Here is a 57,671-nt window from a genome sequence, read left to right on the forward strand (position 1 = left end):
CAATTGCCCGAGTTAAGGCAAAGAAAGCCGCTGCTCAGCGATCTACAGAACCGCAATCAAATGAACAAACCACCACAGAGTAAGTGATAAACAGATGAAATTTAGACCGCTTGATAGCAAAGCACGCCGTTTAAAAATTGCTAGCGCCCCATTTACTCATGATAACCAAAGCACCAGTCAGGTCATGTTTTGGGTTCTGCTTGCCGCAATCCCCGGTATTGCAGTACAAACCTATTTTTTTGGCGTCGGAACCTTATACCAAATCGCCATTGCGATGGTCACGGCTGCAGTAACGGAAGCCATCTCCATCCGCTTACGCCAGCAGCCTGTGCTGCCTGTTTTGAAAGATAATTCCGCAATTGTGACGGCGTTATTACTGGGTGTGAGCTTACCGCCACTATCACCTTGGTGGCTGATTGTGTTGGGCACTGTATTTGCCATTATTATTGCTAAGCAATGCTACGGCGGCTTGGGGCAGAATCCATTTAACCCTGCCATGGTCGGTTATGTAGTGTTGCTGATTTCATTCCCAGTGCAAATGACTAACTGGTTGCCACCTCAAGAATTGCAACAGCTGCATATTTCTGGCTTTGATAGCTTGATGGTGATCTTTAGCGGACATACCTCGACAGGGATAACTCTGGATCAATTACGTACCGGTATTGATGGTATGAGCCAAGCGACTCCGTTAGATAGCTTTAAAACGGGTTTACTCACACATTCTATTTCCGATGTACTACAGCAACCAATCCTGCAAGGCTCTTTAGCCGGTATCGGTTGGCAGTGGGTGAACCTTGCCTATCTAGCAGGCGGATTAATTATGTTAAGTCGTCGCATTATTAGCTGGCATATTCCCGTAGCATTTATTGGTACCTTAGCCCTGCTCGCTGTGGTTAGCTGGTTAATTGACGATAGCCGCTATTCTCCGCCATTAATCCAACTATTGTCAGGTGCGACAATGTTGGGTGCATTCTTTATTGCAACCGACCCAGTCACTGCATCAACAACGCCAAAAGGACGAATTATTTTTGGTGTGTTAATCGGCTTCTTAGTGTGGGTGATCCGCGTTTATGGCGGGTATCCTGATGCCGTGGCCTTTGCTGTCTTGCTTGCCAATATCACTGTACCGTTAATCGACCACTATACGCAGCCTCGTGCGTATGGGCATAAGTAAGGAGCCAGCATGTTAAATACAATGCGCCGTCATGGCACAATCTTGGCTCTGTTTGCTGCGGGAACAACTGCACTGAGCGCCGCTGTATATACGCTAACGAAAGATATCATTGCGGAACAAGCCGCCATTGTGCAGAAAAAATTGCTCGACCAAGTGGTACCTGAATCCTTATATGACAATGAACTCGCCAAAGAGTGCTATTTGGTCACCAATGAAGCTATACTGGGAAATAAACTCCCTAGACACCTGTATATTGCCCGTAAGGATGGTCAACCTGTTGCTGCCGCTTTAGAAAGCACGGCTCCCGATGGTTATTCCGGCGCGATCCACTTGTTAGTCGGTGCGGATTTTAAAGGCAATGTTTTGGGTGTACGAGTCACTGAACACCATGAAACACCGGGGCTTGGGGATAAAATCGAAACCCGTATTTCCGATTGGATCACCCATTTTACAGGCAAAAAGTTAGAGTCTGCGCAAGACCCTCATTGGGCTGTGAAAAAAGATGGTGGTGATTTTGACCAATTTACAGGCGCCACGATTACGCCTCGTGCGGTCGTCAATGCCACAAAACGTACCGCTGCGTTTATTCAAACGGTGCCTGAAGAATTAGCAAATTACCCAATTTGTGGGGATGAATAATGAGTAGCGAAACTAAAGAATTATTTTCACAAGGGTTATGGAAAAATAACTCTGCATTGGTACAACTACTGGGTTTATGCCCATTATTAGCAGTATCATCTACAGCGACTAACGCATTAGGTCTGGGGCTAGCAACGACCCTCGTTCTCGTCTGCACTAACGTCGCGGTATCCGCATTTCGTCGCTGGGTTCCTGCTGAAATCCGTATTCCTATTTACGTGATGATTATTGCCTCTGTTGTAAGTGCCGTACAAATGCTGATCAACGCCTATGCGTTTGGTTTGTATGAATCGCTGGGGATCTTTATTCCGCTGATTGTCACAAACTGTATCGTGATTGGCCGCGCTGAAGCTTATGCCTCTCGCAACCCCGTTCCTTTATCTGCCGTCGATGGTTTGGCGATGGGATTGGGAGCAACAGCTGCACTGTTTGTACTGGGTGCAATGCGTGAAATTCTCGGTAATGGCACTTTGTTCAATGGCGCGGACCTACTGTTAGGTTCATGGGCAAAATCGTTACGTGTGGAAGTCTTACACCTTGACTCACCTTTTTTACTCGCTATGCTGCCACCGGGCGCGTTTATTGGCTTAGCCTTAATGCTAGCCGGTAAATACCTTATCGATGAAAAAATGAAAAAGCGCGCAGCGCTAAAATCAGGTCAGCAACCAGCTCGTGAATACCAAAAAGAACAAGGTTGTGGCACTCATATTTCTTAAATTTGAAGCTTTGTGAGCAATGAATAAAACTAAACGAATCGAAATTCTCACTCGCCTGCGCGATAACAATCCTCATCCTACAACGGAGCTAGAATTTAGCTCCCCTTTTGAATTACTCATTTCGGTGCTGCTGTCTGCACAAGCCACCGATGTCAGCGTCAACAAAGCGACGGCAAAACTTTATCCGGTCGCCAATACGCCAGAGCAGATGGTCGCCCTCGGTGTTGATGGCATCAAAGAGTATATTAAAACCATTGGGTTATTTAATACTAAAGCCGAAAGCGTCTATAAAACCTGTCAGATTCTGATTGAAAAGCATCATAGCCAAGTCCCTGAAAACCGCGAGGCATTAGAAGCCTTGCCGGGTGTTGGGCGTAAAACGGCAAACGTTGTACTCAATACCGCATTTGGCTGGCCGACCATTGCCGTCGATACCCATATCTTCCGCGTGTGTAATCGCACCAAGTTTGCTCCCGGCAAAGATGTTGTGGAAGTCGAGGAAAAACTATTAAAAGTGGTTCCTGCTGAATTTAAAGTCGACTGCCACCACTGGTTTATTCTCCATGGTCGTTATACATGTATCGCCCGCAAACCACGCTGTGGATCTTGCATCATTGAAGATCTTTGCGAATTTAAAGATAAAATTTACCCTGAAAATTAATCAACTTAGCCCAAGATGCGAATTTCCACACAGTTATAAAGTCATTCGCATTTTTTTCTTGCTCTAAGACTTTGTCTTACGCAACAATAGAGCCAAACTCAACATCAAATAAACGGTAAGTATGTTTCAAGACAACCCATTATTAGCGCAACTCAAACAAACGTTGCACGCCAAAACACCTCGCGTCGAAGGTCTGGTGAAAAGCACTGAAAAAGGCTTTGGCTTTTTAGAAGTCGATGGACAAAAAAGCTATTTCATTCCACCTCCGCAAATGAAAAAAGTGATGCACGGGGATAGAATTTCTGCTGCTGTTCATACGGATAAAGACCGTGAATTTGCTGAGCCTGAAGAGCTTATCGAGCCATTCCTTAACCGTTTTGTTGGTAAAATTCAGAAGAAAGATAACGACAATCGCCTGTTCGTTATTCCCGATCATCCACTGCTAAAAGATGCCATTTCTTGTCGCCCAATCAATGGTATCACTCATGAATTTAAGCAAGGTGACTGGGTTGTCGCAGAAATGCGTCGCCATCCATTAAAAGGCGACAAAGGTTTCTACGCAGAAATTACAGAATATATTACCTTCGGTGATGACCATTTCGCACCGTGGTGGGTAACGTTACGCCGTCACCAATTAGATCGCGCTGAGCCTGCAATGGTGGAAAGTGAGCGTGATGATGAAGGCTTAGAACGTATTGATTTAACTGACCTTCACTTTGTCACCATCGACAGTGCAAGCACTGAAGATATGGATGATGCGCTGTATATCGAGAAAACGGCTGAAGACAACCTGAAACTGTATATCGCGATTGCCGACCCAACCAGTTATATCAAAGAAGGCAGTGAGTTAGATAAACTAGCATTAGCCCGTTCATTCACTAACTACCTGCCAGGCTTCAACATTCCAATGTTGCCACGCCAGTTGTCTGATGATTTATGTTCACTGCGTCCAAATGCTCGTCGCCCTGCTCTGGTTTGCGTTACGCAAATCCTGCGAGACGGCTCAATTGATAGCAATATTGAATTCTTTAGTGCGTGGGTCGAGTCCAAAACTAAGCTGGTTTATGACGAAGTTTCTGATTGGTTAGAAGAAACCGGTTCTTGGAAACCACAGTCTGACGCCGACACTCAGCAAATCCTGCTATTAAAAGAGATGGCAGATAAGCGCTTACAATGGCGCCATAATAATGCCTTAGTCTTCAAAGACAGACCGGATTACCGCTTTGTTTTAGACGAAAATGGCAACGTGGTGGATATCGTCTCAGAAAGCCGTCGTACCGCAAACCGCATTGTTGAAGAAGCGATGATCACTGCTAACTTATGTGCGGCTAACGTACTAAAAAATAAATTAGGTTTCGGTGTGTTTAACGTCCATATGGGCTTTGAACCACTGCAAATCGAGCAAGTGGTTCAGACCTTGAAAGATAATGGCATCGAAGCAAAAGGCGAAGAGCTATTAACCCTTGAAGGCTTCCGTCAATTACGCCGCCTCTTGGATTCACAGCCAACTCAATTCTTAGACAGCCGTATTCGCCGCTTCCAAACCTTTGCGGAAGTCAAAGCGGATCCAGGCCCTCACTTTGGTTTAGGTTTTGATGCGTATGCCACATGGACATCGCCAATTCGTAAATACACCGATATCGTCAACCACCGTTTACTGAAATCGATTATTGCGGGTACTCCAACGCCAGAAAAACCAAGCGAAGAATTATCCCTTAAGCTGGCAGAGCGCCGCCGTGCTAACCGTATGGCTGAACGTGATGTGGGTGACTGGTTATATTCCCGTTATCTGAAACCGTTTGAAGGCACTGATACTAAGTTCCCTGCGGAAATTATCGATATTACTCGTGGCGGTGTGCGTGTACGTTTAGTGGATAACGGCGCCGTTGCCTTTATTCCTGCCCCATTCCTGCACAGTGTTCGTGATGAAATTCAGTGCAGCCAAGAGACTGGCAGTGTGCTGATCAAAGGCGAAAAAGCCTATCAATTAAACGATATTATTGATGTCAATATAGCCGAAGTGCGTATGGAAACCCGTAATATCGTGGCTCGCCCGGCAGCATAGTCATTCACAATTTCGTATCCAAAAGACCACTACTCTCTAGTAATGGTCTTTTTTTATGGCCAAAATACATTCGAAATTAATAGGTTAGCATTTAATGTTAAACATCTAACATTTCTTGACATTTCTTTCTGATTATTCCGATCCGCCTATTCTTTTTTCATGATATTTTATTTTGGCTATATGCTGATACGTAATTATCATTATAAAAAATAAGTTGGAGTAAACATCATGAAACGCATCCTCTCTTTTGTCATTATCGCAACGGTGGCACTGGGTCTCAGTGCTTGTTCAAATATGTCAAAACAGAATAAAAACACAGCGATTGGAGCGACTGTCGGTGCTGTTGGAGGCGCAATATTAACGGATGGAAGCGCACTGGGCACAGTAGGCGGCGCGGCTATCGGCGGGATCATTGGACATCAAGTGAAGAAGTAAATTTAACACACACTTTAATGACAAATGGGGGAATAATTTCCCCCATTTTTATTCGGATGGTTATTTCTTAAATACGGCTAATCAACCACCTGCCAATTTAACTTGAAAACCTTTGGCTTCCAGTAATTGTTTCAGCAAGTCACGCTTATCGCCTTGAATTTCGATATCGCCGTCTTTCACAGCCCCGCCGCATCCGCATTTTTTCTTCAATTCAGCAGCCAGCTTAGCCAGTTCCGCATCATCCAGATCTAAGCCTGTCACAACGCAAACGCCCTTGCCTTTACGACCAGATGTTTCACGACGAATACGCACGATACCATCGCCTTTCGGGCGTTCGGCTTTCGGTTTTTCTTCCTCAATGCGTCCTATATCTGTGCTATAGACGAGACGGCTGTTAGCGTCACTCATGCGATATCCTTAATGGACTGATTAATTTGTTGTAAGGTCAGCGCTGGGTCTTCACTACGGGTGATCGGACGCCCAATTACCATATAATCGACACCCGCTTCAATTGCTTGTTGTGGAGTCATAATACGACGCTGATCACCCACTTCACTGCCTACAGGGCGAATACCTGGCGTGACTAACTTGAACTCTTGCCCGCATACTGCTTTTAGCGCTTTTGCTTCGTGTGCTGAGCACACGACACCATCAAGACCACACTGCTTAGTTAACAGTGCTAAACGCTCAGCATGCTCTGCTGGCGTTAAGTTAATACCAACACCCGCTAAATCTGATGCATCCATACTGGTTAGTACGGTGACAGCTGTTAATAAAGGAGCGTCTTTACCGTAGCTTTCAAGAGCTTGGCGTGCCGCTTCCATCATTCGTGCGCCACCGCTAGCATGAACGTTGACCATCCAAACGCCCATTTCTGCCGCTGCGGAAACAGCGCGTGCAACCGTATTTGGAATATCATGGAATTTAAGATCCAGAAAAACATCAAAACCACGGTCATGGAGTGACTTAACAAATTGAGGACCATTAAATGTGAACATCTCTTTGCCCACTTTCAAGCGACAGTCGCGCGGGTCAATCCTATCAACAAATGCAAGTGCGGCATCTGCAGTTTCATAGTCTAAAGCCACAATGATAGGCGAGTCAGTGTTTACGCGAACGAGGTTCTCAGTTGAGGAGATCATTTCATAGCCTTTATTGAGTATTGTCAGAAATTAAAAGTGACGCTGTCACTGACCATCCAGCCCGCGAATTGGCTTGATGGTGTCCCAAGAGCGACAAGATGGACAGTGCCAATAGAGCGAACGGGAGGTAAAACCACATTTGTGGCAACGGTAATCCGGCTTAGTACGAATTTGCTCACCCACCATTTTACGTAGCAAAATCAAGCTCTCTTTGGCTCGGCCTTCTTCTGCCTCCGCCAGATGGTAGTCCATCAAACGGTAGAATAAACGCATGGTTGGATGACGCTGAATTTGGTCATTGATATAGCTAGCAGCCGCTTCGTGATTCTGCTTTTCAACGATAATATCGGCGAGATAAAGCTCAGCAATGGCGCCTGTATTTCCATCAACACATTGACGTAAATAGGTTTCCCAACCGTCCGCCAGCCCAGTGTGTCGATAACATTCATACAGCATTGGCAGCGTTTCAGACACCAGTTCTCTATCTTGATGATAAACCTGCACTAAGGCAGAAATCGCTTTATCATAATTGCCTTGCTCGATAAAAATACGCCCTTTCATAATCGAAACGCGTGCGCAGTTTTTATCCGCTTGTTCGCCTTTGTTTAATAGGCTTAAGGCTTCATCAATATCATCACTCGCCAATTCTTGAGTCGCTAACTCACAGTAGAAATGAGCGATTTGTTCCCGTAACTCTTCAGAGCCTAATTTCACCAGCTTGGTTGCTGTTTCAATCGCTTTACCCCAATCACTGGTTAACTGATAAATCGATAACAAAGATTGCAGTGCACTCTGTTTAAAATCCACTTCATCGGTTAATTGCTGGAACATGTTTTCGGCGCGGTCATACACACCCGCGGTCATATAATCACGACCAAGTTGTTGAGTGGCTAATAAACGTTGTTCAAAAGAGAGCGACGCACTTTCCACCAGCGACTGGTGAATTCGAATCGCGCGTTCAACCTCGCCACGAGAACGGAATAAGTTACCTAGCGTTAGGTGAGCTTCAAAGGCGGAGCTATCTTCCGTTTTGAGCATTTCGAGAAATAAATCAACGGCTTTATCTTGTTGATTAGATAATAGGAAGTTCACGCCTGTCACGTAATCACGGGACAAGCGATTTGCATGCTGCTGCTTATCTTGCTGAGCACTTCTGCGCCCCATGTACCAGCCGTAGGCAGCGGCAACAGGTAGCAACAGAAAAAGCAACTCGAACATTGAGGATTATTCCTTGTTCTGAGCTGTCACTAATTCGGTTGAGTCAGAAATAGTTTTCTCTCCAGCACCCAATTGTGATTCTAAACGTCTAATTTTACGACGTGCATTTTTAAGGCTAACAATGGTACGCAAATAGAACACCGCACACACCAGCCACCCCAGCACAAAACCGACACCAAACAAGGTTGCAAGTAAGGAAGATAAAGAAAAATCCCCTTTTGCAATCAGGTAGTTAAATGTAATAACCTGATCATTGCTTGAACCTAGCGTAATCGACACAATAAAAACGGCGACCGCTAGTAATAAAATCAGAAAGTATTTCACATTTTTTCCCGTTATCAGTTCTTATCGTTCCAAAACATATCGCTGATAAGGTAGCATTTTCAGCGCATTCAGACAAAGTAAATTATTCGCCTGCCAAGTGTATTCGCACTAAAAACCGCCCTTTTTCATCATGATAATCCGATTAGTGTCAAATTCATTTCTCTAAGAATCGAGATTGATATATCCAGTAACCTAACAGTGCGAAAAGCCCACTAATCAGCGTGGAGGCAATAATATCAATTGGCCAATGCATCCCGAGTAGCATCCGACTTAAGCCGATCCCCTGTGCCCAGCATAATATAATGAGACCCAAGGCATATTGACGCTGTTGCCAAAACAGCACCATCAACAACAGTGCCCATCCCGCCGCAAAGAACATATGACCAGAAGGAAATGAATAACCCGTCTCTGCTTGCCAATGCTTGCGCTGCCATTTAGGAATAAGCGAATTCGACTTCACAGTATTCTTAATTAAATCCGCCCGCTCTCCACGTTTCAAATCATAAAACTCCTGATGGGGAATTTGATACGTTTTCTCCAGCCACACCACATAAGGACGTGGTTCTTGGAAGGCGCTTTTCATTAATGTTTTCACCCCTTGCGCACCAAGAATACATAACGCGATAACCACCAGCAGCTTCTGCCATTGATTCCGTTTATGACGAAAGACGATTAACGTTAAGAGAGTTAAAAATACAAACGTCACATAGCTATAAGGTAACCCTGCACTATCCGTCAGCCAAAGTAACCATTTCATCGAGGGCTGATGCTCAGGAGACCACTGCCAGCCTGTGGCTATCATAACTATCGGCGGTAATAGCAAAAAAATGACACTTATTGCGATAAGGTAGGCACTTTTTCTCATCTAGAATATTCCTTACGTTTTAATTATTTCCTAATTAACAATTTTTACATGGCCTGCAAATATCTCTGTTATAGTAGTATAGCGTCGGCTGTGTGCAAAGAATGCCGGACTCTATATGCAAACGTCATATAGCATCGATATATTTAACTTTAGTGACTATATAGCTTTAGTACCATATCGATTTACGTGTTTAATTCAGCAAGAGTTACTTTAACTAATGAAAGAAAATATGCAGCTAAAACGTATTGCCGAAGCCAAACTTCCTACCCCTTTCGGTGAATTCCTAATGGTAGGCTTTGAAGAAATTGCAACAGGTCGTGACCATGTTGCACTGATTTTTGGTGATATTACAGGCGCAACGCCAGTACTCAGTCGTATTCATTCCGAATGCTTAACTGGCGATGCATTATTTAGTTTACGTTGTGACTGTGGTTTTCAATTAGAAGCTGCGCTCAAGCAAATTAGTGAAGAAGGCCGAGGGGTACTGCTGTATCACCGTCAAGAAGGTCGTAATATTGGATTACTGAACAAAATCCGTGCTTATGCATTGCAAGACCAAGGATTAGATACCGTTGAAGCTAACCTAAAATTAGGGTTTAAAGCCGACGAACGTGATTTTACCCTGTGTTCTGATATGTATAAATTATTAGGCATTAATGAAGTTCGCTTACTGACTAATAACCCGAAAAAAATTGATATTATGCGTGAAGCAGGTATCAACGTTGTTGAGCGTGTGCCCTTAATTGTTGGGCGAAATCCTAGCAATGAACATTATTTAGATGTGAAAGCACAAAAAATGGGTCATATGTTATTTAAGCACCAATAATTACCCTTCTCAATCAGGAAGAGTATCCCTTGCTCTTCCTATTATTCTTGTCTTAATTCCCATTTTCATTCATAACAATCGAATCGATAACAATTGACGAGTGATATATTCACATTCTTTTTATAAGGTTTATACTGTTCGCAACTTAATCCCATTCATTATTAAATACATCGAAAAATAAGAGTTGAACATTCCCACATAATAATCCGAATGGGAAATGTCTATTTTTCGTCTACCAAGGAGATAGTGTGAATAACCTGCATTCCATCCAGCGCATGAGAAGACTGCGTAAAAGTGAACAATTCCGCGACCTATTCCAAGAAACCCACCTCTCCATCAATGATTTGTGCTTGCCTATTTTCGTTGAAGAAGGCTTAGACGATTACGCACCGATTGCGAGTATGCCAGGTGTTGTGCGTATTCCAGAAAAACGCTTAGCTTATGAAATTGAACGTATTGCAAAAGCGGGCATTAAGTCGGTCATGACCTTCGGAGTCTCTCATCACTTAGATGAAAATGGTAGCGATGCATGGCAAGACAACGGTCTGGTGGCGCGTATGTCTCGTATCTGTAAAGAGACCGTCCCAGAAATGATTGTGATGTCAGATACCTGTTTCTGCGAATACACATCTCACGGTCACTGCGGTGTGATGCACGGTGACGTGGTTGATAACGACCAAACTATCCATAATTTAGGTTTGCAGGCCGTTGCTGCTGCACGTGCGGGTGCTGACTTTATCGCGCCTTCAGCTGCAATGGATGGGCAAGTTGCCGCAATTCGCCATGCACTTGATGAAGCCGGATTTACCGATACGGCGATTATGTCTTACTCCACGAAGTTCGCTTCCGCGCTGTATGGCCCATTCCGTGATGCTGCAGGTTCATGTTTAAAAGGTGACCGTAAAACCTACCAAATGAACCCAATGAACCGCCGTGAAGCGTTGCACGAATCACTCATTGATATGCAAGAAGGCGCAGATGCGCTGATGGTCAAACCGGCGGGTGCATATTTAGATATTATCCGTGACCTACGTGAATGCACCCAATTACCGATTGGGGCTTATCAAGTCAGTGGTGAATACGCCATGATCAAATTTGCTGCACAAGCAGGTGCCATTGATGAAACTCGCGTCACATTAGAAAGCTTAGGGGCCATTAAACGCTCTGGAGCCGATTTAATCTTTACTTATTTCGCACTGCAATTAGCTGAAAATAAGATCCTGTAATCTCTCTTTAAGATAACAAAACGCCGATACTGGATATAAATACAGTATCGGCGTTTTTGTTCATTTCCGCTTATTTATTCAACGATACGAGTGTTAACTCGCCTTTTTTTGTTGAAATTCTAGCTGCTCGGATAGACGGTCTGCATACATTTGAGCTGTTTCTGGGGTCAGTAGCCCTGCAATCAGAAGATCTTTTTTACCATTTGCAAGGTTAGCAACGACGCCCCATGTTTCAATATCCATGGCTTCACAATCAAGTTCGTGATCAGTGACAGGCAAAATATCAAAGAAATCTTTTAGAGGTGCAATAGAGATTGCGGTGTACTCGGCATTCAAGCCTAATGGGAACTCTTTATCTGCATATAATCTTAAATCATGGACTTCGGTTTCTGGGGTTCTCATGACAACCGAATAGAGATTTGGAATATGTTCTAGAATGTCACGAACTTCGTCATTCGCACCCGCACAATGTGAAGTGCTTAATAGAATGTCTGCTGCCCATAATGCACCCTTGAAAAAATCAGTTTCATTGATATTTGCCATATTGATTTCCTTTACGCTATTTTCGATAAATGCGGTCACTTCATTCCATCAAACTACTGAGCTTTTTCTGAATACTGACTATCACAATAACTGAGAAACTGGCTAAAAAACTTGAGAAATAACAATATTAAGCGTTAATAAAGAAAAAACGCCCACAAGAAATCTTGCAGGCGCCACAAACGGAGATTAATTGAGCATTTGGCGGATCACATAATGCAAGATCCCACCGTGTCGGTAATATTCCATTTCAGTTGCCGTATCGATGCGGCAACGAGTATTCACCTCTTTCACTTTGCCATCACCATATGTAATTTTGACGGTGATATTTTGACTTGGTGTCAGAGACTGTAAACTGGCAACATCAATACGCTCATCACCTTTTAAACCAAGGGTTTTGCGGGTTTCGCCACCTGTAAATTCTAATGGAATCACCCCCATCCCAATTAAGTTAGAACGGTGAATACGTTCATAGGATTCGGCGATCACCACACGAACACCCAATAAATTAGTGCCTTTTGCTGCCCAGTCACGGCTAGAGCCTGAACCATATTCTTTACCTGCAATAATAGCTAACGGACGTTTTTGTTGCTGATACAGCATCGCCGCATCAAAGATAGCCATCTGTTTGCCTGTTGGAATATGTAAGGTATAGCCACCTTCTACACCCGGTACCATTTCATTACGAATACGAATATTGGCAAACGTACCACGCATCATGACTTCATGGTTACCACGACGAGAACCGTAAGAGTTAAAATCCGCAACCGCCACACCGTGTTCTTGGAGATAACGCCCCGCTGGACTTTCCTTCTTAATATTCCCCGCCGGAGAAATATGGTCGGTCGTCACCGAATCCCCAAGAATAGCGAGAATGTTTGCCCCGTGAATATCAGCGACAGGCTTAGGTTGCGCAGGCATGTTTTCAAAGAATGGTGGATGGCGAATATAGGTTGAATCCCCTTGCCAATGGTAGGTTGACGAGCTTTCAACATCCAACGCACGCCAAGCTTCATCCCCTTCAAAAACCGCGTTATATTCCTTATGGAACATATCGGTTTTGACTTTTTCAACCGCGCTGGCAATTTCCGCGCTGGATGGCCAGATATCTTTCAAGTAGATAGGCCGCCCCTGTTTATCCACACCTAGAGGGTCGTTTTTTAAATTAACGTGCATATTGCCCGCTAGTGCATAGGCAACGACGAGTGGTGGTGATGCCAGCCAGTTGGTTTTTACTAACGGATGAATGCGCCCTTCGAAGTTACGGTTACCTGAAAGCACAGCTCCAACCGTCAGATCAGATTGCTTAATCGCCTCTTCAATTGGTGCAGGTAACGGACCGGAGTTACCAATACAGGTAGTACAACCATATCCCACAAGGTTAAAGCCCAGTTGATCAAGATAAGGGGTTAATCCCGCTAGCGCGAGGTAATCAGTCACGACCTTCGAACCCGGCGCGAGAGAAGACTTAACCCATGGCTGACGAGAAAGCCCTTTTTCTATCGCTTTTTTCGCCAGTAAGCCTGCCGCCATTAATACGCTAGGGTTAGAGGTGTTGGTACAGGATGTGATAGCGGCGATCACTACCGCACCATCGGTAAGGTCGAATTCCTGCCCTTGAAAATTCACGCGAGGATGCGCATGTTGGTCTTGCTTATTCAGCTCTAAATCCACAGCACCTTGGAATGCTTTCGGAACTTGGCTCAGTTCAACGCGGTCTTGTGGACGTTTAGGTCCCGCAAGGCTCGATTCTACCGTCCCCATATCCAGCGCTAAGGTACTGGTGAAAATCGGTTCATCCCCTGGATGGCGCCATAAACCTTGTTGCTTGCTGTACGCTTCCACCAGCGCGATTTCATCGTCTTCACGCCCTGTCAGTTTCATATACGCAAGGGTAATTTCGTCTATCGGGAAGAAGCCGCAAGTTGCACCGTATTCCGGTGACATATTGGCAATGGTCGCACGATCGGCAAGTGGCAGGTCGGCTAATCCATCCCCATAGAATTCAACAAATTTACCCACGACACCATGCTTACGTAGCATCTGAGTGACGGTTAACACCAAGTCTGTTGCGGTGATCCCTTCTGCTAATTTACCTGTTAACTTAAAGCCCACTACATCGGGGATCAGCATAGAAACTGGTTGCCCCAACATCGCCGCTTCCGCTTCAATTCCGCCAACACCCCAGCCTAATACTCCCAGGCCGTTGATCATCGTAGTGTGGGAGTCGGTTCCAACCAAAGTATCAGGATAGGCCACTAATTTACCGTCGACCTCTTCATGCCAAATCGCTTTACCGAGGTATTCAAGGTTAACCTGGTGACAGATGCCCGTTCCCGGCGGTACCACCCTAAAGCGGTTAAACGCTTTTTGCCCCCAACGTAAAAATAGGTAGCGTTCGTGGTTACGCCTCATTTCGATTTCGACGTTGTCATCAAACGCTTGGGAATTACCAAACTCATCGACCATTACTGAGTGATCAATAACTAAATCGACGGGAGATAACGGGTTAACTTGGTTAACGTTACCACCAAGGGATTTGACGGCTTCACGCATGGCCGCAAGGTCGACAACCGCGGGAACACCGGTAAAGTCTTGCATCAGCACCCGAGTAGGACGATAAGCAATTTCTCTATCTGCATGGGCGTTTTTTTGCCAATCGATGATGGCTTGGAGATCGGCGTCTACGACGGATTTACCGTCGATATGACGCAGTAGGTTTTCGAGTAGAACTTTGAGGGATTTAGGAAGTCTCGCCCCGCTGCCTAATTGTTTCTCTGCAAGGGCAAGACTGAAGTAATTATACTGTTTGTTACCGACATTCAGTGTTGCTGCACTGTTTGTTTTTAAACTCAACGACATAACTCCTCCTTGGCGTTTTTATCACCTTATTTTTTTACGCAGTATTATTAATCATAGTCCTCATAATCATTTCCTCTATAGATTTTGTGCCAATTAAAGAATAGGAAGCTCAATTTCTTTGAAATATTCTTCAATATCTTCGTTGTTACGCAAGGCAATGGCTTTATCCACCACATCACGCGTGAGATGCGGGGCAAAACGCCAAATAAAATCATACATATAGCTGCGCAGGAAACTGGTGCGTTTAAAACCGATTTTTGTGGTGCTGTAGCTAAACTTATCGCGCATATCGATAACCACGAGATCTTTATCCACCTCAGGATCTACCGCCATACTGGCGATAATACCAATCCCTAAACCGAGCTTCACATAGGTCTTGATCACATCCGCATCTGTGGCAGTGAAAATAATTTTGGGTTCTAAGCCCACTTTTTGGAATGCGACATCCAGCTCTGAACGCCCAGTAAACCCGTGGGTGTACGTCACAATTTGGTATTCTGCAATATCCTCAATCGTAACGTTCTTTTTCTCGGTCAGAGGGTGCCCTTTAGGGACAATCACACAACGGTTCCAGTGGTAGCATGGCAACATAATAAGGTCGCTGTACAGATGGAGCGCTTCTGTCGCGATAGCAAAATCACTATTCCCTTTGCAAACTTCTTCCGCGATTTGGGTTGGCGAGCCTTGCTGCATATGCAAGGAAACATGAGGATAACGTTCAATAAAGGTTTTAATCACCGGTGGTAAGGCATAACGGGCTTGGGTATGCGTCGTGGCGATTTTTAAACTACCGCGATCAGGAATGGTATGCTCACCGGCGACAGAGCGGATGGCCTCAATTTTGGAGAGCACTTCACGGGAAATGCGTACGACTTCCTCACCGGCTGGAGTCACGTGAGTCAGATGCTTACCACTACGCGCAAAAATTTGAATGCCTAGCTCATCTTCCAACATTCTGACTTGTTTACTGATCCCCGGTTGGGAAGTAAATAACCCTTCTGCTGTCGATGAAACATTCAGGTCGTGATTAACCACTTCAACAATATATCGCAGTTGCTGTAACTTCATACTCACTCCACCTCTTACAGGAAATCATTTCTGCTATAGCTAAAAAACATTACATATAACAAAAAGTAATATTGTTTAATTTATATATAACCAATATAACATCAAACTAATGAGAATAAACAGTATGATGATATTATTTCATCTTGCTGTGAAAAAAAGATGGCGCCCAAGTAAGGTATTGCAAAGTCAGATTATTTTTTTCTTCGACTATGCTTGAATAATTAGCATACGAATTTTATTTCCATTTTTGCGGTGAGCATCCTATTTAGACTACAGAGAGGTTATCTAGATGCGTATAAAAGTTTTAGCCATGATGGTCGGTTTATCAACCCTATCCTTTGCGCCTCACTTATTAGCGAAAGAGCTATCTTACGGTCAGCAAAAAATCGTGTTATCTGACACCATCGTACCGGGTAATGATTTTTACCAGTACGTTAACCATGATTGGATTAATAAAGCGAAAATCCCAACGGGTATGCCACGAATTAACTCTTTCGTGGATTTGTATTTAAGTACCGAAAAGCAAACTCAATCTATTATCGATGAATTAAAGCAAGCCCCAGAGAGCAGCTTGGATCATAATCAGAAAAATATTCGTAACTTATATTTGAGCTATTTGGATGAGGCTAGCATTGAAAAAGCGGGTTTAACGCCAATCAAATCCGACTTAGCGGCTATTGCAAACGCCAAAGATCATAATGATATTAGCCGTCTGATGACGCTGCCTGGTTATACCTCCGTGCTCTCTTATTGGGTGGATTTAGACGCCAAGGCGCCAGATACGTATATTCTGTATCTTGGTCAAGGTGGGCTGGGGTTACCTAATCGTAATTACTACCTTGACGATACCCCGCAAATGAAAGAGATCCACAAAAACTACATTGCGTATATTGCGACTATCTTGAAATTAGCCGGCGAAAAAGACGTTAAGAAAAAAGCACAACAGATCTTCGACCTTGAAAAATCCATTGCTGAAGTACATTGGAGCCCAGAAGCTCGCCGTGACACCATCAAAAATTATCACCCTATGACCCTCGCTGAAATGAAGAAATTTACCGATGGTTTTGCGTGGGATAGCTTTATTCAGCACTGGAAGTTAACCGATCAGCAACTGGCGAAAGTGGTGGTTGAGAATGATACCGCGGTAGAAAAAACGGCACAGATTTTTGCCAAAACCCCGGTTTCAGTCTTGAAAGATTACCTAACGTTCCAGTACGTGAACGACCATGCCAGTTATCTGACCAAAACCTTATCTGATGCACGCTTTGATTTTTATTCGAAAAAACTCAATGGCGTTGAAAAACAGCGGACTCGTCAAGAACGTGCACTTCAAACAGTCAATTCACTGCAAGGTGAGCCTCTCGGACAGATTTATGTAGAGAAATATTTCAATCCACAATCTAAAGAAAAAATCCAAGATTTAGTCAGTTATGTGCGCGGTACCTTTAATGCACGCCTGAAAGATAATGATTGGATGGATGAACCCACCCGCCAAGAAGCGCTGAAAAAATTAGAGCAGTTTACGGTTAAAGTCGGCTACCCTGATAAATGGAATGATTTTAGTAGCGTTAATTTGAAACCAAATACGTTGATGGATAACTATAAGCAAATGGAAGCGTGGTCATACAACGATGCCATGAGCAAAATTGGTCAACCTGTCCGCAAATGGGAATGGGGTATGACGCCACAAACCATCAATGCGTATTTCAATCCAGTGCAAAATGAAATTGTGTTCCCTGCGGCTATTTTACAAGCACCATTCTTCGACCCAAATGTGGATCCTGCTTATAACTACGGTGCCATCGGGGCAGTAATCGGTCATGAAATGGGCCACGGTTTTGATGACCAAGGCAGCTTATATGATGGTACAGGTCAACTACGCAATTGGTGGAGCGACAGCGCCAAAGAGCATTTTAAAGAGAAAACGGCCAAGTTGGTGGATCAATATAATGGCTTTGCCGTCGATGGCCAGAAAGTGAATGGCGAGTTAACCCTAGGAGAGAATATTGGGGATTTAGGTGGCTTAAATATCGCGCTAAGCGCCTATAAGCAATTTGCTAAAGAGAACTACCCAAATGGCGAGCCACCTATTATTGATGGCATGACCGGTTTGCAGCGTTTCTTTATTTCATGGGCCAGAACCTGGCAGGAGTTGTCGAATAAGGAATCCGAACGCAACAAGATCCTCACCGATCCACACAGTCCAAATCAGTTCCGCGCTAATGGCGTCGTCCGTAATATCGATGATTGGTACACCACCTTCGGCGTTGATAAGGATAATGCCCTATACCTCGCACCGGAGAAACGCATTAAGATTTGGTGATGGTTGAATCGGTAAGATAACGTTGAAAAGCCTCTTGGATAAGAGGCTTTTTTATGACCTATCATATTGCCGTTCCTTCTAAATAATTCGTGCTGTAGCAAGGCGGCAAATGAGCTAATCCCTAGGAGCATACACGAGTATGTGACTAGGGTTAGCGAGTGTAGCCAACACAGCTACAGTGCGAATTATGACGAAGGAATGATGCCGCAGGCCATTCTAGCCCCCCCACCGCCAAGAACCTCTGGATGGTCTGAATAATTATCCCCACCCGCATGCACCATCAGCGCGCGGTTTTGGACATCTTTCAAGGATTTTAATTTTGGCGCTAGCACGCTGTAGGTGGCATTACCTTGGCTATCAACCACTAAACCCGGTAAATCTCCGAGGTGGCCTGTTTTGTCATAAGGTCCTTTGTGAACCCCTGTTTTGGCTGGATCTAAATGTCCGCCCGCTTTTAATGCTGGTACGGTTTTACCGTCTTTTTCACCCGGTTCGCAACTTGGGTTCTCATGTACATGGAAACCATGCACGCCACCCGCTTGCAGCCCAGAGAGTTTAGGTGTGAAGAGTAATCCGTATTCAGTTTCAGAAATCACCACTTCGCCAATGGCTTTGCCCTCACCTTTGGCGGTTGCTTCTTTCAGCTCTACCGTGGTTTGTGCCGCATACGCTGCGCTAGTTGTGAATAGTGCCGCTAATAAACATAATTTGAACTTCATACTGCCTCCAGTCATTCACTGTGATTATTATCCTTAAGCTAAACGTTAGCATAATAAATGAATGAAAATGGGCGATTGCTGCTTTTGTTATGTGAGAGCTATCGAATTATGAACAAAAAAGAGCCCTGAGGGCTCTTCTATAATGATTGCGGCTTTGGCTTTGAATAACTCCAAAGCTGTTATTCTAAATAATTCGCGTTAGAACAAGGCGGCGGTTAGCACCAGAGTCATCCTGAATATAATCAATAAATTTATTCAAAATAATTTGTGCTGTAGCAAGGCGGCAATCGAACTAATCCCTAGGAGCATACACAAGTATGTGACTAGGGTTAGCGAGTGCTGCCAACGCCGCTACGGTGCAAAGTATGAAGAACAAAAAACTATTCTTTGGCTTTCCAAACACCATCAACATAAAAAGCACTCCATCCCGTCGCCTTGCCATCTTTCTCGGACGAAACATATTGCTGTTTTGTCTTGCGGCTAAAGCGAACTACTGTTGGGTTACCTTCTTCGTCTTGTGCTGGTGCTTCCGCTAAGTACGCTAATTTTTCCGGTAATCTGTCTTTAAATCGTTGCAGCTCTGCCACTAATGGCGCACGTGTTTCCCTTGATTTCGGGAAGGTGTTTGCGGCAAGGAATACGCCAGCAGCACCATCACGTAAAACAAAATAGGCATCCGACTTTTCACACGGTAATTCTGGTAACGGTACTGGGTCTTCTTTCGGTGGTGCAATTTCACCACTTTTTAAGATCTTGCGGGTATTTTTACACTCTTCGTTGGTGCACCCCATGTATTTCCCAAAACGTCCCATTTTCAGGTGCATTTCAGAACCACATTTATCACACTCAATCACCGGACCATCGTAACCTTTGATACGGAACTCGCCTTCTTCGATTTCATAGCCTTCACATGCTGGGTTGTTACCACATACATGCAATTTACGACCATTATCAATCAGGTAGCTGTCCATCGCAGTGCCACATTTTGGACAACGACGTTTTGCTCTTAAGGCGTTAGTTTCTGCATCGTCACCTTCGAGGATGTTTAATACTTCATCTTCAGGGATCAGATTGATGGTTTTCTTGCAGCGCTCTTTTGGTGGTAATGCATAGCCAGAGCAGCCTAAGAATACCCCTGTGGATGCGGTACGAATTCCCATATGACGTTCACAGTCAGGACAGATAATCGAGGTGATCACCATTGGGTTGGTACGCATGCCGCCTTCTTCCGGATCTTTTTCTGCGACATCAAGCTGCTTGCTGAAGTCAGAGAAAAATTCATCCAACACCGCTTTCCACTCTGCTTCATGATTCGCAACGTGGTCCAGCTGGTTTTCCATGCGAGCGGTGAAGTCGTAGTTCATCAGGTCGTTAAAGTTTTCTTCTAAACGGTCTGTAACGATTTCACCCATTTTTTCCGCATAGAAGCGGCGATTTTCCACTTTTACGTAGCCACGATCTTGGATCGTTGAAATGATTGCCGCATACGTTGATGGGCGGCCAATGCCACGTTTTTCTAATTCTTTAACCAAAGAAGCTTCACTAAAGCGCGCTGGTGGCTTAGTAAAGTGCTGGCTTGGCAGTAATTCCAGCAGTGATAATTCAGCACCTACTTGAATCGCAGGTAATGTTTTATCTTCATCATTTTTACGCAGTGCTGGCATGACTCTTGTCCAACCATCAAAACGTAACGTACGGCCTTTGGCTTTTAATTCGAAATCTCCCGCTTTCACCGTTAATGTGGTGGAGTCGTATTTTGCTGGGGTCATTTGACACGCAACAAATTGATTCCAAATTAACTGGTAGAGGCGCTTAGCGTCGTTTTCCATGTCTTTCAGTGAATCTGGTAATACATCAACACTGGATGGGCGAATAGCTTCGTGCGCTTCTTGAGAGTTATCTTTACTGGTATAAACGTTGGCGTCTTTTGGTAGATACTGTGCGCCAAAGTTATCGGAAATATAACCACGTACCATGTTCACCGCATCTTGGCTCAAGTTCGTTGAGTCCGTACGCATATAAGTGATGTAACCTGCTTCATATAAGCGCTGAGCCATCATCATGGTTTTCTTCACACCAAAGCTTAAGCGAGTACTCGCCGCTTGTTGGAGTGTCGACGTGATAAACGGTGCGCTTGGTTTACTGGACGTTGGTTTATCTTCACGATCAATGACTTGATAACGTGCTTTTTCCAGTAATTTAACCGCAGCTTCCGTTTGGACTTTATTAACAGGTTTAAAGGCTTTCCCCGCTTGGGAAGTCACTTCTAAACGTAAGTTAACGGCGTTTTTATCCGCTAAATCCGCATGGAGCTCCCAATATTCTTCAGGAACAAACGCTTTAATTTCACGTTCACGCTCAACAATAAGTCTTACTGCTACGGACTGTACGCGTCCAGCAGATAATCCGCGCGCCACTTTTTTCCATAATAATGGAGAGACCATATACCCAACAACACGGTCCATAAAGCGACGAGCTTGCTGAGCATTAACACGGTCGATATTCAATTCGCCCGGGCTTTCAAATGCTTGAGTAATTGCATTTTTAGTGATTTCGTTAAACACCACTCGGCTAAAACGAGAATCATCACCACCGATCACTTCGCGTAAATGCCACGCAATCGCTTCCCCTTCGCGGTCAAGGTCCGTCGCGAGGTAGACGTGGTCAGCATCTTCGGCTAACGCTTTTAATTCAGAAACCACTTTTTCCTTACCCGGCAGAATTTGATAATTCGCCTTCCAACCATGATAAGGGTCGATCCCCATGCGTTTAACTAACGCTTCTTGCGGATCCTTTTTAACTTTCTTTGTTTTGTCGGTCTTTGCTTTATCGGTAGATGAGCCTGTACTCTTTGGTGAGCCGGATTGTGAACCAGAGCCGCTTTTCGGCAGATCACGAATGTGGCCAACGCTGCTTTTTACAACGTAGCCACTGCCAAGATACTTATTGATCGTTTTGGCTTTTGCCGGGGACTCCACTATAACAAGAGCTTTACCCATATTTACCTTTACCTACTATCAACGAAGGCGCATTTTTCTATTCAAATGCGCAAAATGAGAATCTCTTTTTTATATTGCGACACAATCACAATATATCAATATTTTTTCGCACAATAATTTGTAACGAAACGAATTTTATCCACCAGCCACATTATTTTGTAAAGCATACAAATTGCTCTAGTTGACTGATTTTAACCACATAATGCAGTTTAGCCGCATTGAAAAACACACACTGTACCTGATAAAATGCTAGAAGCAACCAATTATTTTTTCAAGAGAGGCATTCTATGAACAATGAGATTCAAACTATTTCAAAGCAAGAACTGCTTGAAAAAGCCAACGAAATCATCAAAAACCACGATGAGTACCTTGATGGCATGTTCGTGGATAATGTCGAGCAACATCGCGATGTTTTAGTTTTCAAAGGCGAATTCTTCCTTGATGAAAACGGGATCCCATCCCTAAAAAGTCCAGCTGCTTTTAATATGTATAAGCATTTGGCACACCTATTTTCTGATAAGTACCGACTGCAAGAATCAGAATAGTTATAAAAAAATACCGGCTTTCGTAGCCGGTATTTTTAAGGGTAGTTCAACATAAATATTGTGTCATGAATATTCAATGAACATTATTGGCTTTTTTATAAAAGCGGCTTTTGCCCACGCTGCCACCAGCGTAATAATAGCTTATCCGCACTCTCTGCCGCACTACTGGTAAAGCGCTCTACCATTTTCTTGCTCATCACAAAACGGATGCTGATAATTTCTTTGGTTTCGATTGCGTTGATGATCAAATCATCACTAACACCAATTTGGTCAACTAGCCCTTTCTCTAGCGCTTGCGTTCCATACCAATATTCGCCTGTTGCCACCGCTGCAATATCAAGAGATGGGCGATTTTGATGAACAAAATCTTTAAACAGTTCGTGAGTTGAATTCAAGTCTTCAACAAATTTCTTACGCCCCTGCTCTGTATTTTCGCCAAGCATCGTCAGAGTACGTTTATATTCCCCTGCGGTGTGCAATTCCACATCCACATCGTGCTTTTTCAATAAGCGATGAATATTCGGAACCTGAGCCACAACACCAATAGAGCCTATAATAGAAAACGGTGCCGCAACGATTTTATTCGCGATACACGCCATCATATAACCGCCACTTGCCGCAACTTTATCAACTGCAATCGTTAGCGGAATGTTTTTCTCTTTCAATCGCATTAACTGAGAAGCTGCTAAGCCATAGCCATGGACTAAACCACCTGGGCTTTCTAAACGTAGTAAAACTTCATCTTGTTGATCAGCAACTGCCAGAATTGCACTGATTTCTTCGCGTAAAGAGCTAACTTCACGAGCATCCATGCTACCTTTAAAGTCTAATACATATAAGCAAGGCTTTTTAACGGCAGTTTGCCCCATTTTTGCCCCTGTTTTTTCATTTTTAGACTTGGCTTTTTCCTGCTTTTTAAATGCCTTTGACCACGCTTTTTGCTCAGAATCATTCATTTTGATCTGCTGCATTTGACGTTGGCGCTCACGGTAACTTTCACCTAGGTCAGTAATTTTTAACGCGCCTTTACTTCCTTGACGTCTCATACCTACGCCAAATACAAATACTGCAATCACAGCAATGGCGACTACAATGGTGACCACTTTTGCTAAAAACAGTCCGTACAAAGAGAAATACTCCACAAGTTGATCCTTCTAATATTTAACGCTAATAAAAAAATGATCGCATGATTGTTCATAAACAACCAGTAAAAAAACTGTTATCAATAACCACAGACATGAAACAAATGTGGTAAATTGCCCTCCCGTGCAATCTACGCGATGATAACCTTCAACGCGACTCATGACGATAGGAAAAATTATGCTTCATTATCAGCCTAGACAAGATCTTTTAAAGGGTAAAACTATCTTAATTACTGGCGCTACCGACGGGATTGGTCAAGAAGCAGCGTTAACGTATGCACGCTTTGGCGCCGCTGTCATTTTATTAGGCCGTAACCCGCAAAAATTAGACGCGGTGAAACAGCAAATTATTGACTCTACCCACGCATCCGTAGAAACCTATGTAATTGATTTACTGACTGCGACAGAGGAAACCTGCCAAGTTATCGCTGACGATATTGCAAAACAACACCCTTATTTAGATGGTGTATTACATAGCGCTGGCTTGCTAGGAAATATCGCGCCTATCAGCAAGCAACCCACCCAACTCTGGCATGACGTTATGCAAGTTAACGTCAATGCGGGCTTTATGCTCACACAAACATTACTTCCTTTACTAGAAAAGGCTCCTCGCGCATCGTTGATTTTCACCAGTTCAAGTGTCGGTAAACAAGGGCGCGCTAATTGGGGCGTTTATGCCGTCTCTAAATTTGCCACCGAAGGCTTAATGCAAGTCTTAGCCGATGAGTATCAAGGCACTGGATTACGTATTAACTGTATTAACCCAGGACGCACTCGTACCGCTATGCGTGCAGGCGCTGCCCCCGGTGAAGATCCAATGACCTTAAAAACACCTGCCGATATTATGCCGACTTATCTATACTTAATGGGTGATGATAGCGCCGAGCAAACAGGAACCAGCGTGGACGCTCAGCCCAATTTAAAACCGATTAAAGCTTAAAATCGACTGTAACGGAGCAAACCATGAGCCAAGACCGACACGAAGAACGCCAACAACGTTTAAAGCAAAAAGTGGATGAGCGAATTGAAGCCGCCCAGCTGGAGCGCGGGATCCTGATTGTCTTCACTGGCAATGGAAAAGGAAAAACGACGGCAGCATTTGGCACCGCTTGTCGCGCTGTCGGTCATGGCAAAAAAGTGGCGGTTGTCCAGTTTATTAAAGGTGGTTGGGACAATGGCGAACGCAATCTTTTAGAGCCTCACGGCGTCCCCTTTTATGTAATGTCCACAGGGTTTACTTGGGAAACGCAAAACAAGCAGACTGACACACAAGCTTGCCTTGAAACTTGGCAGCATGCAGTGGAATTATTGCAAGACCCTCAATATGACTTGGTGATCCTAGACGAGCTAACCTACATGGTCAGTTACCATTATCTTCCTCTTGCTGAAGTAATGAATGCATTAAGTTGCCGCCCTGAAAATCAATCCGTCATTATTACGGGTAGAGGGTGCCACCGTGATCTATTGGATTTTGCCGATACGGTGACAGAAATGCGCCCTGTTAAACATGCCTTTGATGCGGGGATCAAAGCGCAAAAAGGGATTGATTGGTAGCCTTTGGCAACATACTCGTTAGCTGCCACAGGCTATTTCGGTGCCACATCCAGTTTTAAAACCCCAGCACTAAAAATAGCGGTAGTTTGCGACAAGAATTGCAAATATTTTTGTCGCTCTTCAAGACAATTATCCCCAGTTTCCCATTGGCTATAGAGCTCCGCCATATTCAATACGGCTACATGGTACTGATTATAAAAGTTCTGTTTTTTTTCTGGATCAGAGGATGCTCGGTAATCTTGAATCAGTGTGTTCACTTTCATCGCGTACTGCTGGATTTGCTGATCTTCAAAAACAGGGAGTGTGACAAAATAGTCAAATGTTAAACTCACCGTATTGTTTTGTACGGGTTCATTTTGACGCACAACCAGTTGCGTCATTTGCTTATCATCCGAAGAAATCGCCGTAATTAATTCTGAATAAGAGAAACACTTTGTTTTTATTTTACTTACTGTCGTTAGCGAATTTAATTCATCAGGGATCCGTGTTCCGATCGGGTAATCACAGTTGAATACGTTATTATCAATAATGAAATCATCACTACTCTCAATTCTCCCTTTTACTCGATAATCACCAACAGTTAATTCCTGTATGGTTTTATTATGAATAGAAGGAATTCCATTATTACCGTATACAAAGCTATAAGAATAATAAAGATGCTTTTGGGGATTTAATATCCCCCCTTTATTACCAGGGTAAACCATAAAATAAATGTGCTGACCTTCTTCGGTTGTCATGGAATGCAAGCCTTGTTTTAAATGTAGGCTACCCACTGATACTTTCGGGATCACCATCAGTTTATTATCAATAAAAAAAGAATAATTTTCCGACGAGTCATTACTAAAAAAGAAGCGCCCACTCTCTGAAGTATGTGGTTGATAAACATCACAACTTGTTATGCCAAAACTCAATAGTGCTGCATATTTCGCCGACTTTGCACATAACATAAACATTAAAACCTTTTATTGTTTCATTATGATAAAAATAGATTAGATGGATGAGTTGTACAATATAAAAGCCTCATAATGTGACAGATACCTTATAAACTCTTGATTGGCGTATTTTAAGTTTTAAATATCAAAATAACAAAGAAGTAAAAGTAATAAGTGGAATAACCCAGCCTGTTTTTACTTTATCGTTTTCTAGTCAAAAAAAGATAACCAATAAATAATAATTTAAGATTAGGATAGTTTATTTATATTATTGGAAATGATTATTTGATTTTAAGTCAATTTTTCGATAACAAACCAATTGCTAGATAAATGAAAATTGAATGAATTAATAATTGAAGTGTTCAAAAAGAGTAGCAGATTATTTCGCTATTCTATTTAACTGAAACAAAAATAAAAAAGGCTATGGCAAATACCATAACCTTTATTTTTAACCATTCGAATAACGTTATACGATTAGATTCGAGTACGACGTTTAGCCGTTGGGCGTGAAGTTTGGCGCTTCGCAGCTGGACGAGATGCCACTTGAGTGTGACGTTTCACAGCACGGCGAATTTGGTTAGCTTTGATGCGGCGCTGATCACGCTCAACAGACACTTTACTTTCTGTTTCAACATCCAGTTCAACTAACTCTCTTAAATAGTTAGTTTGCTCTAAACCTAATTCAGTCCAACCACCACGCGGTAAACCTTTCGGTAAATCAATATCTCCGTACCGAACACGGATCAGGCGGCTCACTTGCACACCAACAGATTCCCATAGACGACGAACTTCACGGTTACGACCTTCAGTTAAGGTGACGTTATACCATTGGTTCATCCCTTCACCACCGCGATACGACACAGTTTTAAAGGATGCCGGACCATCTTCTAATTGTACGCCAGTGGTTAACTGACGAATTTTTGCATCCGTGATTTCACCAAATACACGTACTGCGTATTCGCGTTCCACTTCACGGCTTGGGTGCATTAAGCGGTTAGCTAATTCACCATCGGTTGTAAATAACAATAAACCACTGGTGTTCACATCTAGACGCCCTACAGCAATCCAACGAGCCCCAGTCAGTTTTGGTAAACGGTTAAATACCGTTGGGCGACCTTCAGGATCATGGCGCGTGCACAATTCCCCTTCCGGTTTGTAGTATGCCATCACGCGGCAAATTTCTTTTTCTGGCTCTTTTATCGCTAAGATACGACCATCAAGACGAATTTTTGTGGAGGCTTTGACTTCAACACGGTCACCCAATGTTGCCATTTTGCCATCAACACTAATGCGGCCTTCTTTCAATAGGCCTTCGATTTCTCGGCGGGAGCCATGCCCTGAACGGGCAAGAATTTTTTGTAACTTTTCAGTTTGTTGCGGTTTAGAACTCATGAGATCCTCAACTGTCGCCTTCACAGGCGTCAAATAGCTTTTTGCACGATTAAAACACGCCTCACTCAATTAACAAGTCTTGCGTCACCGGCAAAAAGTGATGAATTTGAAAACCTGCGCATTATACACAGGTTTATTGTGATCCCCTATGACTAATCGTCTTTCCTGAAAGAATGCACCTTCAAGGAAGACTGGCTTATTCAAATGGGGTTGGGTCGCCAGTTCCGACACGGGCGACAACTGGTGTGTCGTCGGTAAAATCAATGACTGTGGTTGGTTTTTGCCCGATGTAACCACCGTGGATCACTAAATCCACTTGTTTATCTAGTAAGTCACGGATCTCTTCTGGATCAGATTGGGTAAAATCATCTCCCGGTAAAATCAAGCTAGTGGACATTAATGGCTCACCCACCGCTTCTAACAGGTCGCGGGCAATAGGGTTTGATGGTACGCGTAACCCAATGGTTTTACGCTTTTCATTCATCAAACGACGAGGCACTTCTTTGGTAGCTTTTAAAATAAAGGTGTAATTACCCGGTGTATTGTTTTTGATTAAACGAAATACGGTGTTATCCACATGGGCATAATTAGAGATTTCGGATAGATCACGGCACATCAAGGTAAAGTTATGGTTCGCATCCAATTTTCGGATACGGCAAATACGTTCTAGGGCATTTTTATCTTCTAAACGACAACCAATGGCATAACCTGAATCTGTTGGGTAGACGACAACACCGCCTTTATTCAGGATCTCAACGCTTTGGCTTATCAGCCTTGCCTGAGGGTTGTCCGGATGGATATAAAAAAACTGGCTCATAGTGACCTCTATAGTTGAGTATCGACAGCATCATCCGGTGAACGACCTAAAAATGGCACTATCTATCTATTTCCTACAAAACAAAACGACTCTTATAAGACACAACAGTCACAATATTACCCTTATCAAATAATATTGTGACTCAACAAAATAATTCATATACAGACTATTTTACACCCAAACCGTGATCCATCAACGAATTAGGTAATATTCTTACAAACTAGAGGATTTTAGCTGCCCGTCAATTCACTTTATCCCTCATTCACTTTATCCCAGAGGGTCCAAACGGCTTGCTCATCATCAGGGAGCCATAAATTCCGCCCTAACTCAATCCACGAACAAGGACGATGGAAGTCTGATCCAACAGAGGTTTTCAAGTTAGCCTCTTGCGCCAATTCCCCTAAAAATCGCTTCTCATTCGCCGGTTGCTGGCAATGAGAAATTTCCATCGCATCCCCTTGGCAGGCTTTAAAGTGATCGATCAGGCGTCTTAACCATTTATTCGATAATTGATATTTTGATGGATGCGCCAGAACCGCGACACCGCCAGATTGATGAATGGCATCCACGGCTTCTTGAATGCTGCACCACTGAGCAGGCACATAGCCGGTTTTTCCTTTCGCCAGATAGCGCTTAAACACATTATTGATGGTTTTCTCTTTGCCAATTTTGACAATATACTGCGCAAAATGCGCACGTGTGACCTGTCCACCACCTGAAATCGCTTGGGCATTTTCCCACGCATCGTCAATTCCCGCCTTTTGCAAGCGACGACCTATCTCAATTCCGCGTTCTAGGCGACGTTGTGATTGTTGCGAGAGTAATGCTTCCATCGCAGGATGGCTCGGTGAAAAATTCAACCCAACAATATGAATTTCAATATTTTCCCACAGGGTAGAAATTTCAACCCCGTTAACTAATGTTAATGGGCTTGAATTATCAGCAAGATACGCTTTGGCGGCGATTAAACCATCACAAGTATCATGATCCGTGATTGATAAAATATTCACACCCATTGCTATCGCACGTTCGACTAACTCAGCGGGAGGTAGCTCTCCATCTGATGCATTCGTATGGCTATGTAAGTCATAGCGAGTCATTATTGGCGTCGAATCTTGCGACATATTGTTACCTTCTCCCTTTTCGACTTAACGAAAATTAAAAATAAATACAAACAGCTATTGACATCAATCGCGCGATCCAGTTTACTAGTACACAAGATTGCACTGTATTCAAAAGCTATTAGTATTCAAAAGAATTAGTATTCAAAAGCATTTAAAACTTAATTTGTTTATCCAGTGAGGCATGTATGACTGTTTTCAATTTATCAAATCGTTGGTGGCGCGACTTCCCAAATTGGGCGGAAGCCGCACGCGCATAAATTGTTAATGCCTCAGTGCCGAACCCGCCCTCAACCAGCGGGTTTTTTTACGTCTAAAATTAGCTTAAGGCAGCAAAATGAACAAACAAAACACCACATTAGCACATTTTAATCATCTGGATAGCCCAATTAACTATCAACCTGATCCTACGTTGTTATTTAATCACCTGTGCCAGAATAAAGCCGCTACCATGCTGTTAGAGTCGGCTGAAGTCAACAACAAAGCCAATTTACAAAGCCTATTAATCATCGATAGCGCATTACGCATCCGTGCATTTGGTCAACGGGTTGAAATTGAAGCCTTAACTGAAAATGGCCAAGCCCTATTACCTTTAATTCATGCGCAATTAGCCGAAAAAGCGATTTCTCGCGATTTAACCACAAATCATCTGACCGTCAACTTTGCTCAACCCGAAAGCCAATTAGATGAAGATAGCCGTTTAAAAAGCGCATCATGTTTGGATGTATTACGCGCATTGCCTGCACTGGCTCAAGCCCACTTCCCGAGACCAGAAATCCTGTTTATGGGCGGATTATTTGCCTATGACTTAGTGGCAAATTTTGAAGCATTACCAGAAGTCGCAGCCACAAACCAATGCCCTGATTTCTGCTTTTTCGTCGCTGAACACTATTTAGTGATAGACCATCAAAACCAAGCCGCGCGCTTAAAAAGCCTGTTATTTACAGCCGATACCCACATCGTCGAACAAGTAAAACAACGCCACAGCGACATTATCGTTGCGTGCCGCCCTTACTTACCCGCATTACCTCTGGGTGAACAAGACAACTTCAGCGTCACTATCAATAAAAACGATGAAGAATATGGGCGTGTAGTCAATACATTAAAAGAAGCCATCTACCGCGGTGATATTTTCCAAGTCGTCCCATCACGCAAATTCAGTATGCCATGTGCGCAGCCGCTGATTGCCTATCAAAAACTTAAAGCGCAAAACCCAAGCCCGTACATGTTCTATATGCAAGACAACGATTTCACCCTGTTCGGTGCTTCACCAGAGAGCGCCTTGAAATACAGCAAACAAACTCGCGTGGTGGAAATCTACCCAATTGCAGGTACCCGCCCTCGTGGTCGCAATGCGCAAGGAAATATCGACTTAGATTTAGATAGCCGCATTGAACTGGCTATGCGTACCGATGAAAAAGAGCTTGCCGAACACATCATGCTGGTGGACTTAGCCCGTAATGATTTAGCACGAATTTGTGAAGCAGGCAGCCGCTATGTTGCCAACCTGACCAAAGTTGACCGCTACTCTTTTGTAATGCACTTAGTTTCCCATGTTGTTGGCACTTTACGCAGCGATTTAGATGTTTTCCATGCTTATCAAGCCTGTATGAATATGGGGACATTAACCGGCGCGCCGAAAGTTAAAGCGATGCAACTGATCGCAGAATGTGAAAAAGAGCGCAGAGGCTCTTACGGCGGCGCTGTGGGTTACTTTAATGGTAAAGGCGACTTTGATACTTGCATCGTTATTCGTTCCGCGTATGTCGAAAACGGCATTGCCACCGTTCAAGCTGGCGGAGGTGTTGTCCTCGACTCTTCTCCACAAGGTGAAGCCGACGAAACTCGTAATAAAGCCCGCGCAGTGATCCGCGCCATTGCCCAAGCCCACCAAGTTGAGGAGTTATTTTAATGGCTAATATCTTACTACTCGATAATGTCGACTCCTTCACCTACAACTTGGTCGACCAATTACGCGCTGGTGGTCACCACGTGGTGATCTACCGCAACACCGTTAATGCGGCACATGTTTTATCCGTATTGAATCAACTCGATGATGCGATTTTAGTCCTTTCACCAGGCCCTGGAAAACCCAGTGACGCGGGCTGTATGCCGGAAGTACTTAAGTCGGTAATAGGCACCATTCCTGTGATTGGCATCTGCTTGGGGCATCAAGCCATTGTTGAAGCTTATGGCGGAACAGTCTCCCCTGCGGGTGAAATTTTACACGGCAAAGCATCAATGGCGACCCACGATGAACAAGCCATGTTTACCGGCTTAGAAAACCCTATTTCAGTGGCTCGCTATCACTCTTTAGTGGGTAGCCAAATCCCTGAATCATTAACTATTTGCGCACAATCCAATGGCATGGTCATGGCGGTACGCAATGATGAACAGCGAGTGTGTGGATTCCAGTTTCACCCCGAATCCATCTTAACCACCCAAGGAAAATTGTTGTTAGAAAATACGGTGGCATGGGCGCTTTCTTCCCCCAACAAAACAACATCACATTCGCACTAATGGGACACAGAGAGCCAATCATGCAAAACATTTACGATAAATTATTTAAGGCGCAAGCGTTAACTCAACAAGAGAGCCAATATTTATTTAACGCAATTATTCAAGGTGAACTCACTGAGCCCCAACTTGCTGCCGTCTTGATCAGCATGAAAATGCGCGGAGAACAACCGCAAGAAATTGCCGGTGCAGCACTGGCATGCTTAGAAAATGCTCAACCTTTCCCACGCCCTGACTATCAATTTAGTGATATTGTCGGCACAGGGGGAGACGGCGCCAACAGTATTAATATTTCCACCGCCAGCGCCTTTGTGGCAGCAGAATGCGGGATCAAAGTCGCGAAACACGGCAACCGCAGCGTTTCCAGTCGTTCAGGTTCATCGGATCTGCTCGCCGCCTTTGGCATTGCTTTAGATTTAAGCGCTCAAAGTGCCCGTGATGCGTTAGACGAATTAGACTTATGTTTCTTATTTGCGCCGCAATATCACAGTGGATTCCGCCATGCCGCACCTGTGCGTAGCCAATTAAAAACCCGTACTTTATTTAATGTTCTGGGCCCATTAATTAACCCAGCTCGCCCACCGTTAGCATTAGTGGGCGTCTATCAAGATTCATTGGTTGAACCGGTAGCAAAAACCATGCAAATGCTTGGGTTTACCCGCGCTGCTGTGGTACATAGTGGAGGGATGGATGAAGTTTCACTTCATGCACCAACCCATGTCGCCGAGTTAAAAAATGGTGAGGTTCAGCAATATACTCTGACAGCTGAAGATTTTGGCTTAGCGCCTTATCAGCTGAAAGATTTGGAAGGCGGTACCCCAGATGAAAACCGTTTTCTACTGACACAATTATTACAAGGTCATGGTCAAGCGGCTCATGAAGCTGCTGTCGCCGCAAATGTCGCCATGTTGTTACGCATTAATGGCTACGAAGATTTAAAAGAAAACAGCGAGCACGCACTCAATATTATTCGTAGCGGTAAAGCATTTGACCGCGTTCTGGCACTAGCTGCAAGGGAGCACTAAGATGAAAGGCACTGTATTACAAAAGATTGTGGATGATAAATTTGCCTATTTAGTAGAGCGCAAACAGCGTCAACCGCTGGCAAGTTTTCAATCTGAAGTGCAACCTGCTCAACGAAATTTCTACTCAGCCTTACAAGCGAAGCGCCCTGTGTTTATTTTAGAGTGCAAAAAAGCTTCTCCATCCAAGGGGCTTATCCGTGAAGATTTCGATCCTGCCGTGATTGCGGGCATGTATGCCCCTTATGCTTCTGCGATTTCAGTTTTAACTGACGAAAAATATTTTCAAGGCAAAATGGATTATTTGACCATCGTCAGCAATACCGTGAAACAACCCGTTCTGTGCAAAGACTTCATCGTTGACCCTTATCAGATTTACCTTGCTCGCTATTACCAGGCGGATGCCATTTTATTAATGCTGTCCGTATTAAATGATGAACAATACCTTGCCCTTGCCGATGTTGCACACCAACTGAATATGGGCGTACTCACTGAGGTGAGCAACGACGAAGAGCTGGAGCGCGCGATAGTATTGAAAGCCAAAGTGGTTGGGATCAACAACCGCGACCTGCGCGATATGTCCATCGATTTAAATCGTACTCGTCAACTCGCACCGCGTTTACCCGCAGGAACCGTGGTGATCAGCGAATCGGGTATTCTTCAACATCAACATATTCAAAGCCTTTCGGATGTCGCTAACGGTTTCTTAATCGGTAGCGCCCTAATGGAGCAAGCGGATTTACCACAAGCACTGCGTAACCTGCTGATTGGTGAACATAAAGTATGTGGTTTAACCCGAGAGCAAGATGCGAAAGCTGCATTTGCCGCAGGAGCCAATTTTGGTGGACTGATTTTCGCTGAAAAATCCCCCCGTAAAGTGACACTGTCACAAGCAAGGCAAATTATTCATGCTGCACCACTTAAATTTGTGGGCGTTTTCCGTAATCAATCCGCGGATTTTGTAGCGCATATTGCCCAACAATTGGCGCTACATGCAGTTCAACTCCATGGCGATGAAGATAATACTTACATGGCACAATTACGTGAAATGTTGCCCGCTCACTGCCACATTTGGAAAGCACTGAATATGGCTGATAGCCAGATCGCCGATTATGACCCTGAGTTAATTGATTTACTGGTATTAGACAACGGCGCTGGTGGCACAGGAAAAACCTTTGATTGGTCATCAATACCCGCAAATAGCGGCTACAAACTGATGGTGGCTGGCGGACTTAACCCTGAAAACTGCCAGCAAGCGGCCGAACTCGTCTGCAATGGGCTTGATTTTAACTCTGGCATTGAAATCGAACCGGGTATTAAATCCGAACAAAAATTAAACCAAGTCTTTGATGCATTGAAATCAGCCCGTATGGCGATTTAGCACAAAGCCATATTAATCATACTGAACATATAAACTTAAAATGGATAATAAAGAATGAGCAAATTAGATCCCTATTTCGGTGAGTTTGGTGGGCAATATGTCCCAGAAATTTTGATCCCAGCATTGAACCAGCTAGAAGATGCCTTTATTGACGCACAAAATGACCCTGCGTTCCTAACTGAATTCCATGACCTACTTAAAAACTATGCAGGTCGTCCAACGGCATTAACCCTGTGCCGCAACCTGACAGCCGGTACTAAAACTAAGCTTTATTTAAAGCGCGAAGATTTACTTCACGGTGGCGCGCACAAAACCAACCAGGTGTTGGGTCAAGCATTACTCGCCAAACGTATGGGTAAAAATGAAATTATTGCTGAAACGGGTGCGGGTCAGCACGGTGTCGCTACCGCCCTTGCTTGCGCCTTATTAAATATGAAGTGCCGTATCTACATGGGTGCAAAGGACGTTGAACGCCAATCTCCAAACGTGTTCCGCATGAAGCTCATGGGCGCCGAAGTGATCCCAGTGCATAGCGGCTCAGCTACCCTAAAAGATGCCTGTAACGAAGCGCTAAGAGACTGGTCTGGCAGTTATGAAACCGCACACTATTTATTAGGCACGGCGGCGGGTCCTCACCCATATCCGACCATTGTGCGTGAATTTCAGCGCATGATCGGTGATGAAGCAAAACAGCAAATTTTAGATAAAGAAGGTCGCCTACCGGATGCGGTGATCGCCTGTATTGGTGGCGGTTCCAATGCTATCGGTATGTTCGCGTCATTTATTCCTGAAGAAAGCGTCGGGTTAATTGGGGTTGAGCCTGCCGGTCACGGTATTGAATCAGGGCAACACGGCGCCCCATTAAAACATGGTCGTGTTGGGATTTATTTCGGCATGAAATCCCCAATGATGCAGACCTCTGAGGGGCAGATTGAAGAATCTTATTCCATTTCAGCGGGATTAGATTTTCCATCTGTGGGGCCTCAACATGCGCACTTAAACAGTATTGGTCGTGCGGAATATGTTTCGATTACCGATGATGAAGCGCTAAACGCCTTTAAATTGCTGTCACGCAAAGAAGGGATTATTCCTGCATTAGAGTCATCTCATGCGCTGGCTTACGCCCTCAAAATGGCAGAACAAAATCCAAATAAAGAGCAGTTGTTAATTGTCAATTTATCCGGTCGTGGTGATAAAGACATTTTTACGGTACATGATATTTTGACCAGCAAAGGGGAAATCTAATGACGCGTTATACTCAACTTTTTCAGCGTTTAAACCAACAAAATCAAGGCGCTTTTGTTCCCTTTGTCACGTTAGGCGATCCTGATGCTGAGATTTCTTTAAAAATTGTCGATGCGTTAATTGCAGGTGGTGCGGATGCTTTAGAGATAGGCATCCCCTTCTCTGACCCGTTAGCGGATGGCCCGACAATTCAAAATGCCAATTTACGTGCCTTTAAAAGCGATATCACACCGACGTTATGCTTTGAATTATTAGCGCGTATTCGTGCCAAACACCCCGATATGCCGATAGGCTTACTGGTATACGCTAACTTGGTTTTCACCAATGGTATCGACCATTTTTACCAACGTTGCCAACAGGCTGGCGTAGATTCCGTTTTAGTTGCCGATGTGCCAATGCGTGAATCAAAGCCGTTCCGTGAATCAGCCATCGCCCACGGCATCGCCCCTATCTTTATTTGCCCACCGAATGGGGATGACGCACTGCTAAAAGAGATAGGAGAACATAGCCAAGGTTATACGTATTTACTCTCTCGAGCTGGCGTCACTGGCACAGAGCAGCGAGCGCAAATGCCATTAACCCATTTAGTGAGCAAATTAACTCAATATGGCGCAGCGCCCGCGCTTCAAGGATTTGGTATTTCAGAGCCTGCTCAAGTGGCTGAGGCAATTCGTAATGGGGCTGCGGGGGCAATATCAGGTTCCGCTGTGGTAAAAATCATTGAAAATAACCTACAACGTCCACAAGAGATGCTCAGTAAATTAACGGAGTTTGTGGCAAATATGAAAGCCGCCACACAAAAATAGTCACCTTAATTTATTTTCTTCATTGCGTCAGAAAGCCATCCATATTTTGATGGCTTTTTTTATTTCAAATAGCCGTTAACGCATTCAATTGTTTCTGTCAAAATTCCACTTCACAGATAATATTTAAAATATGTTAGGTAAAGTCATTCAGATTAATTTAGTTTAAATATCTATCTTGATATTTAATTATAGAATTAAATTTGCACTCTGATTATTAGTCTTTTTTGGCGTTGTGAAATTAATGTTAAATAAAATATAAGTAATTTAACATTGCACGCTCTATTCGTTATATTCTTTCTTCTCTAAAAACGAAAAATCCGGGAATATATTCCCGGATTTCTTTACTGCTTTCTAATCCATTAGCTAGCAAGAATAAACTTGCTGAAGTCCTTGAGAAATTAGAAGCGGTAACCCACACCAAACATAAATACAAATGGGTCTAAACGAGTATCAACTTTAACTCGGTCTTCACCAGCTTTGAATTTAACGTCAGTGTCAATATTCATCCACCAAACAGAGGCGTTTAACATCCAGTTTTCATCAAGCATGTAGTCCATACCGGCTTGCGCTGCAAAGCCCCAAGAGCTTGACAGGTCTAGGTCAGACAGACCCGCAGCTTTACCAGTACTATTGAATTTCTCATCAAAGAAGAAAGTATAGTTCAGACCTGCACCTAAATAAGGACGCAGTTTATCTTCTTTGCCACCGAAGTAATATTGAGCCATCAGAGTTGGTGGCAAGTGTTTAACTGTTGCGATATTTCCTGTTGGACCAGTGCCAACTTTATGCTCAAACGGAGTTGCTGCTAATAATTCCACACCAATATTATCGGTGATCATATAACCGAAAGTTAAACCTAATTGGGTATTATTATTTGCATCAAAATGACCTAAATTAGCATCGCCTAGTTTAACATCATCCCCGCCAACATTTGGTCTTACAGTTGCCGTACCTGCACGGAATAAAAAGTCGCCAGCTTCATGAGCAAATGAAGCTGCTGGAGCTAAAGTTGCAGCAGCCAATACAAGCGCAGTGAGTTTTTTCATTGTCAATCCCATTCCTATGTTTATTATTTAGCAAAATATAGCCTATTCTTAAATTTAATATTCAAATCAAGATCACATCTTTTGCTAATTTATATATTTCGTAATAAAGCTGAGTTTATTATTCCATTACTGGTTTTTTCTATTTTGATTTGAATCAATTTTCATGAAATAACTATTAAAATAAGAAATGATTTTATATTAATGGCTAATTAAATCGCGATTTAAATATATATTTAAAATACACCTTTAGGATTATTCTTTATTAATAGAGACACACCCATTTATTGAGTAGCGCACCTATTTAGGCTAACTCCCAGACTTTTCTTATCTTTCTCTACCTATACGTCCGATACTCAGTTACAATCACCGTCAAATTTTTATTCCGTTTGTAGATAGGAGCAGTTACATGTCCATTTCGGCCAACTCACTCTTTCGTGACAGCATCAACTTTTTTAAAAACCAGTTGAATGGCCTCTTCACCATTGTGTTAATCGCCACCGCAATCAGCGTGATTGTCTACGCAATGTTAATTCCTAATGAACGGATGATTGGCGTGTTACTTGAAGCGCAGAACCAGCTACTTGAAGCGGGTAATGCAGGGTTACAGAATTGGGTACTGAACTTACCTGAAGACGAGAAAAACAGCATTCTGCGTGTGTCTATGGGCTTGATTTTATCCGTAGCATTGGGAAGTTTGGTACTGATGTGCGGCGTGCTTTCTTATATCGCCAATTTATCTCGCGGTGAAGCTGTGAACGGGACTCAAGCACTGGTTTCATCATTACCTAAAGCCCCTGCGATGTTCCTACTGCTAATTATCTGTTCATTATTAATTCAGCTGGGTATCACCCTGATGGTACTTCCTGGTCTGATTTTGGCGATTGGCTTTTCTCTTGCCCCTGCCATTTTAATGAATGAAAAAGTGAATCCATTTAATGCCATGGGCAGAAGCTGGAAGCTGGCGTTTGCCAATTGGCGTATAGCTGCCCCAATGATTTTAATTTGGATGGCAACGCAAATGTTAGTGAGTATGCTGTTAAGCAGCCTGCAACTGAATCATATTGTGGTCAATGGTATTTCATTCCTGATCAACAACATGATTGCCGCTTTTGCCTTAATTTACTTTTTCCGTTTATATATGCTGAGCAGCAAAAACGCATAAATATAGACAGATTTAATGATCTAAAAAGGGCGTCTCTTCAAAGTGACGCCCTTTTGTTTTTCATTCTATCGAAACCATTACTCTGACAATTTATTATCGACGATTCCTTCCTCACTCTCCTTGCGTTCTTCAACACTTTTTTGCTGAATATGCTGCTTACTCTGGATCAAGCGGATAGCGAAATAGATATCTGGCACCACCAATAAATCATCATCAGAACGGCTAATTTTATTTTGTGATAACCAACGGTTTAGGGATGTTCTTCGCCCAGCCAACACCAGCGTTACCCCTTTCGCTTTTAATGACGTCACAAGCTCGTTAAGTGCAGAGAAGACGCTCACGTCGTTATGGGTGAAGCTAACGGCGGCATCCACAATGACCCACGCCGGACGTTTACGCTGGCTATCGATATGCTTGTTTAAGCGATCTTTAAAATAGTTCACATTGAAATAAGTCAACGGTGAGTTAAAACGATAAATCAGAACCCCTTCAACCGCCTGAATATCATTATCAGGGTTCATAGAATGCAACATGCCCTGTTCATCAACCCCTAATAATTGATCTGTTGGGCGGAATATCACCCGCAAAAATTGCAGCAAACCTAATAACACGGCAAAGCCCACGCCGCTGATCAAGCCGACCACAAGCACCGCGCAAAGTGTGAAAACGCATAAGAAAAAGGCTTGTCGGTTACGTTTACGCATTGCATAAATGCTGCAAAAGCTAATCAGTGAAAACGTCGAGACCACTAGCACCATCCCTAATGCGGGCATCGGAATATAACCCAGCAGATCCATTGAAAACAGCAACACCACCAAAATAGTGAGCGCAGCAATGACCGATACCATCTGCGTTTTGCCGCCCATCATATCGTTTACAGCAGTTCGGCTACTGGCCGCACTTACCGCAAATCCTTGAGATAATGCAGACGCGATATTCGCCATGCCTAAGGCGCGCAGCTCTTGGTCTGCATCCACGGTATAACCATTTTTGCTGGCAAAGCTTCGCGCCGTCATCATAAAGCTCACAAAGCTGATCACCGCTAAGTTTAAAGATGGCGTCACCAAATCCCGCAATAAGCCGGGGTTAAAATCCGGTGCTGCTATCGAGGGTAATCCATTACCCAGATTACCGACGGTACTAATGCCATATTGCTCAAGATTGAAAATAATGCTGGCGCTCGTTGCCAAGACCATCGCAATTAACAGTGAAGGCCATTTACTGCGTACCCGTTTGATGGCCATCGTCACCGTTAGCGTTAATACCGCCACCGTTAATGTCGGAATATGGGTTTCTGGTAGCGCAAGCGGTAATGCCACTAAACGCTCGATAAACCCAGATGGAAGCGAATCAATACCAAAAATTTTCCCTAGCTGACTAACAATAATGGTCAGTGCGACCCCATTTAATAACCCTTGTAAAATCGGTCCGGATAAAAAATCGGCAAACATTCCCAGACGAAAACGTGCCGCAATCAAGCACCATATTCCCGTCATTAAGCTCATTACAATGATTAATTGCCAACGGGTATTTTCATCCCCCATCGCTAAAGGCGCAACGGCAGCGGCAATCACCGCACAGGTTGCCGCATCCGGTCCAATGATTAATTGTTTAGAGGTGCCAAACAATGCATACATCAGCATCGGTAAAATACAGGCATATAGCCCGACAATGGCATTGATCCCCATGAGTTCAGCATAAGCAATTGCCACAGGCAGCGCCACGGCGGCGACCGACAGCCCCGCTTTCACATCCGGCCCCAAGTTCGCCAATTGATATTGACTAAAGGTTTGTAAACCGGGCATCAGATTAAATAATCGCGCCTTTATCATGGAAAAATCTCTAAAAATTAATCAGTTAATTTCTTACGTAGACTATTTATATCCGAACTATTAAAGTTTATCTAGGACTAAGTCAAATAAGGGTAAAATAGTGCAAATTTGATTGGTTTACAGGCTTAATTCTTGGTAAAAGAGAGCAAACTTTTAACAATCTGCGCAAAATCAGTTAAACTACGCCACTACGTTTAAGTTGACTCTGTTTGAATTGACTCTATTTAAGCTGATTATGTTCACGTTAAGGATCTGAATCCACCGTTATGAAACAACTTATTGATTTTATTCCTTTGGTTATCTTTTTTCTCTTTTATAAGCAATACGATATTTATGTTGCTAGCCAATCATTACTGATAACCACCCCGATTTCCTTATTGGTCACTTACTTTATTTATAAAAAAGTGGAAAGAGTAGCAAAAATCACCTGTGCGATTGTGATGGTATTTGCAGGGTTAACGGTGTTATTTCATAGCGCTGACTTTATCAAATGGAAAGTCACCATTATTTATGCTCTTTTTGGTATTGCTTTGTTTGCAAGCCAATGGTTTACAGAAAAACCACTCATTCAAAGAATGCTGGGTAGCAACCAAGAAATTAAATTAGCAGACAGTTATTGGTTAAAATTAAATACCGCTTGGGGTATTTTCTTTGTTGCTTGCGCTGTTATTAATATTTACGTGGCTTATTGGATGGCTGAGAGTGTCTGGGTCAACTTTAAAGTATTTGGATTGACGGCTGGTACCTTAATTTTTACGATCCTTAGTGTGGTGTATATTTTCAAACACATGACTAAAGAGCCTCAGGCAGAAAAGCCAGAAGAGTAATTTATTTCTTCGAATTATTATGATGATAAAAAAGCTGCGCACTTTCGCAGCTTTTTTATGCCTATCACAGTGATTTGTTACAATTATCTGTGACTGGATGTACTCTAGCGGTTTACTATACTTATGTTTGTTTGCTATAAATGAGCAACAAAATCATAGTGTTTAATTCCTTTTAATAAAGAGTTTGATATGCAATTACCTAACGGTGAACTCGTTTTACGTACTTTGGCAATGCCTTCAGATACCAATGCGAATGGCGATATTTTTGGTGGCTGGCTAATGTCTCAAATGGATATTGGCGGCGCGATTTTAGCAAAAGAAATTGCTCTGGGTCGCGTAGTAACAGTGGCAGTCAATGGCATTAAATTTCAAAAACCAGTTGCTGTTGGTGATGTTGTTTGTTGTTATGCTCGCTGCTTAAAAACAGGGAAAAGTTCCGTCACTATCAATATTGAAGTGTGGGTGAAAAAAGTGGCAACCCACCCTGTAGGTCAGCGCTATCAAGCTACTGATGCGGTATTTACTTATGTGGCGGTCAATGATGACAATACGCCTCGAGCATTACCTGAAGATAAGCAACACTTCGAATTAGAAAGTTCGCAGCCTCAAGCTTAATCATTCATATACTGAAAGGGCACTTTGATAAGTGCCCTTTTTTGATCTTCACATTTTCTAACTGCTAAGCTTGGCTTACCGTGCCATCCACTTTGAAGTAGATTTCAGTGATATAACCTTTCGCTGGCAATTTTTCGTATTTCCAACGGTTCATTGCACGCTTCACGTCTCGCTCAAACATCCCTTTTGGTGAAGCTTCAACAAACTCAATATTCTGCACTCGCCCATCTTCATCGATGTCATAGCGTACTTTCACATAACCATTTTTTCCTAGACGACGAGCGCGATCTGGGTATTCAGGCGCTTGTTTACTTAATGCTTTTGGACCACGTTGCCCCGTGGATTGGTTAGATGCTGTTGCATTATTTTTGACGTTAGTATCAGTTCCGCGCGTGTTGGTGACTTCTTTTGGCGTAGTATCTGTATTTGTGGATGGCGTTTTGTTCATCGCCAGTTGTTTCTCAACGGGTTTAACTGGCTCTTGAACTTTTTTCGGTTCTTTTTTAGGTTCTTTCTTCGGTTCAGGTTTCTTTTTTACTTCTGGTTTTTTCTGCGGTAAGACTATCGCCGGTTCAACGACAGGCTCAGGTTCAATGATAGGTTCAGGTTCAACGACCGGCTCTGGCTCTGCCTGTGTTTCGGCTGGTGGAGTGGCGGCGGGTTCAGCAAAGGAAAGCATTGCTATCGAGATTGGCTCCTCAGGTTGAGGAAATTTCGGTTGATTAAAAATCCACGCCATAGCCAAGCCCGCATGAATTGATAATGAAACAGCAATGATGACTAACAGTCTGATACCACGCATATGCAATTTTTACCCTACACCGTTTACTTATTGAATATGGCTAATAGTTTAAATGCAAATAGCAATCATATTCAATAAGGTTTAGCGAACAAAGTTAAAAATGTGAGTATAAACGTGAATACCCTTACTCAATCCACTGTGTAAATAACAGGGAATGACGACGTTTATAGATGTCCATTTTGCGGAGCGAATAAATGTGCATATTGCGGCGAGAGTGTCTTTCTAACCAACGGCGACGGCGGCGAACGACTTGTCTTAGCATTCTCCAGCGACCCACTTCTTGCCTACTGCGTCTCATCTTTTTAATCCTTATCAGGTGTGTGTTCGTAACAGCGAAATATTATATGCCTTTACTCACGAGAACCAAGAGGAAGTTATCAATGAAAAAACAAAATCATCACGCAAAAAATGGAGTTGAACCAATTAATTTATCATTAATTGCACTTTTATCTATTTAACTCAGTTTTTATTCAGAACTTTTACTAAATTCTGGTATGTTTATTCTTAGTCTATATTTAATAAGACATATTTTCTTTTTTCGACTCTTTTTCTCTCTGTCAGTGAGGCTTGTTATCCATTATGGCAACCGTCTACACCTTAATGAGTTGGTTACTGTTTTTCCTGTATTGGTTAATTGTTGCTGGGGTTACTGTCCGTATCCTCGTCACTCGTCGCCCCGTCACTTCGGCGATGACATGGTTACTGATCATTTATATCCTGCCACTGGTGGGGATCATCGCGTATGCCGCATTTGGTGAACTCCATTTAGGTCGACGTCGTATCGATAAAGCTCATCAAATGTGGCCATCGGTTGCCACTTGGCTGGAAAATCTACGCCTCTCCAAACACATTTTTGCTAACGATAATAGCCCCGTTGCTGAGCCATTATTCCAACTGTGTGAGAAACGCCAAGGTATTGCAGGCGTCAAAGGCAACCGCATTCAATTACTGACCACCAGCGAAGACTCACTAAAAGCCATTGCCAATGATATTAATAATGCCAAAAACTCTATCGAAATGGTGTTCTATATTTGGCAGCCAGGTGGGCTTGTCGATGAAGTCACTGACGCCCTTCTCAATGCAGCAAAACGTGGCGTTAAGTGCCGCATTATGGTGGACTCCGCAGGAAGCTGGCATTTTTTCCGCAGTGATTATCCCGATAAAATGCGCGCCGCGGGGATTGAGTTTGTCGAATCTCTAAAAGTCAACCTTATGCGTTTTTTCCTGCGCCGTATGGATTTACGCCAGCATCGTAAAATCGTTGTCATTGATAACTATATCTCTTACACCGGCAGCATGAACATGGTGGATCCGCGCTATTTTAAACAAGATGCGGGTGTCGGTGAATGGGTGGATATTTTAGTTCGTATGGAAGGCCCAGTGAGTACCACATTAGGGATTGTCTACGCCTTTGACTGGGAAATGGAAACAGGACAACGCATTTTACCGCCACCACCAGATAGCAATATCATGCCGTTCGAGCAAGATAACGGACATACTACCCAAATGATTGCTTCAGGCCCGGGTTTCCCTGAAGAACTTATCCAGCAATCATTAATGACAGCGATGTTCTCAGCTCGTAAGCAGCTGATCATGACCACCCCATACTTTGTACCAAGTGATGATTTGCTGCATGCAATCTGTACCGCTGCTATGCGCGGTGTTGATGTCAGTATCATCATGCCTCGCCATAATGACTCTTTCTTAGTTCGCTGGGCAAGCCGCTCTTTCTATACCGAATTATTGGAAGCTGGCGTGAAAATTTACCAGTTTGAAGATGGGTTGCTGCATACCAAGAGTGTCTGTGTTGATGGGGAATTAAGCTTAGTCGGTTCAGTAAACTTAGATATGCGCAGTTTATGGCTGAACTTTGAAATTACAGTCGTGATTGACGATAAAAGTTTTGGTAGCGATCTGACGCTGGTTCAGTATGATTATATGGCTCGCTCCACACGCTTAGATATTGAAGAATGGGAACAACGCCCGTTCTGGAACCGTGTGATTGAGCGCCTGTGCTACTTCTTTAGCCCATTATTGTAATTATAATAACTATAATCACCATTGCTTAACTGTTAGGAAAACGTCATGAGCCAGAACCCAAGTATTAACCTAATCGATGAAGATGAAATCATTGAAATTGCCTATGACCTTTTCCTTGAAGGTGCGATGGAGAACTTAGAGCCTGCCGACCAAGTGATTTTCGCTTTGCAGTTCGAAGAGTGTGGCGCGGCTGAAATTGTGCCATTCAGTCAAGATTGGCATATTCTCGCCACTCAAGGATTACCTTTAGCGCAAATGAGTGAAGTGGTGATCGGACTTGCTAAAAGCCCAGAGGATGAGATTGACGATATCTTTGCACGAATTCTTATCAGCCGGAACCCTAAGCACCCTTTCCAACATATCGAATGGAAACAGTAAAAATAAAAGATGGGGGAAATATTCCCTCATCTTTTATTAAACTTTATTCTGCTAAATCCAACTGCAAATGATGCTTCTTAATATAGAGACGCAGATTATTGCGAATATAATCACTCTTATCTAATGGGTATTTTTCCCACGCCGCCACAATATACGGTTCCACCCCATCAGCAAATTCAGGTGAACGCGCGACAGCTTGGATCGCGGTTAATGCAATTTCACTCTTATCCGCAATCATATACTCAAAGTAGTGAGCGACCTTTTGACTAAAATTGACATCGTGGGAAGCAGCATATAATGCACTGACAGCAATCTGACCATCCACATGACTAAATAAGTGTTGAAAATCTTCCACTTTGACCGCTTGTAATTCCTTGAGGATATACCCCGCAAAACTCACCGTATCTGCATGCTCGCTCTGTGCTAATTTAGCTAAAATAGCCGATTGAAACTTCGCTAAATCGGCTTTTTGATACCAATAAATCAGTTGTAACCCACGATTGATTTGCGCAGGATCTTGGCTCTCAAGCGTTTGGGCTAAATAGTCCGATGAAGCAGCAACGGAATATTTTGCTAATACTTCCAGTGCCTTCACATGGTAAATGTTGAGTATTTCGTTATCTAATATACGAGTGAGTTGCTCAATGCCCTTTTCCGATAATGACGGTAACTTTTTCAGTCCTTCTAGCGCCGCTAGCTTCGTTTTTTCATTATCTTCATGATGAAATAGGTTGAATAACGTCGTTTCATCACCGCCCATCCGATGCCCAAACCAGCCAGTATCATATTGCTGAATAATTTCATCTAGCCAGCGTTCATACCAATCCAATAAATGACTTTCATAAGCAAACTGATACGGTGTTGGCGAGTCACACCATTCGTGGGTATAAACCAGTCGCCCAGCATGTTTGCCCGTCACCACCAGCAGAATGTCATACGTACAGCCGCAAGTACCAAGGTAAAACAGCCCTTGGTGAAGCAAACTTTCCCGTAAGTCGTACTCTTCATCACTGCAATTTTCCGTTAAGTGACTGAGTGTTTGCCACTCATCATTGCTCATGGTTGGGCTAAGCACGCAAGGTAATACCACTGCATCATAACGATTTTCACTGTCTTCAAAACGCTCTATACCGTAGTAAGGGCCTGCGCCGCCATTACCCAATTGCGTCATAAACTGCACATATTCTTGGGGTAACTGCACACCAGTACGTCGCTGCCACTGTGCTATCTGTGCCATATCCAAAGGTGGATTGAGCTGATAATGGTGGCTGTCCGCTCCGAACAACGCTTCATCGCTGTCCATTTGCTTAGCAAGGGGGAGTTTTTGTTGAATACGTTGGATTTGGTCATCTGCATAGCGCTGGTTGATGGCTATCCATGTTTGATGAATCTGCTGCGAGTGGTCACTCATTAACAATTAGTATCCTATCCAGTTTTAATTACTTATTTTTAATATCATCGCTTTTAATATCGCTGCCTTTAATATCATAGCTAACTGATTATTTTAAGTAGCAATTAGGTTTGAATTTTCTGAAAATTGTTCCCCATAAAAAAGGCCCCACTTTATGAATAATAAAGGGAGCCTTAATACAACAATAAAACGCAAATCTTACCGATTACAGTGGATCAATTTTCAAACAAGACACTGCATGCTTGAAACTTCCTTCTAGTAATGGACGGGTTTTCGCGCATTCAGCATCCGCACTTGGGCAGCGGGTTCTGAATACACAACCTGAAGGCGGGTTAATCGGTGATGGCAATTCCCCCTCAAGCAGCTCAATTTGCTTATTTTTTTCCTTATCTGGATCCGGTACTGGCACCGCAGACATCAATGCACGCGTATAAGGGTGCAGCGGGTTGTTATACACTTCGTCGTAAGTTCCCAGCTCCACCGCATGTCCTAAATACATGACGAGTACACGGTCCGAAATGTGTTTGACCACCGCGAGATCGTGGGCAATAAAGATTAAAGAAAGCTTCATTTCCCGCTGAAGTTCTTGCAGTAAGTTCACCACTTGCGCTTGAATGGAGACGTCCAGCGCAGACACTGGCTCATCACAAATCACCAATTTCGGCTCTAAAATCAGCGCCCGTGCAATCCCAATGCGTTGACATTGACCACCAGAGAATTCATGAGGATAGCGGTTAATCAGATTGGGTAGTAGCCCGACTCGCATCATCATTTTTTTCACTTTTTCAGTGATTTCTTTTTGTGGCATCTTCGGATGATAAGTTTTTAGTGGCTCCGCGATAATATCTCCAATCGTCATCCGTGGGTTTAAGGATGCCAGTGGATCTTGGAAAATCATTTGGATATCGCTACGCACATTACGCCACTGTTTATCATTCATGGTAAGTAAATTTTGTCCTAACCATGTCACCGTGCCACTGGTAGATTTCACCAAACCAATTAATGCACGCGCAAATGTGGATTTACCGCAGCCAGATTCCCCCACCACACCCAAGGTTTCCCCTTCGTATAAACGTAGTGTCACCCCATCGACGGCTTTTAAACTTTTATCCGGCTGCCAGAACCATTGTTGTTTATCTCTGATGGAAAAATGCACTTTTAAGTCATTGACTTCCAGTAGCACCTGCCTATTTTCTTGGCTCATACTAATTCCTCCACAGGCTTAAAGCAGGCACGTAAACGTGATTGTGCAAAACTGGCTAATTGAGGTTCTTGCTCTACACAGTGCTGGTTTGCATATTGGCAACGCGGTGAGAATGGGCACCCTTTTGGTAAGCGTAATAAGTTTGGCGGGTTGCCTGGAATAGTGGCTAAGTTATCGTCATCACCATCTAAGCGCGGCACTGCCGCTAATAAACCCAGCGAATATGGATGAGATGGCTGATAGAAAATATCTCGTGCGCTGCCATACTCCATCGTGCGCCCCGCATACATTACGAGTACCTTGTCACACACACCAGCGACAACCCCTAAGTCGTGGGTAATTAAGATGATTGCGGTATCAAATTCCTGCTTCAGTTCATTCAGCAAGGTCATGATCTGCGCTTGTACCGTGACGTCCAAGGCGGTTGTTGGTTCATCGGCGATCAGCAATTTTGGTTGGCACAGTAGCGCCATCGCAATCATCACACGCTGGCGCATACCACCAGAAAACTCATGCGGATACATATTCATGCGTTTACGCGCTTCCGGCATTTTTACCGCGTCCAGCATACGTACGGATTCTTCAAAGGCCTCTTTCTTACTCATCCCTTTGTGCAGCATCAACACTTCAGATAACTGCGTACCAATTTTCAGGTATGGGTTGAGGGAAGTCATAGGATCTTGGAAAATCATGGAGATCTCTTCCGCGCGCATGCGGTTAAGCTCTTTCTCCTTGAGGTTTAAAATCTCACGGCCATTAAACATGGCGGAGCCACCTACTCGGCCATTTTTTGCCAGCAGTCCCATCAAGGCAAAAGCGGTTTGGGATTTCCCCGAGCCGGATTCCCCCACAATTCCCAGCGTTTCCCCAGCACTCAATTCAAAATTGAGTTTATTCACCGCCGTCACATCCCCATCTTGGGTCGCAAATGTGACGTTTAAATCTTGCACCAATAATAAAGGGCTTTTGTGTATTGAATGTTCCATAAATTAGCCCCTTAGCGATCTTTCGGGTCGAGGGCATCACGTAAGCCATCGCCGATAAAGTTAAAACAGAACAGCGTGATAACTAGGAACCCAGCGGGGATCAACAGTAACCACGGCGTGACTTCCATAGAGTTAGCGCCATCACTGAGTAAAGCTCCCCAGCTACTGAGTGGCTCTTGCGTTCCTAAGCCAAGGAAGCTTAAGAATGACTCAAACAGGATCATACTTGGGACTAATAATGATGCGTAAACCACGACTACACCCAGTACGTTCGGTACGATATGACGCAGGATAATGTGGCGCGTGCTAACACCGCAGACTAACGCCGCTTCAATAAACTCTTTGCGTTTTAACCCTAATGTTTGCCCACGCACGATACGCGCCATATCCAGCCATGACACCATCCCAATGGCCACGAAGATCAACAGGATATTGGTACCAAATAACGTCACTAACAAAATAACGAAGAACATAAATGGGAAGGAGTTTAAAATCTCCAGTAAGCGCATCATGAAGGAGTCGACTTTACCACCCACATAACCTGCCAGTGAGCCATATAAGGTGCCGACCACCACCGCGACTAATGCCGCCGCTACGCCCACCATTAAGGAAATTCGTCCACCAATTGCCACGCGCACAAGCAAATCACGCCCTGAAGCATCGGTTCCAAAATAGTGTCCCGTCGCCCAATCAGGTGGCGTTGACATCATTTCCCAGTCGGTATCATCATATAAAAATGGCGATAACATCGGGGCAAAAATCACAAACAGCGTGATAAAAAATAGCACGCATAGGCTAACAATTGCCGCACGGTTATGCATAAAGCGTCGTCTTGCATCTTGCCAAAGACTGCGCCCTTCGATATCTAATTGCTCAGAAAAATTTTCCAGAGCTTCACTATTTTTGTTGTTTAATAACATAGTGTTTCTCCGGTTCTAGTAACGAATTTTCGGGTCGATGACGGCATACAGCACATCGACAATAGCATTAAAAGCAATGGTCAATACCCCAACTAAAATCGTTAAGCTGAGCACTAATGAGTAATCGCGGTTCAGTGCACCATTGACGAACAACTGCCCAATTCCCGGTAAGCCGAAAATGGTTTCAATCACCATTGAGCCCGTGATGATCCCCACAAATGCAGGCCCCATATAAGAGAGCACTGGCAGTAATGCGGGTTTTAACGCATGGCGGAAAATAATGGTACGCAGCGGTAATCCTTTGGCGCGTGCAGTACGAATAAAGTTTGAGTGCATGATCTCAATCATCGAGCCACGGGTAATACGCGAAATACTGGCGATATACGCCAAAGAGAGCGCCACCATTGGTAAAATCATGTGCGTAACGTTACCGCCATCCCAACCTCCACCGGGGAGCCATTTCAAGTGAATGGCAAAAATCAGCACCAAAAGTGGTGCCACAACAAAGCTTGGGATAACAACCCCCGTCATGGCAAAGCCCATGACTGTAAAGTCCCATTTGGTATTTTGATTTAATGCGGCAATTACCCCCGCAGTCACGCCAAATAACACAGCGACCACAAAAGCGGTGGCACCTAATTTTGCAGATACGGGAAAGGCTTTCGCAACTAACTCGTTGACGCTGTAGTCTTTATATTTGAAAGAAGGACCGAAATCCCCTTGAGAAAGCTGGAATAAGTAGCTGAAATACTGCTTATACATTGGGTCATTAAGGTGATATTTCGCCTCAATGTTGGCCATGACTTCGGGTGGAAGTTTACGCTCCCCAGTAAACGGGCTACCCGGCGCGAGTCGCATCATGAAAAATGAGATGGTAATGAGAATAAATAAAGTCGGAATTGCTTCAAGCAAACGACGCAAAATAAATTTAAACATTGCCCTTTCCTACTTCTGTTGCCATTTAGGCTAATGGCTGGCTCACGCGGAACCAGCCTGTTGTAATTAGTGTTTGATGATATACAGATCTTTAGTATGTAAGTTATCTAATGGATCTTTACCCGTATATCCACCCACATAAGGTTTCACTAATCGGGTGTTAACATAATAGTAGAGAGGGACTATCGCAGAATCTTTGTCAACAATCTGTTCTGCTTGTTTGTATAAATCAGCACGCTCGTCATCTGTTTTTACTTGAAGCGTCTTTTTCATCGCGGCATCAAAATCTTTGTTTTTATAATGTACGGTGTTATTACTGCTGTAAGAAAGCAGCATATTTAAGAAGGATGACGGTTCGTTATAGTCTGCACACCAACCTGCGCGTGCGACATCATAAGCACCTTGGTGACGGCTATCTAAGAAAGTTTTCCACTCTTGGTTTTCGAGTTTAACCTCTGCACCAATATTTTTCTTCCACATGGATGATGCGGCAATAGCAATACGTTTATGTAAATCTGATGTGTTATATAACAAGTTAAATTTCAATGGGTTTGACTTATTATAACCCGCTTCTTCAAGCAACTGTTTAGCTTTTTCATTACGCTGCTCTTGGGTCATATTCGCATACCAATCCGGTTTTTCTGTTTTCATACCATTGGTAAATGGTGGTGTAAAACCATAGGCAGGAATATCACCCATTCCCTTGATTTTATTAGCGATAGTATCTCTGTCCATTGACAGTTTTAATGCTTCTCTAACGCGAGGATCATTAAATGGCGGTTTCTCATTATTAATTTCGTAATAGTAAGTACATAAATATGGACTTACACGCAAATCCTTCTGCATTGTTTGTTGAATGTTTTTAAATTGTTCGATAGGTAAATTGGTATACGTCATATCAATTTCGCCGCTACGATAACGGTTTACGTCCGTAACTTCCGATGAAATTGGTAAGAAGGTGACTTGGTCAATGACTGTATGTGCATTATCCCAATAGGTTGGACTACGCTCTAAAACAATACGTTCGTTAACGGTCCAATCTTTCAATTTATAGGCACCATTGCCCACAAAATTACCCGGTTGAGTCCATTTAGCCCCAAATTTTTCAACGACTTTTTTATTCACTGGTGACATTGATGGGTGAGAAAGTAATTTGGGAATATACGGTACGGCTTCGCTTAATGTTAGCACCAACGTTTTATCATCTAACGCTTTAACGCCTAATTCTTCTGGTTTTTTCTTACCGGCAATAACATCATCCACATTCTGTACGTGGGCATATTGCAGATAGCTAGCGTAAGGAGACGCGGTGTCTGGATCTGCCAGTCGGCGCCAGCTATATACAAAATCTTCTGCAGTGACAGGATCACCATTCGACCATTTAGCGCCATCGCGAATTTTAAAGGTCCACTCTTTGAAATCTTTATTTTCCCAGCTAATCGCGGAGCCAGGTAATGTTTCCCCTTCAGGTCCAACAATCGTAATCCCTTCCAATAGGTCCCTTGCTAAATGGGATTCAGGTACCCCTTCAATTTTGTGCGGGTCAAGGGATTGTGGCTCGGAGCCATTATTACGTACGATAACTTGTTTATCGGCTAGCTCCACGCCAGCAGGAACAACTGCGGCATAGCTTGTCGCCATCGTTGCCGCCATAACACCAGCAGCAACGCTTAAAGCAACAAAGGTCTTATTCAGTAATTTGCTCATTATTTTGGTTACTCCCATACTATTGTTTTGGTTGTGTTGTTGATGCGTCTACTTACTGAGTCAGTAAGCAATTATTTTGTTTATTACAAAATTATTAATTAGTAGAATTAATATATAACCGCTTAATATCCATGTGATCAAGAGGGTCTTCGCCTTTAAATCCTCCGATTGTGGGCTTGATCATCCTTGCACTCACACGGTAATACACGGGAACCAGCGCAGAGTCCTTATCCAGCAAGCTTTCTGCCTGTTGGTAAATTTGTTGACGAGCTTGATCATTCGGCGCCGTTAAAGCCTCCAATAGCAGTTGGTCATAGGCTTTATTTTTATAAGCTGCGGTATTGTTGCTGTTTTCTGACAGTAATGAATTTAAGAATGCAGACGGTTCATTGTAATCGGCGCACCATGTTGCTCTTGCAACCTGATAATTCCCTTCATGGCGATTTTGCAGTGTGGTTTTCCACTCTTGGTTTTGCAGTGTGACTTCCGCGCCAATATTTTTCTGCCACATGGATGCCGCCACAATCGCCTGCTGTTTATTTTGATCTGAGGTGTTATAGAGCAGAGTAAACTTGAGCGGATTTTTGGCGCTATATCCGGCCTCCGCGAGCAACGCTTTCGCACGTTGATAACGCTGTTGTGGCGTAAGCTTTGCCCATTCTGGCACCGCAAAATTACCATTATGAATAAATGTTGGCGTAAAACCGTAAGCCACTGTCTGTCCTTGATCGATAATTTTATTGGTGATGGTTTCTCTGTCTAAACCTAACTTAATGGCTTCGCGTACCCGAGGGTCGGTGAACGGGGCTTTTTGGTTATTAATTTCATAATAAAACGTACACAGAAACGGACGAACATACAGTTCGTTCGGCTTTTCCGCTTTCATCTTTTTGAACAGCGTTGGGGGAATAGCTGAATTACTAATATCAATTTCCCCACTGCGGTAACGGTTGTTATCACTGACTTCAGAGGTAATGGCTAAGAAAGTCGCTTGGTCAATCTGCGTTTTTGCGTCATTCCAATATAACGGATTACGCTTGATGATAATTCGCTCATTGACTGTCCACTCATCCAACACATAGGCGCCATTACCCACAAAGGAACCCGGTTGAGTCCACTTATCACCATATTTTTCAATGGCTTTACGGTTAACTGGTTTCATTGATGTATGGGAAAGCATATCGATAAAATACGGGACGGGATGGCTTAGCGTAACTTGCAAATGTTTGTCATCAAGGGCTTTGACACCCAACGATTCTTTGGGTTTTTGACCTTTTAAAATAGCGTCTGCATTTTCAATATAAACATTTTGTAAATAACTGGAATAAGGCGAACCAGTTTTAGGATCCGCTAAACGCTGCCAACTATATACAAAATCCTCTGCAACAACGGGGGTGCCATCGCTCCACTTGGCATCATCTCGCAAGGTAAATGTCCATGTGGTGTAGTTCTCATTCTGCCAGCTCGTTGCCATACCGGGCACGGCTACTCCATTAATATCGTCGTAAACCAACCCTTCCAATAAATTTAAAATAATATTGCCTTCCGGTACCCCTTCGACTTTATGAGGGTCGAGTGAAGTGACTTCTGAACCGTTATTGACCACTATTTTATTTATGGAAGTTTTATTTGATGAGGATTTATCGGGGATTGATGAGGCTTGAGCTGAAATTGCTAATGAGAAAATGAGACAGGAAAGTAAACTGTGCTTAGTAGTAAGTTTCATCGTTGCGCCTTCTCCATTTCATAGTTACGGTTTTACAGTTAACGTTTCAACGTATGTTGAACGACGTTTAGTTCGCCTACATATTGTTGATTTACTACTGCTCTAGTCACTGTTTCCTAAGCTGTTTTCTAATTTGACTGCCAAAAGCTTTCCTTAAAGGTTCAATTTTGCTCAGAAAGCTTATAAAAAAAAGTTATAAAAAATTACATTTATTTAACATTGCAAGTTAGAGAACCTATTTGAAAGGGGTGACACACTTTCTCAACTTTTAAATACTCAAATAAAAACAATTAGATAATAAAAAACCTTAAGTAACTCTTAAAATCTTCATCAACAATAATCCAAACATATCATTAACAATCTCTGATGAGAATAGTGAATAAATTTACGCAGCTCACATTTCCTTACTTTTTATGCCTGATTCTGCAAAAAGTGCGACACATAATCACATTTCAAATTTATTGCGCAGAGGAATTATTTTGGTTGTAAAGGACAGCTTGGTTGCATAGAACACACAAAGATAATTGAGTGAGTATTTTGAATTCGAAAAGAATAATGGAATGACGGGAAAGGTGGATGAGAATAGCCGCCTCGTAAGACGGCTAAATAATGCTCACTATAAAAGTCCTGGAAATATGGCTTTAACACCGGTTACAGCGATTTCGATGCCTAATGACATAAGTAGCAGGCCCATGATACGGGTGACAACGTTGATGCCCGTTTGCCCTAAGTAACGAACCAGTAAAGATGCAGAACGGAACAACAGCCAACAGCAAAAAGCGAACAAAATACTGGTTAACGCTAAACCAATAAAGTTCTGCCAGCCAGTCCAACGTGATGACCAGACAATGCACGAGCTGATTGCACCGGGACCCGCCATTAACGGAAGCGCTAACGGCACCACTCCAATACTATCTCGCACTGCGGTTTCTGTTTTTTCTTGTTTGTTCTGTTTGTCCTCACCAATTTTACCGCTGATCATCGATAACGCGATGGTGACAATCAGAATTCCCCCCGCAATACGGAATGAGTCAATTGAAATACCAAACAGCTGTAATATCGAGTCCCCCACCAGCAGTGATGTACAGAGAATAATTGCGACTGATGAGTTGGCTATCGTATTGGTTCTATTGCGGCTAGCAACGGTTTGATAGTTTGTCATACTAATAAACACAGGCAGGATACCAACCGGGTTTACCAACGCAAATAGACCAATAAAAAATTTAATATAGCCTGATAAATCAAGTAATGTTGCGCTCACCCATTAATACCCTCATAAAATTCTTAAACAAGAAACGCTTACCTGAACTAATTTTATCACTGAAATCGCTAAAATCCTTAGTTAAAGAACAATTTTGTGCATCTTAATAGAATTATTTATTGCAGATTATCTTAGCAGTCAAAAATGGATGATTAATTCACCTCTTTTTAGCGATAATTTAATCTTTTTTTTGCAAATCAATGAACCCCGTAAAAATGGCATGCTGAATGGAGTCAGCTTGCATATTTTGTGATTTAGATCACTTTATTAAATTCCCTTTTTGTTAATCTAGTCTCAATTGATAAACGCTGTGATCAATCAGTTAATTTTTACTTTTTGAGCTATTTATCTGAAATTTATAAGCCAATTAGCATGGGTGAAAAGCATTATTATTAAGTTTATCTATACTGTTGTTTTAGGTACTTATTTGGAATGGCCACTTTGGATGTTCTAGGCACAACAGCTTTTTTTTAGATGCTTTGCTCATTGGCTTAAAAATTTTAACTTTATCAGGAGTAATCTATATGTCCGTAACAAACGTTACTGAACTCAATGAACTTGTTGCTCGTGTCAAAAAAGCTCAACGTGAATTTGCCAGCTTCTCTCAAGAGAAAGTGGATCGTATTTTCCGCGCCGCTGCCCTTGCTGCTGCTGATGCACGAATTCCATTAGCAAAACTTGCGGTTGAAGAGTCAGGCATGGGAATTGTTGAAGATAAAGTGATAAAAAACCACTTCGCTTCTGAGTATATCTACAACGCCTATAAAGATGAAAAAACCTGTGGTGTTCTTTCTGAGGATCCAACCTTTGGTACCATCACCATTGCTGAACCGATTGGTATTATCTGTGGTATCGTTCCAACCACTAACCCAACCTCGACCGCAATTTTTAAATCATTAATTAGCTTAAAAACGCGTAACGCCATTATTTTCTCTCCACATCCTCGCGCTAAAATTGCGACCAACCGTGCAGCTGAGATTGTATTGAATGCGGCCATTGAAGCTGGCGCTCCAAAAGATATTATTGGCTGGATTGACTCCCCTTCTGTTGAGCTGTCCAATGCGCTGATGCACCACCCTGACATTAACCTGATCTTAGCAACAGGTGGTCCAGGCATGGTGAAAGCGGCTTACAGCTCTGGTAAACCAGCGATTGGCGTTGGTGCGGGTAACACGCCAGTTGTTATCGATGAAACTGCAGACATCAAACGTGCCGTTGCCTCTATCTTAATGTCAAAAACGTTTGATAACGGCGTGATTTGCGCATCTGAACAATCTGTTGTCGTGGTTGATGCAGTTTATGATCAAGTCCGTGAGCGCTTCTCTACCCATGGTGGCTACCTGCTGCAAGGTAAAGAGCTCAAAGCAGTACAAAATATTATTTTGAAAGATGGCAACTTAAATGCGGCTATCGTGGGTCAACCTGCATTTAAAATTGCAGAAATGGCTGGAGTTGTTGTTCCTGAAACAACTAAGATTTTAATCGGTGAAGTCAAACTTGTTGATGAATCAGAACCATTCGCTCATGAAAAACTGTCCCCACTCTTAGCGATGTATCGCGCTAAAAACTTTGAAGATGCAGTAGAGAAAGCTGAACAGTTAGTGGAAATGGGTGGTATCGGTCACACATCTTGTCTCTATACTGACCAAGATAACCAGCATGACCGTGTCAGCTATTTTGGCGAAAAAATGAAAACGGCGCGTATTTTGATTAATACCCCTGCGTCTCAAGGCGGTATCGGTGACCTGTATAACTTTAAACTGGCGCCATCTTTAACCTTGGGTTGTGGTTCTTGGGGTGGTAACTCCATCTCTGAAAACGTAGGACCAAAACATTTAATCAATAAGAAAACCGTGGCAAAAAGAGCTGAAAATATGTTGTGGCATAAACTTCCTAGTTCAATCTATTTCCGCCGTGGATGTCTTCCAATCGCTTTAGAAGAGATAGCCACTGATGGTGCAAAACGCGTCTTTATCGTGACCGATAGCTACTTATTTAATAATGGCTATGTTGATGAAATTGTCGATGTTCTGAAAAAACACCATATTGAAACTGATGTTTTCTTTGAAGTCGAAGCTGATCCAACATTATCCGTTGTGCGTAAAGGTGCTGCGCAAATGCAAGCCTTCCAACCGGATGTAATCATTGCCTTAGGTGGTGGTTCCCCAATGGATGCCGCGAAAATCATGTGGGTGATGTACGAACATCCAGAAACACACTTTGAAGAATTAGCGTTACGTTTTATGGATATCCGTAAACGTATTCACAAGTTCCCGAAAATGGGTGTGAAAGCAAAACTGGTCGCTATCACCACCACTTCAGGTACAGGCTCAGAAGTGACACCATTTGCCGTTGTGACTGATGATAAAACAGGTCAAAAATACCCATTAGCGGACTACGCATTAACACCAAACATGGCGATTGTTGATGCTAACCTTGTGATGAATATGCCTAAATCCTTAACCGCGTTTGGTGGTTTGGATGCAGTAACTCACGCATTAGAATCTTATGTTTCTGTTCTGGCAAATGAGTTCTCTGATGG

The 57,671-nt window shown here is 43.3% G+C and carries 49 protein-coding genes, 1 pseudogene and 1 other annotated feature (1 of these 51 running past the window's edge); of the genes and pseudogenes, 23 read left to right on the plus strand and 27 right to left on the minus strand.

The genetic code is table 11. The features are described 5' to 3' along the window. Positions 1-94: 94 nt before the first annotated feature. The 6 genes from rsxD (at position 95) to osmB (ending at position 5,690) form a co-directional block, all read left to right on the plus strand. Complete coding sequence (gene rsxD / locus PR799_RS07360) at positions 95-1,174, plus strand: electron transport complex subunit RsxD (protein ID WP_181477192.1); 1,080 nt, start codon at positions 95-97, stop codon at positions 1,172-1,174. A 9-nt stretch (positions 1,175-1,183) separates the two neighbouring features. Next, complete coding sequence (gene rsxG / locus PR799_RS07365; protein WP_036956566.1) at positions 1,184-1,813, plus strand: electron transport complex subunit RsxG; 630 nt, start codon at positions 1,184-1,186, stop codon at positions 1,811-1,813. Beyond that, a complete protein-coding gene (locus PR799_RS07370) occupies positions 1,813-2,529 on the plus strand; it encodes an electron transport complex subunit E (protein ID WP_154626953.1) in 717 nt (238 codons plus the stop codon). The genes rsxG and PR799_RS07370 overlap by 1 nt, the downstream gene beginning before the upstream one ends. A gap of 19 nt (positions 2,530-2,548) precedes the next feature. Then, entirely contained in the window at positions 2,549-3,190 is a 642-nt protein-coding gene (nth, locus tag PR799_RS07375) for an endonuclease III (RefSeq protein WP_036956562.1), read from the plus strand. Between the two features lie 121 nt (positions 3,191-3,311). Then, positions 3,312-5,255, plus strand: coding sequence for an exoribonuclease II (locus PR799_RS07380; protein WP_154626955.1), 1,944 nt, complete (start codon positions 3,312-3,314; stop codon positions 5,253-5,255). A gap of 228 nt (positions 5,256-5,483) precedes the next feature. After that, positions 5,484-5,690 (plus strand): osmotically-inducible lipoprotein OsmB, encoded by a 207-nt coding sequence (gene osmB, locus PR799_RS07385; RefSeq protein ID WP_006659769.1) that lies wholly within the window; start codon positions 5,484-5,486, stop codon positions 5,688-5,690. 81 nt (positions 5,691-5,771) lie between these two features. On the opposite strand, the gene yciH is transcribed toward osmB, so the two are convergent. From yciH to PR799_RS07410, 5 genes are all read right to left on the minus strand, one after another. Then, a complete protein-coding gene (gene yciH / locus PR799_RS07390; RefSeq protein ID WP_154603753.1) occupies positions 5,772-6,098 on the minus strand; it encodes a stress response translation initiation inhibitor YciH in 327 nt (108 codons plus the stop codon). After that, positions 6,095-6,832, minus strand: a complete 738-nt coding sequence (gene pyrF / locus PR799_RS07395) for an orotidine-5'-phosphate decarboxylase (protein WP_132495989.1) — start codon at positions 6,830-6,832, stop codon at positions 6,095-6,097. Before pyrF ends, yciH begins: the two co-directional genes overlap by 4 nt. A 45-nt stretch (positions 6,833-6,877) precedes the next feature. After that, entirely contained in the window at positions 6,878-8,050 is a 1,173-nt protein-coding gene (lapB, locus tag PR799_RS07400) for a lipopolysaccharide assembly protein LapB (protein ID WP_272521612.1), read from the minus strand. Between the two features lie 6 nt (positions 8,051-8,056). Further along, complete coding sequence (locus tag PR799_RS07405) at positions 8,057-8,374, minus strand: LapA family protein (RefSeq protein WP_006659765.1); 318 nt, start codon at positions 8,372-8,374, stop codon at positions 8,057-8,059. 154 nt (positions 8,375-8,528) lie between these two features. Beyond that, the gene (locus PR799_RS07410) at positions 8,529-9,239 is read right to left on the minus strand and encodes a phosphatase PAP2 family protein (protein ID WP_272521613.1); all 711 of its coding nucleotides are present in this window, start codon (positions 9,237-9,239) and stop codon (positions 8,529-8,531) included. A gap of 229 nt (positions 9,240-9,468) precedes the next feature. Here PR799_RS07410 and ribA point away from each other — a divergent pair, with 229 nt between their 5' ends. Both ribA and hemB read left to right on the plus strand, forming a co-directional pair. Further along, the gene (ribA, locus tag PR799_RS07415) at positions 9,469-10,065 is read left to right on the plus strand and encodes a GTP cyclohydrolase II (RefSeq protein ID WP_036956569.1); all 597 of its coding nucleotides are present in this window, start codon (positions 9,469-9,471) and stop codon (positions 10,063-10,065) included. A 248-nt stretch (positions 10,066-10,313) separates the two neighbouring features. Further along, the gene (gene hemB, locus PR799_RS07420) at positions 10,314-11,291 is read left to right on the plus strand and encodes a porphobilinogen synthase (protein WP_272521614.1); all 978 of its coding nucleotides are present in this window, start codon (positions 10,314-10,316) and stop codon (positions 11,289-11,291) included. A 93-nt stretch (positions 11,292-11,384) separates the two neighbouring features. On the opposite strand, the gene PR799_RS07425 is transcribed toward hemB, so the two are convergent. The 3 genes from PR799_RS07425 to cysB all read right to left on the minus strand — a co-directional run bounded on the left by PR799_RS07425 (position 11,385) and on the right by cysB (position 15,761). Next, positions 11,385-11,834, minus strand: coding sequence for a hypothetical protein (locus tag PR799_RS07425; protein ID WP_154603750.1), 450 nt, complete (start codon positions 11,832-11,834; stop codon positions 11,385-11,387). Positions 11,835-12,020: 186 nt separating this feature from the next. After that, positions 12,021-14,693: an aconitate hydratase AcnA gene (gene acnA, locus PR799_RS07430; protein WP_272521616.1), complete on the minus strand. Its 2,673-nt coding sequence runs from the start codon at positions 14,691-14,693 to the stop codon at positions 12,021-12,023. Positions 14,694-14,786: 93 nt separating this feature from the next. Continuing rightward, entirely contained in the window at positions 14,787-15,761 is a 975-nt protein-coding gene (cysB, locus tag PR799_RS07435; protein ID WP_154626965.1) for an HTH-type transcriptional regulator CysB, read from the minus strand. 289 nt (positions 15,762-16,050) lie between these two features. Here cysB and PR799_RS07440 point away from each other — a divergent pair, with 289 nt between their 5' ends. Further along, positions 16,051-18,084 carry a M13 family metallopeptidase gene (locus PR799_RS07440; protein ID WP_272521617.1) on the plus strand — a complete coding sequence of 678 codons (2,034 nt, stop codon included), beginning with the start codon at positions 16,051-16,053 and terminating at the stop codon, positions 18,082-18,084. A 185-nt stretch (positions 18,085-18,269) separates the two neighbouring features. Here the strand turns inward: PR799_RS07440 and sodC are convergent, their stop codons facing one another. Then, the gene (sodC, locus tag PR799_RS07445) at positions 18,270-18,803 is read right to left on the minus strand and encodes a superoxide dismutase family protein (RefSeq protein WP_154603746.1); all 534 of its coding nucleotides are present in this window, start codon (positions 18,801-18,803) and stop codon (positions 18,270-18,272) included. Between the two features lie 380 nt (positions 18,804-19,183). Next, positions 19,184-21,802: a type I DNA topoisomerase gene (topA, locus tag PR799_RS07450; RefSeq protein WP_154626971.1), complete on the minus strand. Its 2,619-nt coding sequence runs from the start codon at positions 21,800-21,802 to the stop codon at positions 19,184-19,186. A 287-nt stretch (positions 21,803-22,089) separates the two neighbouring features. Between topA and PR799_RS07455 the strand changes: the two genes are divergently transcribed. Continuing rightward, a complete protein-coding gene (locus PR799_RS07455) occupies positions 22,090-22,347 on the plus strand; it encodes a DUF2498 family protein (protein ID WP_154603744.1) in 258 nt (85 codons plus the stop codon). 95 nt (positions 22,348-22,442) lie between these two features. Here the strand turns inward: PR799_RS07455 and sohB are convergent, their stop codons facing one another. Next, on the minus strand, positions 22,443-23,489 hold the full coding sequence (gene sohB / locus PR799_RS07460; RefSeq protein WP_272521619.1) for a protease SohB: 1,047 nt from the start codon (positions 23,487-23,489) through the stop codon (positions 22,443-22,445). 178 nt (positions 23,490-23,667) lie between these two features. On the opposite strand from sohB, the gene PR799_RS07465 reads away from it, so the two are divergent. Both PR799_RS07465 and cobO read left to right on the plus strand, forming a co-directional pair. Continuing rightward, on the plus strand, positions 23,668-24,429 hold the full coding sequence (locus PR799_RS07465) for a YciK family oxidoreductase (RefSeq protein ID WP_272521620.1): 762 nt from the start codon (positions 23,668-23,670) through the stop codon (positions 24,427-24,429). Between the two features lie 23 nt (positions 24,430-24,452). Then, a complete protein-coding gene (cobO, locus tag PR799_RS07470; protein WP_154603742.1) occupies positions 24,453-25,043 on the plus strand; it encodes a cob(I)yrinic acid a,c-diamide adenosyltransferase in 591 nt (196 codons plus the stop codon). 32 nt (positions 25,044-25,075) lie between these two features. Here the strand turns inward: cobO and PR799_RS07475 are convergent, their stop codons facing one another. The 4 genes from PR799_RS07475 to rnm all read right to left on the minus strand — a co-directional run bounded on the left by PR799_RS07475 (position 25,076) and on the right by rnm (position 29,308). Then, a complete protein-coding gene (locus PR799_RS07475) occupies positions 25,076-25,996 on the minus strand; it encodes a hypothetical protein (protein ID WP_272521621.1) in 921 nt (306 codons plus the stop codon). A 453-nt stretch (positions 25,997-26,449) separates the two neighbouring features. After that, complete coding sequence (gene rluB / locus PR799_RS07480; protein WP_272521622.1) at positions 26,450-27,367, minus strand: 23S rRNA pseudouridine(2605) synthase RluB; 918 nt, start codon at positions 27,365-27,367, stop codon at positions 26,450-26,452. A 196-nt stretch (positions 27,368-27,563) separates the two neighbouring features. Then, positions 27,564-28,184, minus strand: a complete 621-nt coding sequence (locus PR799_RS07485; RefSeq protein WP_036956539.1) for an L-threonylcarbamoyladenylate synthase — start codon at positions 28,182-28,184, stop codon at positions 27,564-27,566. Between the two features lie 251 nt (positions 28,185-28,435). After that, positions 28,436-29,308, minus strand: a complete 873-nt coding sequence (gene rnm / locus PR799_RS07490; RefSeq protein ID WP_272521623.1) for an RNase RNM — start codon at positions 29,306-29,308, stop codon at positions 28,436-28,438. A 206-nt stretch (positions 29,309-29,514) separates the two neighbouring features. Continuing rightward, positions 29,515-29,616 (plus strand) — a sequence feature (Trp leader region). Between the two features lie 26 nt (positions 29,617-29,642). Between rnm and PR799_RS07495 the strand changes: the two genes are divergently transcribed. From PR799_RS07495 to trpA, 5 genes and pseudogenes are all read left to right on the plus strand, one after another. Next, the gene (locus PR799_RS07495) at positions 29,643-31,217 is read left to right on the plus strand and encodes an anthranilate synthase component 1 (protein WP_154626978.1); all 1,575 of its coding nucleotides are present in this window, start codon (positions 29,643-29,645) and stop codon (positions 31,215-31,217) included. After that, positions 31,217-32,847, plus strand: a pseudogene (gene trpD / locus PR799_RS07500) (bifunctional anthranilate synthase glutamate amidotransferase component TrpG/anthranilate phosphoribosyltransferase TrpD). The gene PR799_RS07495 and the pseudogene trpD overlap by 1 nt, the downstream one beginning before the upstream one ends. Before the next feature lies 1 nt (position 32,848). Next, positions 32,849-34,225, plus strand: a complete 1,377-nt coding sequence (gene trpCF, locus PR799_RS07505; protein ID WP_272521624.1) for a bifunctional indole-3-glycerol-phosphate synthase TrpC/phosphoribosylanthranilate isomerase TrpF — start codon at positions 32,849-32,851, stop codon at positions 34,223-34,225. A 54-nt stretch (positions 34,226-34,279) separates the two neighbouring features. Then, entirely contained in the window at positions 34,280-35,470 is a 1,191-nt protein-coding gene (gene trpB / locus PR799_RS07510; protein WP_154603735.1) for a tryptophan synthase subunit beta, read from the plus strand. Then, a complete protein-coding gene (gene trpA, locus PR799_RS07515; RefSeq protein WP_154626984.1) occupies positions 35,470-36,276 on the plus strand; it encodes a tryptophan synthase subunit alpha in 807 nt (268 codons plus the stop codon). The genes trpB and trpA overlap by 1 nt, the downstream gene beginning before the upstream one ends. A gap of 398 nt (positions 36,277-36,674) precedes the next feature. Here the strand turns inward: trpA and ompW are convergent, their stop codons facing one another. Next, on the minus strand, positions 36,675-37,322 hold the full coding sequence (gene ompW / locus PR799_RS07520; RefSeq protein ID WP_272521625.1) for an outer membrane protein OmpW: 648 nt from the start codon (positions 37,320-37,322) through the stop codon (positions 36,675-36,677). Between the two features lie 406 nt (positions 37,323-37,728). Here ompW and PR799_RS07525 point away from each other — a divergent pair, with 406 nt between their 5' ends. Next, a complete protein-coding gene (locus tag PR799_RS07525) occupies positions 37,729-38,484 on the plus strand; it encodes a YciC family protein (RefSeq protein ID WP_154603733.1) in 756 nt (251 codons plus the stop codon). A gap of 77 nt (positions 38,485-38,561) precedes the next feature. Here PR799_RS07525 and PR799_RS07530 read toward each other — a convergent pair whose 3' ends face one another. Beyond that, the gene (locus PR799_RS07530; protein WP_272521626.1) at positions 38,562-40,316 is read right to left on the minus strand and encodes a SulP family inorganic anion transporter; all 1,755 of its coding nucleotides are present in this window, start codon (positions 40,314-40,316) and stop codon (positions 38,562-38,564) included. 266 nt (positions 40,317-40,582) lie between these two features. Between PR799_RS07530 and PR799_RS07535 the strand changes: the two genes are divergently transcribed. Together PR799_RS07535 and yciA are read left to right on the plus strand one after the other, a co-directional pair. Next, a complete protein-coding gene (locus PR799_RS07535) occupies positions 40,583-41,143 on the plus strand; it encodes a septation protein A (protein ID WP_154626990.1) in 561 nt (186 codons plus the stop codon). 189 nt (positions 41,144-41,332) lie between these two features. Further along, complete coding sequence (gene yciA, locus PR799_RS07540; RefSeq protein ID WP_006658727.1) at positions 41,333-41,758, plus strand: acyl-CoA thioester hydrolase YciA; 426 nt, start codon at positions 41,333-41,335, stop codon at positions 41,756-41,758. A gap of 64 nt (positions 41,759-41,822) precedes the next feature. Here yciA and PR799_RS07545 read toward each other — a convergent pair whose 3' ends face one another. Both PR799_RS07545 and PR799_RS07550 read right to left on the minus strand, forming a co-directional pair. Further along, a complete protein-coding gene (locus tag PR799_RS07545; RefSeq protein WP_154626993.1) occupies positions 41,823-42,560 on the minus strand; it encodes a TonB family protein in 738 nt (245 codons plus the stop codon). 124 nt (positions 42,561-42,684) lie between these two features. Further along, positions 42,685-42,858, minus strand: a complete 174-nt coding sequence (locus PR799_RS07550) for a YciY family protein (protein WP_132496008.1) — start codon at positions 42,856-42,858, stop codon at positions 42,685-42,687. 281 nt (positions 42,859-43,139) lie between these two features. Between PR799_RS07550 and cls the strand changes: the two genes are divergently transcribed. Continuing rightward, positions 43,140-44,600 (plus strand): cardiolipin synthase, encoded by a 1,461-nt coding sequence (cls, locus tag PR799_RS07555; RefSeq protein WP_154626995.1) that lies wholly within the window; start codon positions 43,140-43,142, stop codon positions 44,598-44,600. 45 nt (positions 44,601-44,645) lie between these two features. After that, complete coding sequence (locus tag PR799_RS07560; RefSeq protein ID WP_154603729.1) at positions 44,646-44,978, plus strand: HI1450 family dsDNA-mimic protein; 333 nt, start codon at positions 44,646-44,648, stop codon at positions 44,976-44,978. Positions 44,979-45,021: 43 nt separating this feature from the next. On the opposite strand, the gene PR799_RS07565 is transcribed toward PR799_RS07560, so the two are convergent. From PR799_RS07565 to PR799_RS07600, 8 genes are all read right to left on the minus strand, one after another. Further along, positions 45,022-46,389, minus strand: a complete 1,368-nt coding sequence (locus PR799_RS07565) for an SMI1/KNR4 family protein (RefSeq protein ID WP_272521627.1) — start codon at positions 46,387-46,389, stop codon at positions 45,022-45,024. A 205-nt stretch (positions 46,390-46,594) separates the two neighbouring features. Then, the gene (oppF, locus tag PR799_RS07570) at positions 46,595-47,593 is read right to left on the minus strand and encodes a murein tripeptide/oligopeptide ABC transporter ATP binding protein OppF (protein WP_154603727.1); all 999 of its coding nucleotides are present in this window, start codon (positions 47,591-47,593) and stop codon (positions 46,595-46,597) included. Then, positions 47,590-48,579 carry an ABC transporter ATP-binding protein gene (locus PR799_RS07575; protein WP_154626997.1) on the minus strand — a complete coding sequence of 330 codons (990 nt, stop codon included), beginning with the start codon at positions 48,577-48,579 and terminating at the stop codon, positions 47,590-47,592. The genes oppF and PR799_RS07575 overlap by 4 nt, the downstream gene beginning before the upstream one ends. 11 nt (positions 48,580-48,590) lie before the next feature. Then, positions 48,591-49,499 carry an oligopeptide ABC transporter permease OppC gene (oppC, locus tag PR799_RS07580; protein WP_154626999.1) on the minus strand — a complete coding sequence of 303 codons (909 nt, stop codon included), beginning with the start codon at positions 49,497-49,499 and terminating at the stop codon, positions 48,591-48,593. 15 nt (positions 49,500-49,514) lie between these two features. Continuing rightward, on the minus strand, positions 49,515-50,435 hold the full coding sequence (gene oppB / locus PR799_RS07585) for an oligopeptide ABC transporter permease OppB (protein WP_154627001.1): 921 nt from the start codon (positions 50,433-50,435) through the stop codon (positions 49,515-49,517). A 66-nt stretch (positions 50,436-50,501) separates the two neighbouring features. Further along, complete coding sequence (oppA, locus tag PR799_RS07590) at positions 50,502-52,142, minus strand: oligopeptide ABC transporter substrate-binding protein OppA (RefSeq protein WP_272521629.1); 1,641 nt, start codon at positions 52,140-52,142, stop codon at positions 50,502-50,504. 94 nt (positions 52,143-52,236) lie between these two features. Further along, positions 52,237-53,868 (minus strand): ABC transporter substrate-binding protein, encoded by a 1,632-nt coding sequence (locus PR799_RS07595; protein ID WP_272521630.1) that lies wholly within the window; start codon positions 53,866-53,868, stop codon positions 52,237-52,239. A 616-nt stretch (positions 53,869-54,484) separates the two neighbouring features. Beyond that, positions 54,485-55,129 carry a YchE family NAAT transporter gene (locus PR799_RS07600; protein WP_036956506.1) on the minus strand — a complete coding sequence of 215 codons (645 nt, stop codon included), beginning with the start codon at positions 55,127-55,129 and terminating at the stop codon, positions 54,485-54,487. 524 nt (positions 55,130-55,653) lie between these two features. On the opposite strand from PR799_RS07600, the gene adhE reads away from it, so the two are divergent. Next, on the plus strand, positions 55,654-57,671 hold the 5' portion of the coding sequence (gene adhE, locus PR799_RS07605; RefSeq protein ID WP_154627007.1) for a bifunctional acetaldehyde-CoA/alcohol dehydrogenase. Its footprint extends 643 nt past the window's final position; 2,018 of the gene's 2,661 nt are visible here — the first part of the coding sequence; its start codon is at positions 55,654-55,656; the stop codon falls past the right edge of the window.

The organism is Providencia sp. PROV202 (genome assembly GCF_028479565.1).
In the GTDB taxonomy this organism is placed as follows: Bacteria; Pseudomonadota; Gammaproteobacteria; order Enterobacterales; family Enterobacteriaceae; genus Providencia; species Providencia zhijiangensis.

What these genes read in the sequence shown, in the direction of transcription:
- rsxD (WP_181477192.1), top strand. Translation starts at nt 95, where the DNA reads ATGAAATTTAGACCGCTTGATAGCAAAGCACGCCGTTTAAAAATTGCT.
- rsxG (WP_036956566.1), top strand. Translation starts at nt 1,184, where the DNA reads ATGTTAAATACAATGCGCCGTCATGGCACAATCTTGGCTCTGTTTGCT.
- PR799_RS07370 (WP_154626953.1), top strand. Translation starts at nt 1,813, where the DNA reads ATGAGTAGCGAAACTAAAGAATTATTTTCACAAGGGTTATGGAAAAAT.
- nth (WP_036956562.1), top strand. Translation starts at nt 2,549, where the DNA reads ATGAATAAAACTAAACGAATCGAAATTCTCACTCGCCTGCGCGATAAC.
- PR799_RS07380 (WP_154626955.1), top strand. Translation starts at nt 3,312, where the DNA reads ATGTTTCAAGACAACCCATTATTAGCGCAACTCAAACAAACGTTGCAC.
- osmB (WP_006659769.1), top strand. Translation starts at nt 5,484, where the DNA reads ATGAAACGCATCCTCTCTTTTGTCATTATCGCAACGGTGGCACTGGGT.
- yciH (WP_154603753.1), bottom strand. Translation starts at nt 6,098, where the DNA reads ATGAGTGACGCTAACAGCCGTCTCGTCTATAGCACAGATATAGGACGC.
- pyrF (WP_132495989.1), bottom strand. Translation starts at nt 6,832, where the DNA reads ATGATCTCCTCAACTGAGAACCTCGTTCGCGTAAACACTGACTCGCCT.
- lapB (WP_272521612.1), bottom strand. Translation starts at nt 8,050, where the DNA reads ATGTTCGAGTTGCTTTTTCTGTTGCTACCTGTTGCCGCTGCCTACGGC.
- PR799_RS07410 (WP_272521613.1), bottom strand. Translation starts at nt 9,239, where the DNA reads ATGAGAAAAAGTGCCTACCTTATCGCAATAAGTGTCATTTTTTTGCTA.
- ribA (WP_036956569.1), top strand. Translation starts at nt 9,469, where the DNA reads ATGCAGCTAAAACGTATTGCCGAAGCCAAACTTCCTACCCCTTTCGGT.
- PR799_RS07425 (WP_154603750.1), bottom strand. Translation starts at nt 11,834, where the DNA reads ATGGCAAATATCAATGAAACTGATTTTTTCAAGGGTGCATTATGGGCA.
- acnA (WP_272521616.1), bottom strand. Translation starts at nt 14,693, where the DNA reads ATGTCGTTGAGTTTAAAAACAAACAGTGCAGCAACACTGAATGTCGGT.
- cysB (WP_154626965.1), bottom strand. Translation starts at nt 15,761, where the DNA reads ATGAAGTTACAGCAACTGCGATATATTGTTGAAGTGGTTAATCACGAC.
- PR799_RS07440 (WP_272521617.1), top strand. Translation starts at nt 16,051, where the DNA reads ATGCGTATAAAAGTTTTAGCCATGATGGTCGGTTTATCAACCCTATCC.
- sodC (WP_154603746.1), bottom strand. Translation starts at nt 18,803, where the DNA reads ATGAAGTTCAAATTATGTTTATTAGCGGCACTATTCACAACTAGCGCA.
- topA (WP_154626971.1), bottom strand. Translation starts at nt 21,802, where the DNA reads ATGGGTAAAGCTCTTGTTATAGTGGAGTCCCCGGCAAAAGCCAAAACG.
- PR799_RS07455 (WP_154603744.1), top strand. Translation starts at nt 22,090, where the DNA reads ATGAACAATGAGATTCAAACTATTTCAAAGCAAGAACTGCTTGAAAAA.
- PR799_RS07465 (WP_272521620.1), top strand. Translation starts at nt 23,668, where the DNA reads ATGCTTCATTATCAGCCTAGACAAGATCTTTTAAAGGGTAAAACTATC.
- cobO (WP_154603742.1), top strand. Translation starts at nt 24,453, where the DNA reads ATGAGCCAAGACCGACACGAAGAACGCCAACAACGTTTAAAGCAAAAA.
- PR799_RS07475 (WP_272521621.1), bottom strand. Translation starts at nt 25,996, where the DNA reads ATGTTTATGTTATGTGCAAAGTCGGCGAAATATGCAGCACTATTGAGT.
- rluB (WP_272521622.1), bottom strand. Translation starts at nt 27,367, where the DNA reads ATGAGTTCTAAACCGCAACAAACTGAAAAGTTACAAAAAATTCTTGCC.
- PR799_RS07485 (WP_036956539.1), bottom strand. Translation starts at nt 28,184, where the DNA reads ATGAGCCAGTTTTTTTATATCCATCCGGACAACCCTCAGGCAAGGCTG.
- rnm (WP_272521623.1), bottom strand. Translation starts at nt 29,308, where the DNA reads ATGTCGCAAGATTCGACGCCAATAATGACTCGCTATGACTTACATAGC.
- PR799_RS07495 (WP_154626978.1), top strand. Translation starts at nt 29,643, where the DNA reads ATGAACAAACAAAACACCACATTAGCACATTTTAATCATCTGGATAGC.
- trpCF (WP_272521624.1), top strand. Translation starts at nt 32,849, where the DNA reads ATGAAAGGCACTGTATTACAAAAGATTGTGGATGATAAATTTGCCTAT.
- trpB (WP_154603735.1), top strand. Translation starts at nt 34,280, where the DNA reads ATGAGCAAATTAGATCCCTATTTCGGTGAGTTTGGTGGGCAATATGTC.
- trpA (WP_154626984.1), top strand. Translation starts at nt 35,470, where the DNA reads ATGACGCGTTATACTCAACTTTTTCAGCGTTTAAACCAACAAAATCAA.
- ompW (WP_272521625.1), bottom strand. Translation starts at nt 37,322, where the DNA reads ATGAAAAAACTCACTGCGCTTGTATTGGCTGCTGCAACTTTAGCTCCA.
- PR799_RS07525 (WP_154603733.1), top strand. Translation starts at nt 37,729, where the DNA reads ATGTCCATTTCGGCCAACTCACTCTTTCGTGACAGCATCAACTTTTTT.
- PR799_RS07530 (WP_272521626.1), bottom strand. Translation starts at nt 40,316, where the DNA reads ATGATAAAGGCGCGATTATTTAATCTGATGCCCGGTTTACAAACCTTT.
- PR799_RS07535 (WP_154626990.1), top strand. Translation starts at nt 40,583, where the DNA reads ATGAAACAACTTATTGATTTTATTCCTTTGGTTATCTTTTTTCTCTTT.
- yciA (WP_006658727.1), top strand. Translation starts at nt 41,333, where the DNA reads ATGCAATTACCTAACGGTGAACTCGTTTTACGTACTTTGGCAATGCCT.
- PR799_RS07545 (WP_154626993.1), bottom strand. Translation starts at nt 42,560, where the DNA reads ATGCGTGGTATCAGACTGTTAGTCATCATTGCTGTTTCATTATCAATT.
- PR799_RS07550 (WP_132496008.1), bottom strand. Translation starts at nt 42,858, where the DNA reads ATGAGACGCAGTAGGCAAGAAGTGGGTCGCTGGAGAATGCTAAGACAA.
- cls (WP_154626995.1), top strand. Translation starts at nt 43,140, where the DNA reads ATGGCAACCGTCTACACCTTAATGAGTTGGTTACTGTTTTTCCTGTAT.
- PR799_RS07560 (WP_154603729.1), top strand. Translation starts at nt 44,646, where the DNA reads ATGAGCCAGAACCCAAGTATTAACCTAATCGATGAAGATGAAATCATT.
- PR799_RS07565 (WP_272521627.1), bottom strand. Translation starts at nt 46,389, where the DNA reads ATGAGTGACCACTCGCAGCAGATTCATCAAACATGGATAGCCATCAAC.
- oppF (WP_154603727.1), bottom strand. Translation starts at nt 47,593, where the DNA reads ATGAGCCAAGAAAATAGGCAGGTGCTACTGGAAGTCAATGACTTAAAA.
- PR799_RS07575 (WP_154626997.1), bottom strand. Translation starts at nt 48,579, where the DNA reads ATGGAACATTCAATACACAAAAGCCCTTTATTATTGGTGCAAGATTTA.
- oppC (WP_154626999.1), bottom strand. Translation starts at nt 49,499, where the DNA reads ATGTTATTAAACAACAAAAATAGTGAAGCTCTGGAAAATTTTTCTGAG.
- oppB (WP_154627001.1), bottom strand. Translation starts at nt 50,435, where the DNA reads ATGTTTAAATTTATTTTGCGTCGTTTGCTTGAAGCAATTCCGACTTTA.
- oppA (WP_272521629.1), bottom strand. Translation starts at nt 52,142, where the DNA reads ATGAGCAAATTACTGAATAAGACCTTTGTTGCTTTAAGCGTTGCTGCT.
- PR799_RS07595 (WP_272521630.1), bottom strand. Translation starts at nt 53,868, where the DNA reads ATGAAACTTACTACTAAGCACAGTTTACTTTCCTGTCTCATTTTCTCA.